The organism is Sphingobium sp. DC-2 (assembly GCF_000722555.1).
GTDB lineage: Bacteria > Pseudomonadota > Alphaproteobacteria > Sphingomonadales > Sphingomonadaceae > Sphingobium > Sphingobium quisquiliarum.
Map to the genome: position 1 here is coordinate 53,757 of NZ_JNAC01000067.1, position 47,924 is coordinate 101,680.

Below are 47,924 nucleotides of genomic sequence, written 5' to 3' on the forward strand. Positions count from 1 at the left end.
TTCATGCGCCACGATCGAGTAAATGGTCCGCTTCGTCCCCTCCGACGTGAAGCGGGGATCGACCAGCAGCGCCCGTTCGAAAGTGAAGATAGCGCCCCAATTTTCCATGGCGGAGAAGAACTGGCTCTGCCCCGGCCCGGCGACATTATCCAGCTTGGGCAGCGGGAAAGGCACGCCGAAATAATCGTTGTACCAGGGCAGGATCGCCGCAGAAGCGTCGAGCGCCAGTTGCGCCTTGCCCGTATTGCCCTTGCCGGTGATCACGCCCACTTCGGTCGCGCCCGCCATCTTGGTCGCGCGTTCCAGCTCGCCCAGGCCGAAGAACAGCAGGTAGGATGACATTTTGGGGCTGGTGCCGAAGGTCACCTGCGTCTTGCCACCACCCAGATCCTTCGTCGTCCTGACCGGCATGTTGCTGACCGCCAGCTCGCCGGCCGGCACGATCGCCGTCAGGTCGAAGGTCGCCTTGTAGCTCGGCTCGTCGAAGCTGGGCACGAAGCGGCGGGCGTCGGGCGCTTCGAACTGTGTGAAGAGCGCCCGCTTCGCCTTGCCTTGGTTGTCGGTGTAATCCAGCGCGAACAGGCCGTTCGCCTGGGTGTTGATGACGCCCGCATAGCTGATGTCGAGCTTATAGCTGCCGGGCTGGACCGGCTTGCCGAAATCGAAACTTACCGTCTGCGCATCGGCATTGATCCGGGCGCTTCCCTTGATGGGCTTACCCTTCGCAGGGGTAAGGCGGACATCGCCGATAACGAGGTCGGCCGCGTTCAGCACCAGCGCGGGCATGGGCTGCGTGACCGTCAGGTCAATCGTCACCTTGCCGCCGAACTTCAAGTTGGGAGCGTCCGGCGTGACGGTGATGGCATAATGGCTGGGCGCGGCGCCACGCGGCAGCTGGGTCGTGATACCGGGCGCTGGCCCCGCAGGCGTTTGCGCGAGGGCGGGCTGGGCAAGGGCGAGTGGCGCGGCCGCAAGCAACAGCGGAAGGATTTTGGCAAAGGACATCAGGTTCGCAACTCCGACACGTTGGAACAGCGCGGCCAGAACGGCGCAGCGCCAGGATAGTTGCGGGATCGAACCTTTCGCCACGCCGGTCAAGCGCAGTGGTTCGCCCACGATGTCGTTGGTCGAACCTTATTGTTCGTTTGTCAAACAGAGCTGCGCGGGAGCATCAGCCCCGCCCGCGATAGCCCGGCACATCCTGCGGCGGGAGCCACAGGCCCGCAGGCGGTTCGCCCGACTGCCAGAAGACATCGATGGGAATGCCGCCGCGCGGATACCAATATCCGCCGATGCGCAGCCAGAGCGGCTGCATTTCGGTGAACAGACGCTCGCCAATGCCGACCGTGCAATCCTCATGAAAGGCGGCATGGTTGCGGAACGACCCCAGGAACAGCTTGAGGGACTTCGATTCGACGATCGTTGCGGCGGGCGCATAGTCGATCACCAGATGGGCGAAATCGGGCTGGCCGGTGACGGGGCACAGCGACGTAAATTCCGGCGCGGTGAAGCGTACCAGATAGGGCTTTCGGGGACGGGGATTGGGCACATAGTCCAGCACCGCCTCTTCAGGGGTTGTAGGTAGTGCGCTGGTCTGGCCAAGATGGATCGGTTTGGATAGGTTGGGCGTGTCAGTCATGTCCGGCCATCTACGCCATTGCACGCATAATGTCATCGTTTCGCCACCCTGCCCGGACGTTCATTTCCCGTTCATCGGCTGCATTGCCTTGGCTGCGCACCATGGCTTTGCGCTCCGCCTCGATCATCGCCCTGCCGCTGCTGATGGCGGCCCCTGCCTTGGCGCAGCAACAGCAGGACAATGCCGCCAGCCCGGTTTTCAACCTGCCCCGTGCGGGACAGCCGCAGTCAGACCCCAACCGGCAGGGTCCGGAACTCGACGTCTATCGCGGCGCGCCGGTTCAGCCCGCACCGCCGCCGGTCCCCGTGCCCACGATCACGCCGCCGCCTCCCATCATCGCGGCGCCGCAGCCGTCTAGGGAGGCTCCGTCCCCCACCGAGCCGCAGCGGCCAGCCGCCCGGCCCACTCCTCAGCCCGCGCCAAGCCAGACGCCGCCTGTGCAGGAGAATGTGCCGGAGGAAACGCAGCCTTCTACCCCTTCGCCCCCAGCCGCCGCGCCGGAGCCAGAAACGACAGCGCCGGTAACGCCGGTGCAGCCCGCGCCGGAGCAGCAGCAGGAGACTTCCTACTGGCCATGGATCGCCGCGGCGCTTGCGCTGCTCTTCGGGGCGATCGGGGCAATGTGGCTGCTTCGCCGCAAGCAGCCTGCTGCCGATGAGACCAATGAAACCGGGGCGGACGAGGAGGCAGAGGGTACGCCTCCGGCCGCTCCGCCGCCGCCGGTCCCATCTCCCCGGCCCGCAGCTCGCCCAGCGCCGCCGCCACAGACGGGGCCCCGCCCCTGGATCGACCTGTCGATGGACGTGCGCAGCGCGCGCCTGTCGTTGATGGGCGTGACGATCGGCTATGAACTGACCCTGCACAATCGCGGAGATCGCGCGGCCGAAGACATTCTGGTCCGCAGCCTCATCGCCAATGCGGACAGCGATCAGCAGGCGTCGTTCCAGCAATTTTTCGCAGGGACGGCCGGGCTTCCCACCCATTCCGTTGTCTCCATCGCGCCGGGGGAAAGCCACAGGCTGAAAGGCGAACTGCGCCTGCTGCCCGACCAGATCAGGCCGGTCCAGATGGAAGGACGCACGCTGCTTATTCCGGTGGCGGCATTCGACGCGCAATATCGCTGGACCCGTGATCAGGGCGATGCAGGGATCGGCCGCACGGGTCAGGCCTTCATCATCGGGCAGGAAAAGTCGCCGCCTGCCGAGCGGCTGTCCCCCTTCCGCACGGACCTTGGCCCGCGCCAGTACCGCATGCCCGGAAGCCGCGCGACCACGCTCAACCTCGCAAGCTGAGGGCAGCAGGGGAGAAGCCCCTTCCCACCGCTCGAGGCCGCTCCTAGAAAGGCAGGGAACGGCAGCTAGAGAGAGGCGGCTTTGGATATATTGGTTTCGACCCAATGGCTGGCGGGTGAACTGGGCAAGGGCGGCCTGCGCATCCTGGACGCCAGCCTGTTCCTGCCGGGCGACCCGCGTGATGCCCGTGCCGAATTCGAGCAAGCCCATATTCCTGGCGCGGTCTTTCTCGACCTGCCCACGCTGTGCGATGCGGACGATCCCCGCCCCGGCATGCTGCCCTCCGACGATTTCATGACCGAACGTTGCCGCGCGCTGGGCATCGGCAGCGACGACCGTATCGTGGTGTATGACAACAGCCCGACGCACAGCGCGGCGCGCGCATGGTGGATGATGCGCCTTTATGGCGTCGGCGCATCCGCCGCGATCCTGGACGGCGGCCTATCCAAATGGGTGGCGGAAGGGAGGCCCACCGAAAGCGGCTGGGCCACCATCCCGCGCGGAAACGCCATCGCTCGCCGCGCGGAAGGACAGGTGCACACCAAGGACGACCTGCTCGCCAATCTGCGCGGCGGACCGGCGCAGGTCATCGACGCGCGCAGCGCCGCCCGCTTTTCAGGCGAGGACAAGGAGCCGCGCCCCGGCATGGCATCCGGCCATATACCGGGGTCGCGCAACATCCCCTCGTCCACCCTCTTCCTCCCCGACAACAGCATGAAGACGGGCAAGGAGTTGCGCCGCCTGTTCCAGGATGCGGGCGTCGATTTCGACCGGCCTGTCATCACCAGTTGCGGCAGCGGGGTAACGGCCGCGATCCTGCTGGCGGGCCTCGAACTGCTCGGCAAGACGGACGTCTCCCTTTATGACGGCAGTTGGTCGGAATGGGGCATGGACCCGGACACGCCCAAGGCGGTTGGACCGGCATGAGCGGCAAGGAAGGCGGCGAGGATCAGCGGCGGCCGCTGACGAAACTGGCGCAGGCGGGCCGCCGGGCCGAATGGACCAGCATGCCTGGCCAGCCCGGCGGCATCGTCAATCCGCCGGTGTGGCGCGCTTCGACGATCCTCTATGACGACGTCGCCCATCTGCGGCAGGCGGCGCGGACGAGCACGCATGAGCGGCTGTTCTACGGCCGCAAGGGCACGCCCACCGCTTGGAGCCTTGCCGACGCGCTGACCGAAATGGAACCGGGCGCTGAAGGCACCATGCTCTTTCCCTCCGGCGTGGCGGCGATCGCCTGCGCGCTGATGGCGGTCCTGAAGCCGGGGGATCAGTTGCTGATGGTCGACAGCGCCTATGATCCGACCCGCAATTTCTGCGAACAGATGCTGCGGCCGCTGGGCATCGACACCGTCTATTATGATCCCACTCTGGGTTCGGGCATAGCGGACCTGCTGACCGGCGCGACCCGCGCCATATTTCTGGAAAGCCCAGGCAGCCTGACCTTCGAAGTGCAGGATATCCCAGCCATCACCGCGCTGGCGCGGGACAAGGGCATCGTCACCCTGGCGGACAATACATGGGCGACGCCGATCTTCTTCCCTGCCCTGGCGCATGGCGTGGACATTTCGATACTGGCCTGCACCAAATATATTGTCGGCCATAGCGACGTGATGATGGGTTCCGTCACGGCAACGCCAGCGCTGTTCCCCGCCGTCCAGCGGTCCGCCTATCTGTTCGGGCAGATGACCAGCCCCGACGACGCATGGCTCGCCTCGCGCGGGTTGCGGACATTGGGGGTGCGCCTCAACCAGCATCGGGATAGCGCGCTGACGGTCGCCCAGTGGCTGTCGGGCCAGTCCGGTGTCGCGCGCGTGCTTCACCCGGCCCTGCCCTCCTGCCCCGGGCACGACATCTGGCGGCGCGACTTTTTCGGCTCCGGCGGCCTTTTCAGCTTCGTTCTGGAGGGGGGAGACGAGCAGGCCCGCGCCGCGCTGATCGACGGCCTCGACCATTTCGGCATTGGCTATAGCTGGGGCGGCTTTGAAAGCCTTGCCCTTCCGGTCGATCCGGCGCGTCACCGCACCGCCACCCGGTGGGAGGCGGAAGGCCCGGCAGTGCGGCTGAACATCGGACTGGAGGACCCGGCCGACCTCATCGCCGATCTGGAACAAGGCCTCGCCCGCTTTCGCGCGGCACGCGGATGACGCCACAGCTACCCGATCTGCTGGCGCTGCTGCCCGGTGATCCAGCCATCGCCCATCCGCTGGTGGCGGCAGCGCTCGCTGCCCTCGTCTATCTGGCCGCCGACGCCCTGTCGCACATCGCCGCGCCGCGTCTCGGCCGCCGCTTCGCCTCGCTTCGGGAAGCGCTGGACGGGCATCTGCGGCCTATCTTGCGCCACGTGCTCGCCAGCGGTCTGCTTGCCATCTGCGTCGCTCTCTGGCCCGTGGGCGGTCCGGCGCATCTGGTCCTGGGTGGAGCGCTCGCTCTGGCGATCGCGCTGCTCGCCCGGCATATATTGCGCAGTCTCGCCATCCCCTATCCCGCCGTCATCCCGCTGGCCGTGCTGCTGTTCGTCATGGTCCTCTCCGGCAGCAGCGGCGGTTTTGCGCCTGTCGGGGACATGCTGGACGAGATCGGCGTAGATCTTGGCGCGCGGCGCGTCACCCTGCTCGGCCTGATCAGCATGGCGGCGATCTGCGTCGCGCTGTTCGCGGCGGTGCGCCTCACGAACCGGGTGGTGGGACGCAGCATCGCCCATAGTAAGGGGCTGGACGCCACGCAGAAGCTGCTGGCGCAAAAGCTGGGCGCGATAGCCGCCGTGGTGGTCGCCTTCTTCGTCGGGATCGACCTTCTGGGGATCGACCTCACCGCCTTCACCGTCTTTTCGGGCGCGCTGGGGCTTGCCGTCGGATTCGGCCTCCAAAAGACCTTCGGCAACCTGATCGCGGGCATCATCCTGCTCATGGACCGGTCGATCAAGCCGGGGGATGTCATCGTCGTGGGCGAAAGCTTTGGCTGGGTGAACAAGATCGGCGTGCGTGCCGTGTCCGTGATCACGCGCGACGGCAAGGAACATCTGATCCCCAACGAAAATCTGATGACGCAGGAGGTGGAGAACTGGTCCTATTCCGACCGCAATGTCCGCATCCGCATCCCCGTAGGGGTCGGCTTTGACAGCGATCTTCAGCTTGCCCAGCAGTTGATGTTGCGCGCCGCGCAGGAAAGCCCGCGCGTGCTGCGCAATCCCAAGCCCAATGTGTGGCTGACGAACTTCGGCGACAATCGCGTCGAACATGACATATTGGTGTGGATCAGCGATCCCGAAAGCGGCGTCGGCAACGTCAAGTCCGACGTGCTCAATCGCCTGTGGCTGCTGTTCCGGGAAAATGGCGTCACCATCCCCTATCCGCAGCGCGTCCTGCATCAGGCGGCAATGGGCGAAAGGTCCGATTGATCCGCCGGTCGGGGCCTTTTGTCCTGGCTGCTTCTTTCCGGGTCGCCTGATGCCGTCGGCCGCTCTATATAGGGCCTATGCCACCCCTTCTGCTGCTCCTGATCTTTCTTGCCACCGTCGCCGCAATGGAAGGCTTTGCTTATGTGATGCATCGCTGGGTGATGCACGGCCCCGGCTGGTTCCTGCATGCAAGCCATCACCGGCCGCGCACCGGCCTATGGGAAGCGAATGACCTCTATTTCGTGATCTTCGCTATCCCCTCTATCCTGTTGCTGCTGGGTGGCGTGCAATGGGGCTGGGGTGACTGGGCGACGGCGTGCGGTGCGGGGATCGCGGCCTATGGGATGATCTATCTCGGCTTTCACGACATCATCGTCCATCGCCGGGTCGCGCACCGCTACGTCGCGCGCTCTCGCTACATGAAGCGGATCGTGCAGGCGCACCGGCTGCATCATGCGGTCGGCACCAGGCTGGGCTGTGTCAGCTTCGGCTTCCTCGTCGCGCCCCGCCCGGAGCAGTTGAAGCGCGAACTGGCGCGCAGCGGTTCCGCCCGCCGCGACGCCGCTGCATCATCCGCGGACGCTTAACGCGACCAGCGCGCCCAGATGGCGGTCGGCAGCAGCAGGCCGCGCGCCTCCTCACGGACCGCAAGCTCCCCAGCCTCGACGGAGCCGGGAAGACCGGCGAACGCCTGCCGCACCAGCTCGCCAATCGCCAGCGCGGACATGCGCACCGCATAGACCGTCAGGAACAGGAAACGGCTGTCGGCATCCAGAAGCTGGCGGCAATGGGCGATCAGCCCCGGCAGATCCTCCTCCAGCCGCCAAATCTCGCCATCCGGCCCCCGGCCATATTTGGGAGGATCGAGCAGAATGCCGTCATAACGCCGGCCCCGCCGCACCTCGCGGCTGACGAACTTGGCGGCATCGTCGACGATCCAGCGAACCGGCCTGTCTTCCAGCCCAGATAGCGCAGCATTGGCGCGCGCTTGGGCCACCGATTTCTTGGACGCGTCGACATGCACCATCTGCGCGCCCGCCGCTGCCATCGCCAGCGTGCCTACGCCCGTATAGCCGAACAGGTTCATCACCTGCGCATCGGCCTTGTCCGCGACCTGCTCCCGCATCCAGCTCCAGACCGGCGCCATGTCGGGGAAGAAGCCAAGATGGCGGAAGGGTGTGCAACTCGCCTGAAAGCTCACCTCATTCCAGCGCAGGGGCCAGCCTTGCGGCGGCACCGGCCTGGGGTGGACCCAGCGGCCGCCGCCATCCTCATCGGAACCGGGAACGAATTCGCCGTCAGCCCTCCAATCGGACTGCGCAGGGGCCCACATCGCCTGCGGCTCCGGCCGGATGAAGCGATAGCGGCCGTATCGCTCCAGCTTGCGGCCATGCCCCGAATCGATCAGTCCATAGTCCGGCCACGGTTCGCCGATGAGCGTTTGAAGCGTCATGCCCGCGGCGTGGCGCGCTCCGCGACATAGGCGGTCACGGCGTCAAAGGTGCCAGGCAGCTTGGCATAGGCCTCCTCGCGCGCGAAAAGGTCGCCCATGCGCGGCGGCAGCGGCGGGCGCATGCCCGTGGCGCGCTCCACCGCGTCGCGGAACTTGGCGGGATGCGCCGTCGCCAGCGTGACCACCGGGATGCTGGGGTCCAGTTCCAGCGTGCGCGCGGCGGCAAGGCCGACCGCTGTATGCGGATCGATGATCTGGCCCGCGCCGTCGAATGCCCAGCGGATGGCCATGTTCATGGCATCGCCATCGACCCGCGCTGACGTGAAAAGCTGCCCTGCCCCCGCGCGCTGCGCATTGGTCAGCCGCATCGACCGGCTGGTTTCGAATCCCTTCATCTGGGCCGCCAGCGCCGCGCCGTCACGATCGCCCGCATCGAACAGCAGCCGCTCGAAATTGGAACTGATCTGAATATCCATGCTGGGGGTGGCCGTCTGCACCACCTGTCCCTGACTATAATCGCCCTCCGCCAGCGCGCGATGCAATATGTCGTTGACGTTGGTCGCCACCATCAGCTTGGCGACGGGCAGGCCCATGCGCGCGGCCACATAGCCCGCGAAGACATCACCGAAATTGCCGGTCGGCACCGAAAAGGCCACCGGCCGTTCCGGCGCGCCCAGCCGGACGGCGGCGTAGAAATAATAGACCACCTGCGCCATCAGCCGCGCCCAGTTGATGCTGTTCACGGCCGACAGGTTGAAGCGCTTTGAAAAGACGGCGTCGTTGAACATCGCCTTCACGAGCGCCTGCGCATCGTCGAAACTGCCTTCGATTGCGATATTGTGCACATTGGGCGCGCGCACCGTCGTCATCTGCCGCCGCTGCACGTCCGACACCCGGCCTTCGGGATGGAGCATGAAGATATCGATCTTCTCACGCCCCGCCACCGCATCGATCGCGGCGGAGCCCGTGTCGCCAGACGTTGCCCCCACGATCGTCAGGTGATCGTCCCGTCGCGACAGGAAGCGTTCGAACAGTTGCCCCAGCAATTGCAGCGCGACATCCTTGAACGCCAGCGTGGGCCCATGGAACAGTTCGAGCAGCCAATTGCGATGGTCGAGCTGGACCAGCGGCGTCACTGCCTGATGACTGAAGCGCCCATAGGCCGCGGTGCACAGTTCCCGCAGTTCCTCTTCGCTCAGCGATCCGGCGACGTATGGCGCCATGACACGCACGGCAGTTTCGACATAGGACAGCCCGGCGAGCGCGCGAATCTGGCCGGGGGAAAAGCTGGGCCAGCTTTCGGGGACATAGAGTCCTCCGTCGGACGCCAGCCCCGCCAGCGTCACATCCTCAAAACCCAGCGCGGGCGCGCTTCCCCTGGTGCTCACATATTGCATGATGGGAAAGCGCGGTAGCGGTGCGGCGGCCATGGAGCAAGCGTTTACAACGGACCGGCAGGTGGAACGCGCCTGCGCACGGCCAGAAGGTAGATGATGGCGGCGACGGCGGCAAAGAAGAACCACTGCACCGCATAGGCCAGATGATTGTTCGGCACATCTTGCGGGCTGGGCGGCGCCACGGGCTTGAAACCCGAAGGGGCCTGCCCGGCGATCAGCATCGGCCGCAGCGGCAGCGCCTTGCCCCCGATGCGCGACAGCAGCGAGCGGTGATCGGGTTCCTCGGAGATCCAGCCGCGCACATGGCCGCCCTTCCATGCCGGTTTCAGATCCGGCTTCTGCGCGACGCCAAGGGCGATCAGAGCGCCCGGGCCCTCCGCCCCGGTCGCACATTCAGCGATATAGCGGTAGCCGGTGGAACCGTCAGCCGCGCGTCCCGCCTCGGTCCGCCAGCCTGTGACGCGAAGGCATTGCACCGAAGAGCGGCGGAACAACAGATCCGGCGGGACCGGCGCAATGGCAGGATAGCTGATCGACGGCCTGACCGGATTCGAAGCTGCGAGCGCGAGCATCGCATCCTTTTCGCCGCGCCGCTGCAACTGCCATATGCCAAGGCCGATCATCACGGCGATGGCCGCGGCAACTATCAGGCTGGGGATCAGGGGAAGCCGCATCCTGCTCATGAACGCCTGTCCTCCATGATCCGCCCTTCCCGCGCCTTGTTGCGATATTCCAGGATGAGGAGCGCGCCCTTGGCTATGCGAAGGCTGCCCACCACCGCTGCAACCGTCAGCGGGGTCCACAGCAGCAGGTGAACCCAGAGCGGCGGATGGAATTTGAGTTCGACGGTCAGCGCCATCGCGACCATGACCGCTCCGACAATCAGGGTCAGGAATGCGGCGGGGCCGTCACCCACGTTGAACTGGCCATAATCCAGCCCGCAAGCGCGGCAATGGGATGAAAAGCGCACGGGTCCGGCGAACAGCGTGGCCTCATCGCATCGGGGGCAGCAGCCGCGGGATGCCGCGATGATCAGCGGAGGGGAGGAAGGCGTGTGCGGGCCGGACGATGACATGGCGCAGGCATAGCCTCACCCACATCAAAAGAAAACGGCCGGGGTGACCGGCCGTCCTCTCTTAATATTTCCTTTGGACTCAGCCGCCGTGCACCGGCGCGCCCCAGCCGCCCCAGACATAGATGGCGACGAACAGGAACAGCCAGACCACGTCGACAAAGTGCCAATACCAGGCGGCAGCTTCGAAACCGAAATGCTGGCGCGGAGTGAAGTGCCCCTTATAGACGCGTATCAGGTTGACGATCAGGAAGATGGTGCCGACCAGAACGTGGAAACCGTGGAAGCCGGTCGCCATGTAGAATGCCGAGCTGTAGGGGCTGCCGCCGAACGGGAAAGGCGCATGGGCATATTCATAGGCCTGGATCGAGGAAAAGAGCAGACCCAGAATCACGGTCAGCCACAGGCCGGTCTTCAACCCTTCGCGGTCGCCGTGGATCAGCGAATGATGCGCCCAGGTCACCGTCGTGCCCGAGCAGAGCAGGATCAGGGTATTGAGCAGCGGCAGCTCGAACGCGTTCATGACTTCCACGCCCTTGGACGGGAACATGCCCTCGATCGGCGGAAGCTGGCTGGGGAAAAGCGCGAAGTCGAAGAAGGACCAGAACCAGCCGACGAAGAACATCACTTCCGACGCGATGAACAGGATCATGCCGTAGCGCAGATGCAGCTGCACGACAGGGGTATGATCGCCGGCATGCGCTTCGGAAATCACATTCGCCCACCAGCTGTACATAGTGAACAATACGCCTGCGACACCGATCAGGAACACCCAGCCGCCACCGGCGGGCATCGCGTCGGGATGCATCCACATGATCGCGCCAAGGGCCATCACCAGCGCCGACATGGAACCAAAAAATGGCCAGATGCTGGGCGGGAGAATGTGATAATCGTGGTTCTTGGCGCCTGCCATGACGTGCTCTTCCCTGTTCGCGGTTCGCGTTATTGTGCTTGCCTTAGCTTGGCTTCTTGTCCTGCTCAACAGGATAGAAGGTGTAGCTCAGCGTAATTTCCTGCGTGTCCCGATTGTCCGGATCGGCCAAAATCTTGGGATCGACATAATAAAGGACGGGCATCCTTACCTCTTCACCAGGCTGCAACGTCTGCTGAGTGAAGCAGAAACACTGAATCTTCGTGAAATAAGCGCCAGCCTGCGTGGGGGTGACGTTGAAGCTCGCCGTGCCTGTCACCGGCTTGTCCGACATATTCTTCGCAATGAAGATCGCCATGTCGCGCGCACCGACCGTCACCGTGTCGGTGGGATGTTCGGGGTAGAATTTCCACGGCATGCCCGGCTGCACATTGGAATCGAATCGAATCGACATGCTGTGGCCGACCGCCGCGCGGACATTGACATCGCTCGATGCCCGCTGCGTCGTGCCGCCAAAGCCGGTCCGTTCACAGAAGATGCGATAGAGCGGCACCGATGCGAAACCCAGGCCCAGCATCGCAAGGCCGACCCCGGCCATCGTAACCAGCGTGCGCCGGTTGCGGCGTTCCCGATCGAAGGGCGACGGCGGCAGGCTGGCCATCATTGTCCCCCATCCATCTTCGCTATGGTGATCGCGTAAAATAAAATGACCAGCGCGCCCAAGAGCAGGCCCATCACGATGGCCCGCGACTTCTGGCGGCTGCGCACCTGCTCGTCCTCCTCAGGCGTCATGCCAGCAGCCAGCGGTCAGCAACGACCGCCCCGAACAGGAGGAAAAGATAAAAGATCGAATATTTGAACAGCCGCTTTTCCGGCTGCATCCGGCTGGGATCGGTCTCCCGGCGGCGCAGCACCTGAAAGGCGAAGATCGCGAACAGACCCGTGCCCAGAAGCGCCGTCACACCGTAGATCAAGCCGGTAAGTTTCAGCAGAACCGGCGCCATCGCCGCCACCGCCATTATCGCCGTATAGAACCAGATCTGCCGCCGGGTCGCGACCTCGCCCGCAACGACGGGGAGCATCGGGATGTTGGCGGCGGCATAATCCGTCTTCACGAACAGCGCGAGCGCCCAGAAATGCGGCGGCGTCCAGAAGAAGATCAGCATGAACAGGGCGACCGGCAGGGCCGTGATATCGCCCGTCACCGCAGCCCAGCCGATAACCGGCGGAAATGCGCCCGCTGCACCGCCGATGACGATATTCTGCGTCGTGCGAGGCTTCAGCCAGATGGTGTAGACGAAGACATAGAACAGGATCGACACCGCCAGCACCGCTGCGGCGAGCCAGTTGGTGGCCATGCCCATCAGCAGCACGGAGAAGAAGGACAGGCCCACGCCGAAATGAAGCGCGGACTGGCGGTCCATACGTCCAGCGGGCAGAGGCCTGCTGGCGGTGCGCTTCATCTTCGCGTCGATGTCGGCTTCATACCATTGGTTGAGCGCGGCCGCCGCGCCAGCGCCCAGGGCGATGCAGAGGATCGCGGTGAAGGCAAGCACGGGATGCAGATGCCCCGGTGCCGCAAGCAGGCCGCACAGGCCGGTGAAGACCACCAGCGTCATCACGCGCGGCTTCGTCAACGCGACAAAGTCCCGCCAGTGAGCGGGAATTGCGGGAGCCGTGCTCCTGCCCATGTACGGCGAACTAGCCATATGCTCCTCATGCAGCAGCCCGGCGCGACATGATGCGCCGGGACTGCTCTTGCCGGGCGGGCCATCATAGCGCCGCCCACGCTCTCCCCGCAAGGAGAGTCCTGATCCCGCCGGTCAGTCGATGACCGGCAGCGTTTCGAACTGGTGGAACGGCGGCGGGCTGGACAGCGTCCATTCCAGCGTCGTCGCACCTTCACCCCAGGGATTGCCTTCCGCCTTCCGGCCGGCCGCGAGCGACCAGATCAGGTTGACGAAGAAGATCAGCATGCCTGCGGCCATGATCTCATAACCATGGCTCGCCACCTTGTTCCAGTAGGCGAAGGCTTCCGGGTAGTCGGGATAGCGGCGCGGCATGCCCGACAGGCCCAGAAAGTGCATCGGGAAGAACAGCAGGTTCACGCCGATGAAGAACACCCAGAAGTGCAGCTGGCCGAGGAACTCGTTGTACATCCGGCCCGACATCTTGGGGAACCAATAGTAGAAGCCCGCGAACAGACCGAACACCGCACCCAGCGAGAGCACATAGTGGAAGTGCGCCACGACATAATAAGTGTCGTGCAGCACGTCGTCGACGCCGCCATTGGCAAGCACGACGCCGGTGACGCCGCCCACGGTGAACAGGAAGATGAAGCCCAGCGCCCAGACCATCGGGGTCTTGAAGCTGATCGAACCGCCCCAGATGGTGGCGATCCACGAGAAGATCTTGATGCCGGTCGGCACCGCAATGACCATGGTCGCGGCGGTGAAGTACATCTTCACGTTCACCGACATGCCGGTGGTGAACATATGGTGCGCCCACACCACGAAACCGACGACGCCGATCGCGACCATGGCATAGGCCATGCCGAGATAGCCGAACACGGGCTTGCGGCTGAACGTCGACACGATCTGGCTGATGATGCCGAAGCCCGGCAGGATCATGATGTACACTTCGGGATGGCCGAAGAACCAGAAGAGATGCTGGTAAAGCTCTGGATCGCCGCCACCAGCGGCATCATAGAAGGTGGTGCCGAAATTACGGTCGGTCAGCAGCATGGTGATCGCCGCGGCCAGAACCGGAAGCGCCAGCAGCAGCAGGAAGGCGGTGACCAGCACCGACCAGACGAACAGCGGCATCTTGTGCAGGGTCATGCCCGGCGCGCGCATGTTGAGGATGGTGGTGATGAAGTTGATCGCGCCCAGGATCGAACTGGCGCCTGCGATGTGCAGCGACAGGATCGCCATGTCGACCGCCGGCCCCGCGGAACCGCTGGTCGAAAGCGGCGCATAGACCGTCCAGCCGGTGCCAGCGCCATTGCCCGTGCCGCCCGGAACGAAGGTCGAGCCGAGCAGCAGCGCGAAGGCCGGGATCAGCAGCCAGAAGCTGATATTGTTCATGCGCGGGAAGGCCATGTCGGGCGCGCCGATCATGATCGGCACGAACCAGTTGCCAAAGCCGCCGATCATCGCGGGCATCACCATGAAGAAGACCATGATGAGGCCGTGGGCGGTGATCAGCACGTTCCACAGATGATAGGCCTGGTCCAGCGTCGCCGACGGACCGTCGCTATACTGCGCCCAGGTCTGGAGATACTGGATGCCCGGCTGCGCGAGTTCGGCGCGCATCAGGCCCGATATCGCGCCGCCGATGATACCGGCGATGATCGCGAAGATCAGGTAGAGGGTGCCGATGTCCTTGTGGTTGGTGGACATGAACCAGCGCTGGAAGAAGGCTGGCTTGTGATCGGCGTCATGATGATCATGAGCATGATCGCCGTGATGATCTGCGGTAATGGTTGTCATGGCGTCTATGCCCTTACATCAAAGCTTTTCTGCGGGAGCGGCGGCGGGGGGGGGGGGGGGGGGGCGTCCATCTTCACCCAGAGCGAAGGCACCGCGAAGGAATGGATCACGTCCGCGCCGGTGATGATCAGCTTGATCGGACGCCCGGCGGGCAGGACCATGCGATTGTCCGGCGCAAGCAGATAAGGCTCGCCATTCGCTTCGGCCTTGTCCTTGGGGAGCATGTTGGAAACGAATTCCGGGATCTCGTTGTCGGGATATTCATAACCCCAATACCACTGATACCCCGTGACCTTGACAGTCAGCGCATCCTTGGGCGCAGGCTTGTACTGGTCCGCCAGCAGTCCGATTGACGGCACGGCGATCACCAGCAGGATCACCACCGGGACGACCGTCCATATCACTTCGATCAACGTATTGTGCGACGTCTTGGACGGAGCCGGATTGGCGCTGCGGCGGAAACGCACCATCACATAGAGCATCAGGACCAGAACGAAGATCGAGATGACAGTGATGATGGGCAGCAGCATCTTGTCGTGCAGCCAGCGGCCGGTGTGACCGGTCGGGCTGAACTGTTCCTGGAGCGAAATCTCGCCGGGGCTCGGCATGCCGATGCCGGGGGTCGGTTTCATGCGGGGCGGCGCGGCGACCTTAGCGGCAGGCGCGGCTTCGGCGGCCGGAGCAGCCGCGTTCACGCTCGATTCGGCCGGAGCAGCGGCATTGTCCGCAGGCGCGGCAGCGACGGCTGCATTATCCTGCGCGAACGCCTGACTGTTCAGCGCCAAGGCCGGCGCAAAGGCCAGCAACCCGGCGAGAACGAGCGATTTCACCTTTTTCATAAGCGTCTTCTTACCCCGTAACCCCTTGGCGCCGCTGCAACGAAGGCGCGCGCATACACGTCTCCCCCGCCCGGTCGGTCTGGGGCGGCTTATAGGCATGGTTTTTTCCGGCCTCAAGCGGGCAGGAGCAGATTTTCTTCGCTGTTGCAACGCCTCCGCCGTCCGCTTATCTCGCTGGTCGCGCGCAGGGGCGCGATCATGGGCGCGTCCTATGAATGAATAGAGGCGTGCCGATCGCCTGTAATCAGGGGCGGCGCGCGCGAATGGATCGAAGATTTAGATGACCGACGAAGAAGTTTTAGCGGAGTTCAGGGCAGCCGGAGCGCTGCTGGAGGGGCATTTCATCTTGTCCTCTGGACGCCGCAGCGCCAACTATCTGCAATGCGCGCGCGTTTTGATGAATGCCGAGCGGGCAGGCAGGCTTGCCCGGGCGATGGTGCAGCAATTGCCCCGCGAATTGCGGAACGAGATCGACCTCGTCGCCTCCCCAGCCATGGGCGGCATCATCATCGGTCATGAAGCGGGCCGTGCGCTCGACAGGGACGCCGTTTTCCTTGAACGTCCCGAAGGCACGTTCGAACTGCGCCGGGGGTTCAGCATCGCGCCGGGGCAGAAAGTGCTGATGGTGGAGGATGTCGTCACCACCGGCCTGTCGTCGCGTCAGGCGATCGACGCCGTCGCGGAGGCAGGCGGCATCGTCATCGCGGAAGCGGCGCTGGTCGACCGCTCGGCGGGCGAAGTCGATCTTGGCGTTCCCTTCTACCCGCTCGTCAGCATCAATTTTCCCGTATATGACGAACATGAAGTGCCCCCCGAACTCGCGGCCATTCCTGCCGTCAAGCCCGGAAGCCGGAAGCAATAGTCCATGCCGCAATCCGCTCTTCCCCTGCGTCTTGGCGTCAACATCGACCATGTGGCCACGATCCGCAACGCCAGGGGCGGCGCGCATCCCGATCCGGTCAAGGCTGCACTGCTGGCCGCTTCGGCCGGGGCGGACGGCATCACCGCACATCTGCGGGAGGACCGCAGGCATATCCGCGATGAGGATATCGTCGCGCTGATGTCCGCCCTGTCCGTGCCGTTGAACCTGGAGATGGCGGCGACGGAGGAAATGCTGCGCATCGCGATCAGGCACCGGCCGCACGCCGCCTGTATCGTCCCGGAAAAGCGGGAAGAGCGCACGACCGAGGGCGGGCTGGATGCCGCCGGGCAGATGGTGGCGCTGGAGCCGATCATCGGGGCATTGGGCGAGGCCGGTATCCGCGTCAGCCTGTTCATCGAGCCTGACGCGGCGCAGGTCGACGCCGCGATCCGGCTGGGCGCGCCCGTCGTTGAGTTCCATACTGGCCGCTACGCCCATCTCACCGGCGCAGCCCGCGCGGAGGAGCTTCGCCGCATCAGCGACGCAGCCGCCCTTGCCGCCAAGAACGGGATCGAGCCGCATGCAGGCCACGGCCTCACCTTCGACAATGTCGGCCCGATCGCGGCGATTCCGCAGATCGCCGAACTCAACATCGGCCATTTCCTGATCGGCGAAGCGATCTTCGGCGGTCTGGAAGCAAGCATCGTTGAAATGCGCCGTCAGATGGATCTCGCCCGTTGATCATCGGCCTCGGCTCCGATCTGTGCAATATCGAGCGAATCCAGAATTCGCTCGACCGCTATGGCGAACGGTTCGAACGCCGCGTGTTCACGGAGATTGAGCGAGCCAAGGCGGCACGGCGGCCCTTTACCAGGGCAGGGACCTTCGCCAAACGGTTCGCCGCCAAGGAAGCCTTTTCCAAGGCGGTAGGGACGGGCTTCAACCAGGGCGTGTTCATGAAGGATATCGGCGTCGTCAACCGGCCGGGCGGTGCGCCGACGCTGGAACTGACCGGCGGCGCGCTCATCCGGCTCAACGCCATGATTCCCGCCGGTCATGCGCCGCTCATCCACCTGACATTGACAGACGACCATCCCTGGGCGCAGGCCTTCGTCATCATCGAAGCCGTGCCGCGATAATGGCGGCCCCATCACCCGAGAAGCCACCCATGACGGCAGCCGACACTAGCGAGAGCACGCCCCTTTCCACCGAAGATCAAGCCACGGGGCCTGCCAAGGCGGAACCGCATGGCGTCGACTGGTGGCATGAGGTCAAGAGCATCGCCCTGCTCATCCTGGCGGTGCTCGCCTTCCACAGCTTCGTCGCCAAGCCCTTCTACATCCCCAGCGAATCGATGATGCCGGTGCTGTTGAAGGGCGACCGGCTGGTGGTCAGCAAATTTCCCTATGGCTGGTCCTATGTCTCGCCCAGCTTTCACCCCCTGCCCTTCATCAAGGGACGTATTTTCGGGCGCCTGCCCGAACGCGGCGATATCGTCATCGTTTCGCCGCAGAACCGGCGTGAGGACTATATCAAGCGCGTGATCGGCCTGCCCGGCGACATATTGGAGGTGCGCGGCGGGCAAGTCATCCTGAACGGCGTTCCCGTGCCGCAGAGGGTGCTGAAACCTATCCGCATCCCCGTGGATGGCAATGCGCCCTGTCCGCCGCTGCAATTTCCCGGCGCGCGGGTGGAGGGCCGCGACGGCAAGACCTATTGCCAGTTGCCAGTGCGGCAGGAAACGCTGCCCAACGGCCGCACCTATGTGACGATCGACATGGGGCCAAGCTCGCTCGACTGGTATGGCCCGATCCGGGTGCCACCGCACCATCTTTTCCTGATGGGCGACAATCGCGACAACAGCGCCGACAGCCGCGCGCCGCTGGAGGAAAATGGGCTTGGCGGTCCCGTGCCCTGGGAAGCGATCGGCGGGCGCGCCGAATTCATCACCTTCTCGCTTGACGGCGATTCCAGCTGGAACCCCGCGACCTGGCTTCACGCGTTCCGCAGCGGCCGCGCCGGGAACAGCCTGCGGCCCCGGAGCGTTTCCGCCGCGAAATGATGTCACGATAGGGGGCGTGCTTGAGCGGCAAGCAGAAGGTTCATCTCGAAGCGCCCGGCCCCAGCGAGCTGCGCAGTCCGCTCGTCCAGCATGAAATCACCCGTGCGGGCACCTGGATCGCCATGGCGGTGGCGGTCGCATTGCTTGCCCTGCTGGCTCAGCCGATCATGCTCATACTGGGCGCGCTGGTGCTGGCGACGATGATGGACGGCGGCACGCGGTTGCTGGGCCGGGTCCTGCCGATTCACCGGGGATGGCGGCTGACGATCGTGCTGCTCGCTGCCGTCGCCTTCATCGTCTACACCTTCTACCTGACCGGCGCGAGCCTGGCGGCGCAGGCGCAGGCGATGCGGCTGATCGTGGAGGCGCAGGTCAGCCGCGTGGGCGCATGGCTGCAACAACTTGGCATTTCCACCACGCCCAATGACCTCAAGGGCCTCGCCAGTCAGGCGCTGAGCTCACTCGGCCGCGTCACGGCGGCGGTCGGCACCGTCTTCGGCGCACTGACCAGCGCGGTCATGATGCTGGTGCTGGCGATCTTCATCGCGATCGAACCCAAGCTCTACGAACGCGGCGTCGCCTGGATGCTGCCGATGAACAAGCGCGCGAGCTTCTACAAGGTCGCAGACAAGATGGGCTGGACGCTGCGCCGCCTGATGTTTGGCAGGCTGGTCGGCATGGCGGTGGAAGGCGTAGGCACCTGGCTGCTGCTGTGGGCGGGCGGCGTTCCCATGGCGGGGCTGCTCGGCATATTGACCGGCCTGTTCGCCTTCCTGCCCAATATCGGCGCGATCATTTCGGGCGTGCTCATCATCCTGGTCGGCTTTTCCGCAGGGACCGATGCCGGGCTCTATGCGCTGTTCGTCTACCTGATCGTGCAGTTGATCGACGGCTATCTGATCGTACCCATGGTAGCGAAGCGGGCGACCGACCTTGCGCCCGCGCTGGTGCTGGCAGCGCAGATATTGTTCGGCGCACTGTTCGGCATATTGGGCCTGTTCCTGGCCGATCCCATCATCGCCATGATCAAGGTCTATCTGGAGGAGCGCTCGAAGTCGCTGGATGAGGAAAGCGCCAGCCCCGCCACGCCGCTTCCCCAATGAAAAAGGGCCCGGAGAAGGGCCCTTCATCTTCTTCGATGTCTGCGAGGATCAGCGGCCCGGCAGCGGCGGCGGAGTGGCTCCCTGCTGCATCATCTGCTGCATCTGCATGATTTCCGCCTTCGACTTGAAATCGTGCAGCTCGACATCGAACACCAGCACGGAATTGGCAGGAATGGACCCTGCCGCCTGTTCGCCATAGCCAAGCTGCGGCGGAATCCACAGGCGGTACTTGCCGCCCTTCTTCATCTTTTGCAGGCCTTCGGAAAAGCCCGGAACGACGCCGTCCACCGGCATGGCGGTCTGCGGATTCTCATCGAACACCGTGCCGTCGAGCAACGTGCCCTTATAGCCGACCAGCGCCACGTCCGCCGCCGTCGGGCTCGGCCCGCTGCCTTCTTCCAGCACCTTGAACTGGAGCCCGGATCCGGTGGTGACGACGCCGTCCTCATGCGCATTCTTCGCCAGATAGCTGGCGGGCGAAGGCTCAAGCCCGCGCTGCCCCGCCCATGCAAGGCCAGCGGCCGCAAGCGCCACGGCGGCGACACCGATCCAGAGCCGCGTCAAAGACCCCTTGGCGATGGGGCGAAGGGGAACAGCCGTCGTGGACATGAGCGAACGCCTCGCAGTTGGTGCGGGAAATCAGCAGGAAGGAGCAATCCGGGCACTCCGCCCGGACCGGCTCTTAACGAACGCCGTCGCGCTCGGCGCGCTTGCGTTCCAGCTTGCGGGCGCGACGGACCGCGGCAGCCTTTTCACGGGCGCGCTTTTCCGACGGCTTTTCATAGTGACGGCGCAGCTTCATCTCGCGATACACGCCCTCGCGCTGCAACTTCTTCTTGAGCGCGCGCAGGGCCTGGTCGACATTATTGTCGCGAACGATGATTTGCATAAGCCAGTCAAACTCCAGTCGAAAGCGGGCGGTTCGCCAGGACACAAACCCTTCCCGACGGGCCTACCGAATATAAAAGCCGTGAGTCGCCGCAGGTCGCCCTACGCCGTTGTGGGGCGCGCCCTATCAGCAGAGTCGCGGCATTTCAACCCCAAAGCCTTGGCGTTTGCCGCGATGATGCGCCGCCGGAAGGGCCAACTTGATGCCTGCAATAGCCACTTCTCCCGGAGCAACGCACCTGGGGCACGCAAAATAGTGGCGAGAGGCTGGTAAAACGTAACCTGGATCATGGACAGCGGTCAGACAAGAACATATCAGGAACTCATGGCCGCTCTGTCCGTCCCCCAGAAGCTCGAAATCCTTGCGGATGCTGCAAAATATGATGCGTCCTGCGCGTCTTCGGGTACGAAGAAGCGCGATAGCGCCAGCGGCCGGAAAGGCGGGCTTGGATCGACCGAGGGCATGGGCATCTGCCATGCCTATGCGCCGGACGGGCGCTGCATTTCGCTATTAAAGATCCTGCTTACGAACAGCTGCATCTTCGACTGCCATTATTGCATCAATCGCCGGTCCAGCGACGTGCGGCGCGCGCGCTTCACCGTGCAGGAGGTCGTGGACCTGACGCTGAATTTCTACCGCCGCAACTATATTGAGGGGCTGTTCCTGTCGTCGGGCATCATCCGGTCGTCCGACTATACGATGGAGCAGCTGGTGCAAGTCGCCCGCACGTTGCGGGAGGAGCATGATTTTCGCGGCTATATCCACCTCAAGACCATTCCCGATGCCGACCCGGACCTGTCGCATCAGGCAGGGCTCTACGCCGATCGCCTGTCGATCAACGTCGAACTGCCGACCGCACAGGGCTTGCAGCGGCTAGCGCCCGAAAAGAACGCCAGCCGCATCGAAGGTGCGATGGCGGGGATGCGCAGCGCGATGGAGGATATGGGCGACGCGCGGCGCAAATATCGCAACGCGCCCCGCTTCGCGCCTGCCGGGCAATCGACCCAGATGATCGTAGGCGCTGACGGCGCGGACGACCGGGCGATCATCCGCAGGGCAAGGTCGCTTTACGACCGCCACGCCTTACGCCGCGTCTATTACAGCGCCTTCTCGCCCATTCCCTCCCCCAGCAGCGTGCTTCCGCTCAAAAGGCCGCCGCTGCTGCGCGAGCACCGGCTATACCAGTCCGACTGGATGATGCGCTTTTACGGCTTTTCGGCAGACGATCTGGAGGCGGCGACCGATCCTGACAGCGGCTGCCTTCCGCTCGATATCGACCCGAAGCTCGCCTGGGCCCTGCGGCATCGCGGCATGTTCCCGGTGGACGTGAACCGCGCCCCGCGCGAGGCTCTGCTGCGCGTGCCGGGGCTGGGCGTGAAGGCGGTCGACCGCATCCTCGCAAGCCGGCGGCTGCGGCGGCTGCGGCTGGACGATGTCGCCCGCCTCACCACCTCCATCGCCAAGCTGCGCCCCTTCCTGATCGCCAGCGATTGGCGGCCGGTTCACCTCACCGACCGAATCGACCTAAAGCGCAGCCTTGGCCCTGCGCCCTCGCAATTGGAGCTTTTTGCCTGACAGCGATTTCTCCCGTTGATCGGGGCCGCAATCCATGGTTTTCTGGTCGTGAAGCAGGGGAGAAGCAGTAGCGGTGGCGACGCTGTTTGAAGGTCATGCGGCACAAGGAGCCGGATATGCCAAGCGCATGAGCACGCATCTGGCGGCGGCGCTCGTGATCTTCTGCCTCATGCAGATCTTCATCGTCGCGAAGATGGGCGGTTCGCTCGTCCTGCACCTGGGCATCATAGTCGCGATCGGAGCCTTCGCCATATTCGCGCGCGGCCTTGAACGGCGCTGGGAAGTGCTGGATTTCAGCGCTCTTTCGCGCAGTAGCCTGAACATCCGCTTCCGCCGCGACGTGGCGCAACTCTGGCTCGTCAGCATCGCCAGCGGGCTGCTCTGGATACCCATCGCCATCATCTTCCGTTTCCTGTTCGGCTGACTGCGGACACAAAGACGCCGCCGCTTCGTTGTGCCCTTTGTATGAAGGAGGAGCACGCCATGGCGAACGCCACTATTTTCGACCGCCTGAAAGAAGATCACGACGCCCACCGCCAGCTGTTCGACAAGATGGCTGATGCAAAGGATGAGCATGACCGGCTGCAAAAGCTGTTCGCTCAGTTCAAGGTCGAAGTGACGGCCCATGCTGCGGCCGAGGAAGAGACGCTTTACGCAACGATGCTCGCCCGACCCGATCTGCGCGAAGATGCGCAGCACAGCGTGTCGGAACATAAGGAGATTGACGATTATCTCGAAGAACTGGACGGGCTGGAGTTCAACGGCGACGCCTGGCGGGAAACCTTCGACAAGCTGAAGAAGCGCTATCTCCACCATATCGAGGAAGAGGAGGACGAGATGTTCCCCGACGCCGCCAAGGAACTGACGGCGGAAGAGGAAGCCAAGCTGGCGGAGGTCTTCGCCCGGCGCAAACCCGCCGAGATCAAGCGGGCGGAATCTGCGGAATAAACCGCCATGTATCGCGCAGCGCTGACCGGCCCGGACGATTTCGACGGGTGGCGCGAAGCGGCACGGCGCTTTGCCGCAGGCGGCGTCCCGGCGGCGGAGATAGACTGGCAGGTGGATGGCGGCGAAGCCTCCCTCCTTGCGTTCGACGCCCCGGCGCCGCCTGAACAGGGCGGCGCTTTTTCCGTGCCCCGCGCCTTCCTGGAACTGGCGGAAAGCGCGATCCTGCATCGCGATCCTGAGCGGTTCGCGCTGCTCTACGCCCTGCTGGTGCGGGTGCGCGACATGCCCGCACTGATGGAGGATCGCGCCGATCCGCTTTTGCGCCGGGTGGAGATGCTGGCCAAGGCCGTCCGGCGGGACATGCACAAGATGCGCGCCTTCGTCCGTTTCCGCGAAGTGGAGGATGAAGGCGCGCCACGCTTCGTCGCTTGGTTCGAGCCGGACCATCATATCGTCCGCGCCAATGCCGGTTTCTTCGTCCGCCGATTCGCCTCCATGCGCTGGTCGATCCTGACGCCTGAACTCAGCATCCATTGGGATGGTGAAACCCTGAGCGAAAGCCCCGGCGCGACCCGCGCCGACGCGCCGCAGGGCGACCCCATAGAGGATGTGTGGAAACGCTATTACGCCTCCATCTTCAATCCGGCCCGGCTCAAGCAACGCGCCATGCTGTCGGAAATGCCGCGCAAATATTGGCGCAACCTGCCCGAAGCCGCCCTGATCCCCGATCTGGTGGCTGGAGCCCAGGCAAGGGAAGCAGCCATGATCGCAACGCCACCGAAACCGCCCGCCCGTACCAGCAATGCCGCCGCCGCATGGTCAGCCCTGCGCGATGAGGCGATGGCCTGCACCCGCTGCCCGCTCTATCGCGACGCCACGCAGACCGTCTTTGGCGAAGGGCCGCTGGATGCGCCATTGATGCTGATCGGCGAGCAGCCGGGCGATCAGGAGGATCTGGCAGGCCGTCCCTTCGTAGGTCCGGCAGGCCAGTTGCTCGACCGCGCGCTGGATGAAGCGGAGGTCGACCGCGCCCGCCTCTACGTCACCAATGCCGTCAAGCATTTCAAGCATGAGCGCCGGGGCAAGCGCCGCATCCACCAGACGCCCGAAACCCCGGAGATCCAGGCGTGCCGCTGGTGGCTCGATCAGGAGCTGGACCTGCTGCAACCGCGCATCATCGTCGCGCTGGGGGCGACCGCCGCCCGCGCGCTGCTGGGCAAGGCGGTGACGATCAGCCGCACGCGCGGCGCGCCCATAGCCCTGTCAGGCGGTGCCGAAGGCTGGGTCACCGTCCATCCCAGCTTCCTGTTGCGCGTGCCCGATGAAGCCCGCAAGGCCGAGGAACGAAAGCGCTTCGTCAAGGAATTGCGGGAGATCGGCGCGCGGGTGAAGGCGCTCGCCTGACGTTTTCCGTGGCGTCCGGCTTGACCCGGCGCGTGCGCGCGGCGACATCCGCGGGCAAGCCTGTCGCGCATTCACCGGAAAGCCGCTCATTCATGTCCATCGCCTATCTCAACGGCCAGTTCCTGCCGCTCGCCGATGCCCGCATCTCCGTTCTCGACCGGGGTTTCCTGTTCGCCGACGGCATTTATGAAGTCACGGCGGTGATCGAGGGCAAGCTGATCGACAGCAGGTCGCATCTTGACCGGCTGGGGCGATCCGCCAGTGCGATTGGCCTTCCCGTCCCCCTCATCCCGGACGCGATCGAAGCCGTGCAGAAGGAGCTGGTGGCGCGCAACGGCCTTGAAGAAGGGCTGATCTACCTGCAACTGACGCGCGGGGCCGATGAAGGCCGCGACTTCCTGCCCTCCCTCGATCTCCAGCCTACCCTGGTGATGTTCGTTCAGCCCAAGCGCTTCCTGAACGCGCCATCGGTGAAGACCGGCATCGCCGTCGTCACCACGCCGGACCTCCGCTGGGCGCGCCGCGACATCAAGAGCGTGGGCCTGCTGGCTCAGGCCATGGCGAAACGGATCGCGGCCGATGCGGGCGCGCAGGAAGCCTGGATGGTCGAGGACGGGCAGGTGACGGAAGGCGCGTCGTCCACCGCCTATATCGTTCAGGATGGAGCCATCGTCACGCGCCCCTATTCCCAGGCGGTGCTGGCTGGCTGCACCGGCGCGGCGTTGACCGCGCTGGCCGAGGAAGCAGGTATCGCGGTCATCCATCGCAGCTTCACCGTCGCCGAGGCGCAAGCCGCGCAGGAAGCCTTCATCACCAGCGCCTCAACGCTGTGCCAATCGGTCGTCCGCATCGACGGGCAGATGATCGGCGACGGAAAGCCCGGCCCGATCGCGGCCCGGCTGCGTGACATTTACGTGGATTTCGCGCGCCGAACCGCGATCTGAACCGCTCCGGTCGAAGAAAACATCTCCATTTTGGAGATAAAGGGACCGCTTCGGCCATCGCACCGTTTCGGCAGAAAGCGCCGCCACTTTGGCGTTAACTTCAACGAAGGTGGAAAAGCAGGGCGGCCCGGTGGAGAGAAGGGGCGGAAAGCCTTCCCCGCAGGTCCGAAACGGAGAAGAGAGCAGCGGTCAAATCATCCCATTCCGGTAAGGTCACGAAAAACAGGGGAATTTTATGATGGAAATGGATCGATCCCGGATCGGCTTCGACATTGCGGCAGAGGATGTCTACGGCATGAAGGATCAGCGGCCCGGCCTGCTGATCCTGGCGAACGACATGTTTCTGGAAGATGTGACGGGTCTGGCGGCCGCGGCGAATTTCCGCCTGCTGGACATCGTTCCCATCGATCAGGCCTGCGCCCGGCTCGACATGCAGGTGGGCTGCGATGTGATCCTGTTGTTCTGCCCACAACCATCGGCCACGCTGGAACGGCTGCTGGTTCAGGTGGAAACGCTGGCGGTGCAGAACGATCTGTCCGTCATCCTCGTCAGCGGCATGGACAGCCTTGACCTTGCCTATGCCTGCATGCGCAGCGGCTGCACTCAATTGCTCTGCGCGCCCGACCATGCCGACTTGGCCGCCGCGCTCCTGACCGCTGGCAGGAACGCGCCCCAGCGCGCCGTGCATGAAATCAATCAGGAAAGCGAAGGCGTGCGGCTCCAGCAGTTGAGCGAAGAGGTCAGCCGCCTCGCCCGCACGCTGGAGGCGCTGACCGCCCGGCCGCGCCACGCCATTCCCTCCTTCGCCCTTGGCCCCCGCATCTCTGACCGGGATAGCGACTATATCGGCATGCCCGCGCTGCCGCCGATGGGCGGTCATCAGGAACCGGCGGACGAACCGGCGCTCACCGCCACGCAAGTGCGCGACCTGCTGCGCGCCCGGCGTCTGCGGGAGGAGTTCCTGCCCGGCGACCTGTTCGCCGATCCCGCCTGGGACATGCTGCTCGACCTGCTGGCGGCGCGGCTGGAGCAGGAGCGCGTGTCCGTGTCCAGCCTGTGCATCGCATCGTCCGTTCCGCCGACGACGGCGCTGCGATGGATACGCACCCTTACGGAAAAAGGCATCGTCCACCGGCAGGCAGACCCGCATGACGGCCGCCGCGTCTTCATCGCCCTTTCCGACAGCAGTTTCGAAGCGCTCAGCCGCTGGTTCGCGGCCAGCCGCCGCTTCCTGTGCGCATAAAGGGGAGCGATGGAACAAGGCTTGACCGGCGCGCCGATTGCCCTAGATAGACGCGCTCCGGCCCGCTGACAGGCAGAGGCTCCGGGCGATTAGCTCAGTTGGTAGAGCGTCTCGTTTACACCGAGAATGTCGGCGGTTCGAGCCCGTCATCGCCCACCATCCTTCCCTGATCCACTTTCGACCGATCCCACAATAGCCCCTCCCGCCATCGTCCCCGCCGCGCTATGATGGGCGGCGCGGCGCGCAACAGGTGCGCGTTTTGGGGGAGGACCGCGCCATGCCGGTGCCAAGGTCCGTCGAATATCGGGAGGCAAAGCCTATCATGTCCCTGACTGTCCTTTTCGGCAGCGCGATCGTGACGGTCCTGCTGCTCCTTTCACCTCTGTCCTTCTCCGCCAAATCCGATTGCAGCGGCTGGACTCCTCCTGCAAAGGCGGTCGCGGCCGAACCTGCCTTGCCCTGCCCCGGTCCGCCGATGATGATGCCGATGTGACCTGTCAGGCGGCATATTGCGAGGCCGCCGCGCGGCTGCTAATCGGCTGATCCATGATCCAGCCGCCTGAAATCATTCGAGTCACCAAGCCGCGCGTTTCCTGCGACGGATCGGGTGACATCCCCGCCGCCCTTGGCCACCCGCGCATTTTCCTGGAAATCGACGAGCATGGCTATGTCGATTGCGGCTATTGCGATCGCCGTTTCGTCCTGATCGGCGGCCCGGCCGACACGCCGGAAGTCGCGGGACTGCCCGATATTTCATCCGGCGCCAGCCTCTGACCGGGCAGCGCCCGCGATTTTGATTGGGCTTGCGCCTTGCCGCGCCTATATCGGGCGGCATGACCGAAATTGCTTCCCAATTCACCGATGCGCGCGGCCTCCTCTATCGTCCGGGGCTGCTTGACCCGGACGGCGCGCGGCGCCTGACGGCCGATGCGCTGCGCCAGTGCGACGACGGCGAACTCTATCTGCAATATAGCGCCAGCGAGAGCTTCGGCTTCGATGATGGCCGGTTGAAGACCGCCGACTATTCCACCGATGCCGGCTTTGGCCTGCGCGGCGTGTCTGGCGAGATGACCGGCTTTGCCCATGCCAACGACATCAGCGAGGCGGCGATCCGCCGTGCCGCCGAAACACTGACCCTGCTCGACCCGGCCAAGGGCCGGCCCGCCCCGCCGCCGCAGCGGACGAATCGCCATCTCTACACGGACGTCAATCCGCTGGAGATCGTGCCCTTCGCCGAAAAGGTGACGCTATGCGCCGCTATCGACGCCGCCGCCCGCGCCCGCGACCCGCGCGTCGCGCAGGTGTCGGTCAGCCTGTCGGGCAGCTGGTCGGTGGTGGAGATTGTGCGCGCGGACGGCTTCACCGCGACCGACATCCGCCCGCTCGTGCGCCTCAACGTGTCCGTCATCCTGGAGGAAAATGGCCGCAGAGAAACCGGCGTGTTCGGCATTGGCGGGCGCTACCTCTATGATCAGGTGATGGACCCCGCCGTCTGGAACAAGGCGATCGACGAAGCGCTGGCGCAAGCGCGGGTCAATCTTGGCTCGGTCGCCGCGCCAGCGGGCGAGATGACGGTGTTGCTCGGTCCCGGCTGGCCCGGCGTCATGGTGCATGAAGCGATCGGCCACGGGCTGGAGGGCGATTTCAACCGCAAGGGCACCAGCGCCTTTTCCGGGCGAGTCGGCCAACGCGTCGCCGCGCCCGGCGTGACGGTGGTCGATGACGGATCGATCATGGACCGGCGCGGTTCGCTGTCGATCGATGACGAAGGCACGCCGACCAGGGAAAATGTGCTGATCGAGGACGGCATCCTCAAAGGCTATATGCAGGACCGTCTGAATGCTCGTCTGATGGGCGTGGAGCCGACCGGCAACGGCCGCCGCGAAAGCTATGCCCACGCTCCCATGCCCCGCATGACCAACACCTTCATCAAGGGCGGGCAGGATGATCCGGCAGAGCTGCTGTCGCGGATGAAGTCCGGCATCTTCGCCAAGAGCTTCGGCGGGGGACAGGTTGACATCGTGTCGGGCAAGTTCGTCTTTTCCTGCACCGAAGCCTATAAGGTCGAGAATGGCAGGCTGGGCGATCCCATCAAGGGCGCGACGCTGATCGGCGACGGGCCGACCGCGCTGACCAAGGTGGTGGGCATCGGCAATGACTGGGCGCTCGATCACGGCGTTGGCATGTGCGGCAAGGGCGGGCAGAGCGTTCCTGCCGGGGTGGGTCAGCCGACCCTGCTGATCGAAGGGCTGACGGTCGGCGGAACGGCGACCTGAGGCGGCAGCGCCATGGATGGAGGAACCAGGCGGCCTCACCCGTCTTTCTTCCTGCATGAACATGCTTACCGACAGCCATGATGCTGTGACCGCCGATTGGGCGGCATCGCTGCTCGATTTCTGGTTCAACCAGGTCGGTGAGCAGGGATGGTGGCGGCACGACCCCGCGCTTGACCGCCGCTGCGCCGCTCGCTTCGGCTCCCTGTGGGAGGAAAAGCAGGCGCTTGCGTCCGAGGAGTTTCTGGAACGGGCGGACGATGCGCTGGCGGCGGTGATCCTGTTCGACCAGCTCCCTCGCAATATGTTTCGCGGGACGGCCAAGGCTTATGCCACCGATCCGCTGGCCCGAGATATCGCGCGCGGGGCCATCGCCCACGGCTATGACATCCAGATTGGCGGGGCTGGCCGCCTCTTTTTCTACATGCCCTTCCAACATAGTGAGGATGCGGAGGACCAAGCGCTTTCGCTCACCTTGTTCGAAGGAGCAGGGGATGAAAAGTCGCTCGATTTCGCCAGGCAGCATCATGCGGTCATAGAGCGGTTCGGCCGCTTCCCCCACCGCAACGCTGCCCTGGGGCGGGAGACTTTGCCTGAGGAACAGGACGTGGTCCGCAAGGGCAGCGGCTGGTAGTCTCCGCCCTGCCCGTTTTTTAGGCAGCATCCCGCCGCTGCCCATTTTTTTGGCGCGCCGCGCCTTTGCCCCTGGGCCGAAGCCCGCATTAAAGCGGTTTTGACAAATTGGCACGGCTCTTGCTGGAATGTCGCCGCACACCATTAACAGGGGGCGACATGAAACTTGTCATGGCTATCATCAAGCCGTTCAAGCTTGACGATGTCCGCGAGGCACTCTCCTCGCTCGGCATCGCCGGTATGACGGTGAGCGAGGTGAAGGGCTTCGGCCGCCAGAAGGGGCAAACTGAAATCTACCGGGGCGCCGAATATTCCACGAACATGGTTCCGAAAATCAAGATCGAGGTCGTGTGCGATGACGATCTCGCACCGCGTGTAGTGGAAGCGACGCAGGCCGCCGCCAATTCCGGCGCGATCGGCGACGGCAAGATCTTCGTCCTCGATGTCGGCCAGGCTGTGCGCATCCGTACCGGCGAAACCGGCGAAACCGCGCTGTAAGAAGGGGGGAATAATGACCTTTTCCAAGAAGTTTTGCGGCGTGATGGGGGCGGCTGGCCTGTCCCTCTTCGCCGCGCTGCCCGCCTGGGCACAGGGAGCGGCGGCGGCCGCCGCGCCAACGCCGGACAAGGGCGATACCGCCTGGATGATGACGGCCACCGTGCTGGTGCTGGCCATGATCCTGCCCGGCCTCGCCCTCTTCTACGGCGGTCTGGTGCGCACCAAGAACATGCTGTCGGTCATGACGCAGATCGGTGCCGTGACCTGCCTCGCGATGCTGATCTGGGTGATGTATGGCTACAGCCTGGCCTTTGCGGGTCCCAGCAATGGCTTTATCTCCGACCTGTCGAAGGCCTTCCTGAAGGGCATCACGCCTGATTCGACGGCGGCGACGTTCACCGATGGCGTCGTCATTCCCGAATATGTGTTCGTCAGCTTCCAGATGACCTTCGCGGCCATTACCATGTCGCTGGTGCTGGGTTCGGTGGTCGAGCGCATCAAATTCTCGGCCGTCATGGTGTTCGCCATCGTCTGGCTGACCATCGTCTATTTCCCGATCGCACACATGGTATGGGCGGCGGGCGGCCTGTTCTTCGAAATGGGCGCTCTGGACTTCGCTGGCGGCACCGTGGTGCACATCAACGCTGGCGTGTCGGCGCTGGTCGCCTGCCTCATCCTGGGCAAGCGCATGGGCTTCCCCAAGGAACCGATGCCGCCGCACTCGCTGACGCTGACGGGCGTGGGCACTGGCCTGCTGTGGGTCGGCTGGTTCGGCTTCAACGCCGGTTCGGCGCTGGAAGCCAATGGTTCTGCGGCCCTGGCGATGATCAACACCTTCGTCGCTACCGCTGCGGGCGGCCTGTTCTGGATGATCGCGGAGCGCATCAACGGCCACAAGGGTTCGGCTCTGGGCTTCTGCTCGGGCATCATCGCTGGCCTCGTCGCCGTCACGCCCGCCGCTGGCAATTCCGGCCCGTTCGGCGCCATCGTCCTGGGCGCGGTCGCTTCGGTCATCTGCTTCTACACTGTCACCGTCCTCAAGCCCAAGCTCGGCTATGACGACTCGCTCGACGCCTTCGGCATCCACGGCATCGGCGGCATGATCGGCGCGATCGGCACCGGCATCGTCTACTCGCCTTCGCTCGGCGGCCCCGGCGGCGCTGACTTCGCGATGGGCAGCCAGCTCGTCACGCAGATCCTGGCCACCGTCACCACCATCGTCTGGGCCTCGATCGGCACGGCGATCGCGATCTTCGTCGCCAAGGCAGTGACCGGCCTGCGCGTCAGCCGCGAAGTCGAACTGGAAGGCCTCGACCTCGGGGAACATGGCGAGCGCGCCTACAACCCCTGATCAGCATTCGGCAGGGCGGGCCGGGACCGGTACGAAAGTATCGGTCCTTTTTTTTTGCTTATGCCCTCGGCCGCGTCCAGAGGTGCGCCGGGCGCGGTGCGGAGGCGGGCCAGCGGCGCGCGCGGCCCGCGACCTGTAGTCCGGCGCGCAGCACCCAGCCCAGCTTATCGCTTTTCGGCGTCACAACCCGATCGTCCCAGGCCCGATCGCCGCGCCGGGCGACTTCGCGGGCGATATCGCCATAGATGCCCGCCGCCGCAAGCACGGCCCAGGCGGCGCGAGGCGGCAAGGCGCCGGTGCCATGCCGCGCGCTCGCCTCATAATCCGCCGCCATTGCCGACAGGCGGCGCGCCAATATGGTGAGCCGCGAACGGTAGACAGGTTCCATATGCCCGCCTAGCGGGATATCCATCTCCGCCAGCCATTGCTGCGGCAGATAGCAGCGCCCCGCAGCCGCATCCTCACCTATGTCGCGGGCGATGTTGGCGAGCTGGAACGCCAGCCCCAAGTCGCATGCCCGGTCCAGCGTCGCCTCATCCTGCGGGTCCACCCCCATCAGCACCGCCATCATGCAGCCGACCGCTCCGGCGACATGGTAGCAGTAGCGCAGCATGTCCGCCTCACTGAGCGGACGCCACTCCTGCGCGTCGAGCGCAAAGCCTTCGATCAGGTCGTGCGCATAGCGATTGGGAATGGCGCATTCGCGCATTACCAGGCCAAAGCCGTCAAAGGCCGGGTCGCCGGTGGGCTCGCCCCGCAGCGCCGCGTCGGTCAGCGCTCGCATCGCGGCGAGACGCGCCTCTCCATCCGTCACGCCTTGCATCGTGCCGCCATGATCCTGCCCGTCGGCGATGTCGTCGCACTTGCGGCACCAGGCGTAGAGCAGCCAGGCGCGTTCCCGCGTCTGCCGGTCGAACAGCTTCGACGCCATGGCGAAGGATTTGGAACCGCGCGCGATGCTGTCCCGCGCAAAGGCGACGAGCGCCGGGCGATCTAGCGGCTGAAGTAGATTGCTGTCAGTCACCGCAGAGCCATGCCCGCGCCCGCTCCGCCCCGCAAGCCGTACCGAACGGTTATAGATTGTCCGCCTTCATTGCGAATATCGGCTGGTGCGGATGATAGCTGGCCATCCGGTCGAGCAGCAGATCGAGATTGCCGTCATGAAGCAGAATGCCCGCATGCTGCGGCCGGATGAAGCCAGCGTCGATCATCTGGCGGTTGAACGCAATCAACTGGTCGTAGAAACCCGCGATATTGAGCAGTCCGACCGGCTTGGCATGATAGCCAAGCTGCGCCCAGCTGATCGCTTCCCAAAGCTCGTCCATGGTGCCGACGCCGCCGGGCAGGGTCAGGAAGCCGTCGGACAGGTCGGTGAAAAGCTGCTTGCGCTGATGCATGGTCTGGACGACGTGCAGCTCCGTGCAGCCGCGATGCGCCACCTCCGCCCCGACAAGGGCTTGCGGGATGACGCCGATCACCTCTCCGCCCGCCGCCAGCGCCGCATCCGCGACCGCGCCCATCAGGCCCAGCCGCCCGCCGCCATAGACGACGCCGATGCCGCGCTCCGCCAGCGTCCGGCCCACCTGCCGCGCGGCGTCGGCATAGACAGGGTCGGCGGGCAGCGCGGAACCGCAATAGACAGCCAGTTTCTTCATTCCAGCCCTCGTTCGTCCGTCAGGCAAGATCGTCCAGCATCAGCGCGGCGGTCGCCTTGGCGCTGCCCACGACGCCCGGAATGCCTGCGCCCGGATGCGTGCCCGCCCCCACCAGATAGAAGTTGGGGATCACATCGTCACGGTTGTGCGCGCGGAACCAGGCGCTTTGGGTGAGCAGCGGCTCCAGGCTGAAGGCGCTGCCCAGATGCGCCGACAGGTCGCTGCGGAAGTCGGCGGGCGTATAATGAAAGCGGGTGACGATGCGCGACCGGATGTCGGGGATCAGCCGGTGCTGGATCTCGTCGAGGATGCGCTCGGCATAGACGGGCGCGAACTGCTCCCAGTCGATCGGCAGCTTGCCCATGTGCGGCACCGGCGCCAGCGCATAGAAGGTCGAATGCCCGTCCGGCGCCATCGACGGATCGGTGACGGTGGGATGGTGCAGGTAGAGCGAAAAGTCCTGTGGCAGCACCCCATGCTGGTAGATGTCGGTCAGCAGCCCTTCATAGCGCGGCCCGAACAGGATCATGTGATGGGGTATGCCGGGCCAGCTGCCCTTGATGCCGAAATGCAGCACGAACAGGCTGGGCGACCAGCGCTTGCGGCTGAGCTTGTCCGCTTCCTTTTCGCCACGCGGATGATGGCCGATAAGGTCGCGGTAATTGTGCATCAGGTCGGCGTTGGACGCGACCGCGTCCGCCTCCCCCCGCCATCCCGACGCGGTGGTGACGCCCACCGCCCGGTCGCCATGGGTTTCCACCCGCACGACCGGATCGGCAAGGCGCATGGTGCCGCCCAGCCGCTCGAAATGGGTCGCCATCGCCTGCACCAGCCGGTTGGTCCCGCCCTTGGCGAACCACACGCCGCCGTCCTTTTCCAGCTTGTGGATCAGCGCATAGATGGCGCTGGTCTGCATCGGATTGCCGCCGACCAGCAGCGTGTGGAAGGACAGCGCCTCGCGCAGCTTCTCATTCTTCACATGCGAGGAAACGATGGAATAGACCGACCGCCACGCCTGATTCTTGGCCAGCGCGGGCGCGGCCCGGATCATGGAGGCGAAGTCGAGAAAGGCGACCGATCCGAGCTTGCGATAGCCCTCCTCATACACCTCGCCCGCATAGTCGAGGAAACGCTGATAGCCCGCCACATCCTCCGGGTTCAGCTTCGCGATCTGCGCGCTCAGGGCGGCTTCGTCATTGGAATAGTCGAAGCTGGTGCCGTCCCGCCAGTTCAGCCGGTAAAAGGGCGTGACGGGGACGAGGTCGACATCTTCCGCCATGTCATGCCCGGACAGCCGCCACAGTTCGGCCAGGCAGTCGGGGTCGGTGATGACGGTCGGCCCGGCATCGAAGACGAATCCGTCCTTTTCCCACATATAGGCGCGCCCGCCCGGACGGTCCCGCGCCTCCACCAACGTGGTTTCGATCCCGGCCGATTGCAGCCTGATCGCCAGCGCCAGGCCGCCAAAGCCCGCGCCGATGACAATAGCTTTCCTGTTCATCAGGCGTGGGGGTTCAAAACTGCGCGCATGGCGCTCCTTATGGGCACGGGCGGCTTCCCGCACAAGATGCGGATGCGATCGCGCAAGGTGGAGCGCCCGGAATAGAAGCGGCCGACAAGCCGGGGGTCCAGCCTGTAGAAGCGCTGGAACACGCGCCAGCGCTGGTCCGGCGCGGCCGCACGAAAGAGCATGCGGGCAAGCATGCGGTAAAAACCGCCCGATCGCCAATGCGCCGCCGCCCGCGCGCGCGTGGCCGTAGCCAGCCCTTCCAAAGGCTGCTCGACCAGCCACAGGGCGAAAGCCACCGCATCGGGCAGGGAATAGCCGGTCATGGGATGGAAAAGCCCGCCCCGCACGCCCGCGCGCGCTACCAGGTCCTGCGGCGGCCAGAATCGATCGAAGTCGCCGCCCTGCGCCACCGGCAGCACGCCGCTTTCGCGATGGACGACCGCCTCCACCTCCCATCCCTTTGCGTCAGCATAGGCCGCGATGCGGGCGTCGAGCGCGGAAATGTCGAGGTCCGGCGTATCGCTATAATAAGTGTCCTCGACGAACAGCGTATGTTCGTCCCAGGGCAGCAGATAGACGAAGCGGTATCCGTCCCGCTGATCAACCGCCGCATCCATGATCACGGGGCGCTCCACTCCATGCGGGACCTTCATCAGCAGCGCGTGGCCAACGAATTTCTGCCATCCGCATCGCAGCGCCGAAAGATCGCCGCCGCCCCGCGCGTCCAGCACCGCGCGCGCATTGATCATGCGGCCATCGCTCAGGGCAACATGGTCCGGCCCCACATCCGTCACGTCCGCATCCAGCAGCAGGCTGCCGTCCAGCAGATTGCGCCCATAAGCGTCGAGCCGCCCCGATGCGATGCTGTTATAGGGCGTGTCCAGGCGGCGCACATAACCGGGAAAGCGCACCTCATGCCCCTGCGGCCAGCGGTGCGTGACCAGCGGATCGATCAGCCAGCGGTCCTGCGCGGGCACGTCCCCGTCGAAGAAGGACCAGATGTGATTGCCGCCCAGCGCCCCTTCCCGCTCCACCAGCAGCAGCCGCACCTTCGGCCGCAGCCGCGCGAAGGCGAACGCCGCCAGGCTACCCGCAAGCCCTCCACCGATGATAGCGAGGTCGCAATCCAGATTGTCCGCCATGCTGACCTGTTAAGGCCACAGCCAGGCGACGAAAAGGACGATCTTGCCAGGTCAGCCGATATAGGGTAGGGGGGTACCCTATGCATGTGGTGGTGGACAAGGACAGGCTGCTGGCGCGGGTGCGTCGCATCGCCGGACAGGTCGGGGCGATCGAGCGCCAGTTGCTGGGCGAGGCGGACTGTTCCGAAACGCTGCAACTGGTGGCGTCGGTGCGCGGCGCTGTCGGCAGCCTGATGGAAGAATTGATCGAGCAGCATATGCGCGACCATGTGGCCAGGGCAGGCCTGACGGACGAGCAGCGGCAGGCGGCCGCCGAAGAGATGCTGGCCCTGATCCGGCGATATGGGAAATGACCATGCATGAAGATCATGGCGGCCACCGCCATCCGCACGACGCGCACGGCCATCCTCACGAGGCGCAGGAGCCTTTCCCCTTGCCCGCCGGAGAGGATGGCGAGGAACGCCATTATTTCGACCATATCTACCTGACCGCAGGCCATGACCGCAATGCCCGGCGGACGCTGTTCGTCGTCGGGCTGACCGCGCTCACCATGGTGGTTGAGATCGTCTTCGGCTGGCTCACCGGCTCCATGGCGCTGCTGGCGGACGGCTTTCACATGGCGACCCATGCGGGCGCGCTGGCTGTCGCGGCCGCCGCCTACAGCTATGCGCGCAAGCATCAACGCAATCCCCGCTACACCTTCGGGACCGGCAAGATCGGCGACCTGTCGGGCTTCGCTTCGGCGCTGCTGCTGGGCGTGACCGCGCTGTTCATCGGGGTGGAATCGGTCCTCCGCTTCTTCGATCCGGTGCAGGTGCGGTTCGGCGAAGCCACGCTGGTCGCGGTGATCGGGCTGATCGTCAACCTCGCGAGCGCGATGCTGCTGGGGCACGACCACAGCCATGATCATGCGCATGACGATCATGACCATTCCAGCCACGGCCATGCCGACAACAATCTGCGCGCCGCCTATGTCCATGTGCTGACCGACGCATTGACGTCAGTGCTGGCGATCGTGGCGCTGCTCGCGGGCCGCTATATGGGCTGGTGGTGGTTGGACCCGGCGGTCGGCATATTGGGCGCGATCGTCATCGCCCGCTGGGCCTGGGGCCTGATGAAGGACACAGCCGCGATCCTGCTCGATACGGCGGAGCCTGCCCTGATGTCACGGGTCCGGCAACTGGCGGAGGCGGAAGGCGGCACCATCCGCGATCTTCACGTCTGGCGCATCGGCCCGCATGCCCATGCCGCCATCATCAGCCTCGCCCCCGGCGCGGACGCGGACATGGTGCGGCAGCGGGTGCGCGCCCTCCCCCGGATGGAGCATGTGACGGTGGAATGCGGCTAACGGGCCGCGAACCGGAATCGATCAGAGCGCCTGCCCCGCCGCCCAGCCGCTAGCCCAGGCCCATTGGAAATTATAGCCGCCCAGCCATCCCGTGACGTCGACCGCTTCGCCAACGGCATAAAGGCCCGGAACGCGGCGCGCCTCCATCGTCCGGGAAGAGAGTTCCGCCGTCGCTATGCCGCCGATCGTGACCTCGGCCTTGGCGAACCCCTCGGTCCCGTTGGGGCGGAAGGTCCAGGCGCGCAGCCTCTGTTCGGCCTCCTGCAATTTGCGGCCGGGCATATTGCCAAGATCGCCGGTCAGGCCCAGCCGCTCCGCCAGCACGTCCGCCAGCCGGTCAGGCAAAAGCCCGCGCAGCAATGTGGTTAGCGTGATCCGGGGCCGCGCCCGCTTCGCCTCGATCATCCATCCCGCCGCCTGATCCGGCAGGAAATCGAGATCTATGGAGCCGCCATGACGCCAATAGGATGAGATTTGCAGGATCGCCGGACCCGAAAGCCCGCGATGCGTGAGCAGCGCCGCTTCCCGGAAAGCCGCCCTCCCGCAGCGCGCGATCACATCCGCCGAAACGCCGGAGAGCGACCGGAACAACAGTTCCTCCCCGCCCAGCGTCAGCGGGACCAGCGCCGGACGCGGCTCTACGATCTTCAGCCCGAATTGCCGCGCAAGGTCATAGGCAAAGCCCGTCGCCCCGATCTTGGGAATGGATGGGCCGCCGGTCGCGATCACCAGTGACGGCGCAATGGCCACCCGGTCCCCATGGGTGACGCGAAACCGGCCGTCGCCATGGCTCACCGCGCCGATCGGATGGTCAAGGCGGATCGCTACGCCCCCGGCCTGGCATTCGGCGAGCAGCATCGCCACGATCTGCCGCGCGCTGCCGTCGCAGAATAGCTGCCCCAGCGTCTTTTCATGCCAGGCGATGCCGTGCCGCTCCACCAGCGCCAGAAAGTCTGCCGGGGTGTAGCGGCCCAGCGCCGACTTGGCGAAATGCGGGTTGGCGGACAGGTAACGGTCCGGCGCGGTATGGATGTTGGTGAAGTTGCAGCGCCCGCCGCCGGAAATCAGGATCTTCTTGCCCGCCTGCCCGGCATGGTCGATGACCAGGACGCGCTTGCCCCTCTGCCCCGCCGCCGCCGCGCACATCAGGCCAGCGCCACCCGCGCCCAGCACGATGGCGTCGAAACGTTCCTCAGGCGAAGGCATCAGCCAGCGGCGAGCGCGTCCATGATCTGCCGCACGGGCGTGACATCATATCCCGCCGCCGCCGCCTGTTCGGCCAGACCTGCCGGATGCTCTCCCGCCCGCGCGCGCGTCAGCGCCCACAGCAGGGTGCTGCGCGTGCCTGACCGGCAATAGGCAAGGACCTTCCCCTCCCCCGCCTGTTCGAGCGCGGCGGCCATGCCGTCCAGTTGCCACGGGGCGAAGCCGCCATGGGCGACCGGCACCGCCGCATAGCCGATGCCCGCCGCCTTCGCCGCCGCTTCGATGGCCGCGCCGTTGGTCTGCCCCGGCTCCTCATCGTCCGGGCGGTTGTTCACGATCATGGTCACGCCCAGCGCCTTGGCCTCTTCCACCTGATCGACGGTGATCTGCGGGGACACGTAAAGGCTTTTCGTCAGCTGGCGGAACATGGGCACACTCCTTGGGATCGCGGCAAGCCATGCGCCTGTGGGCCGCGGCTTTCAAGAGGGCAAGGCGGCGGAAGCGGGCCGCCTCATCAAAGATGGGGCCGGATCGCCGCCAGGAAGGCGTCTCCATAGGCCTCCAGCTTGCGGTGGCCGACGCCGCTCACATGGCTGAGTTCGGCCAGGGTGGACGGGCGCTGCTCGGCCATTTCCCGCAGCGTCGAATCGTGGAAGATGACATAGGGCGGCACTCCCGCCTCCTGCGCCAGTTCCCGGCGGCAGGCGCGCAGCGCGTCGAACAGCGGATCGCCGACCGGATTTTCCGCGCTGCCGTTGCGCGCGCTCCTGCGGCGGCGTTCCTTGCGCGGCGGCAGCACCAGGCTCACATCCTCTTCGCCGCGCAGGATCGGGCGCGCGCTGGGCCCCAGCTCCAGCCCGCCATGCTCGTTCGTCTGGAGCGCGTCCCTGACCAGCAGGGCGCGCGACACGGGACGGAGCAGCGCGGCTTCTTCGCCATCGACGATGCCATAGACCGATATCCTGTCATGCCCCCGCTCGCGAATCTTGTCCGTGACCGCGCCCGTCAGCACCGATTCGATATGCCCCGCGCCAAAGCTCTGCCCCGTCCGGTAGACGGCGGACAGGAATTTGCGCGCGGTCTGGGTGGCGTCGATGCTGGGCGGGGGGTTCAGGCAATTGTCGCAATTGCCGCAGGTGGGGGGCGGGTTCTCGCCGAAATGGCGCAGCAATATGGCGCGGCGGCAGGTCCCCGTTTCGACCAGCGCGCCCAGCGCCGCGATCCGCGCCCGTTCGCCCTGCTGCCGCGCCGGGTCCAGCTCGGCAATCCGCATCCGGGCGCGGGCGAAATCCTCCGCGCCCCAGAACAGATGCGCTTCGGCCGGTTCGCCGTCGCGCCCGGCACGGCCCGATTCCTGATAATAGCCCTCGATCGACTTGGGCAGGCCAGCATGGGCGACGAAGCGCACGTCCGGCTTGTCGATGCCCATGCCGAATGCGACCGTGGCCACCATCACCATGTCCTCGCTGGCGATGAAGGCGGCCTGGTTGGCGGCGCGCAGCTGCGGGTCGAGCCCGGCATGATAGGCGCGCGTGGGCCGTCCTGCCCGCCCCAGCGCCTCGGCCAGCTTCTCCGTCGCCGCCCGCGTCGGCGCATAGATGATGCCCGGCCCGGTGCTGCCCGCGATCAGGTCGGCCAGTTGCCGGTTGAGCCCGTCGCGCGGATGCACGGCGTAGCGGATGTTGGGCCGGTCGAAGCCCGCGATGATCATGCCTTCGCGCGCTATGCCCAGCTGGACCAGAATATCCTCACGCGTATGCGCGTCCGCCGTCGCCGTCAGCGCCAGCCGCGGCACGGCGGGAAATTCGTCCAGCAGGGGCCGGAGAAGCCGGTAATCCGGCCTGAAATCATGCCCCCATTCGGAAACGCAATGCGCCTCGTCTATGGCGAAGAGGGCGATGCGCGCGGAGCGGAGCAGGTTGCGGAACCCCTCCCCGCTTGCCCGTTCCGGCGCGACATAGAGAAGGTCCAGATCGCCATTGCGCAGCCGGTCCTGCGTTTCGCGCCAGTCGGCATCGACGCTGGTCAGGCTCGCCGCCCGGATGCCGACCGCCTGGGCCGCGCGCAACTGGTCGTGCATCAGCGCAATCAGCGGGGAGATGACGACGCAGCACCCCTCCAGCGCGACGGCGGGAAGCTGATAGCAGAGCGACTTGCCCGCGCCCGTCGGCATGATCGCCAGGGTCGCCTGTCCCGCCATGATCCGGCCCACAACCTGCTGCTGCACCCCGCGAAAGCCGGAAAAGCCGAAGACGTCGTGGAGAAGCGTGAGGATATCGGGCCGCATGCGGGCGTTCCTAGCGGCTGCGGCGCCCCGCGCAAACGGTCATTGCGGCGGATCGAGCAGGCATCCCCATCCCGGCCGGTACTGCGCCGAGCGGGAGGCGAGCAGCGGCACGCTCGCCCGGACCGACCGCGATTCGGGCCGGTCGGCGAGCGTCACCAGCGCCATGCCCGGTTCCTTGTCGGTGCGGCAACTGTCCATCGTCCGCCCTTCGACATAGCGGCACGCGCAGGCGACACGCGCGCCATAGCCCGCCCCCACTTCGGCCCGCGCGCGCAGATCGCCCCATTTCCAGGCGAGCAGGCCCGCCAGCACAACGGCTATAGCGGCCAGAACGAAGATCCATTTCGGGCGACCGGACATGCTCGCCTTTCCCTGCATTGCGACGATGTTGGCGAATTTCGCCGCCGCTGGCTTTCCACCGGACGCAAAAATGCTCTAGGGCGCGAAGCGCTCCTCCGCTCCGCGATCGACGCCCTGTTCGATGGCGATGAGGATGTGGGTGAAACGCGCGCCCTTCTCATCATGCATCGGGGGAAGATCATCGCCGAACGCTATGCGCCGGGCTACGGCCCGCAAACCAGGCTGCTGTCCTGGTCGATCGCCAAGAGCGTGACGGCGGTGCTCGCCGGGCTGATGGTGTCGGACGGGCGGCTGGCGCTCGATTCGCCGGTGCCGGTCGCCGCCTGGAGCCAGCCGGGCGACCCGCGCGGCCGCATCACCTTGCGGCAATTGCTCACCATGTCGTCGGGCCTCGACCATGTGGAGGATGACGAGCCGATCGCCCAGGCCGATACGATCCGCATGCTCTTTACCGATGGCGCGCAGGACATGAGCGCCTTCGCCGAATCGCAGCCGCTGGCCCATGCGCCGGGTTCGGCCTTTTCCTACAGCACCGGCAGCACGCTGATCCTGGCCGACCTGATGACGCGCATGCTGACCAGCAGCACCGGCCCGGACGACCGGCGGCGCGCGATGCAGACCTTCATCGACGGACGGCTGAAAATCCCCGCCCGCCTTGGCAGCCTGACGGTGGAATATGACGCGGCGGGCACCATGATCGGCGGCAGCTTCCTGCACATGACCGCGCGTGACTATGCCCGCTTCGGCGAGTTGCTGCGCAACCACGGGCGCGGACCGGGCGGGCATCAGATCGTGCCGGAAAAATGGATCGACTTCATGCGCACCCCGTCAGCGCGCAATCCCGCTTATGGCGCGCATCTGTGGCTGAACCGCGACAGCGGCGAAAGCGCCCTGATGCCCGGCCAGGCCCCCGCCAGCCTGTTCGGCTGCGTCGGCCATGGCGGGCAATATATCCTCGTCTCTCCCGCCCAGAAGCTGACGATCGTGCGTATCGGCATGTCGCCGGAAAAGGAACAGCGCCGGGCATTGAAGACCGGCCTTGCAAAGCTGATCGCGCTGTTCCCGCGCTGACCTGAGGCGTTCAGAGCAGGAAGCTGCCCTCGATCACCGTGCGGCATGCGCCGGACAGGATCACGCGATCCCCGTCCAGCAGGCAGCCCAGCCTGCCGCCGCGCGCCGACGCCTGAAAGGCGCTGATCCGGTTGCGCCCCAGCCTGCGCGCCCAAAAGGGCGTTAGCAGGCAATGGGCAGAGCCAGTGACGGGATCTTCGTCCACGCCTGCGCCGGGCACGAAGACGCGGCTGACAATATCGCTGTCGTCCCCCGGCGCGGTGGCGATCAGCATGATATCGCCCAGTGACCTCAACCGCGCGAAGTCGGGCGAAAGCGCGCGCACCGAAGCCGCATCGGGATAGAGGAACAGGCTGTATCCGCCCTCGCGCCAGTGCGATTCGACCGGCGCGCCGCCCAGCCCCGCCGCAAGGTCCGGCAAATCACGCGGATCCATCTGCCAGGCGGGAAGGGACAGGGTATAGGCCTCCCGCTCGCGCGATACGGTGAGGACACCGGCATGGCGCGTGCTGAACCGCACGGCGGTGCGGCTGCCCATCAGCACATGGCCACTAGCGAGCGTCGCGTGACCGCAAAGCTTCACTTCCACCGAGGGCGTGAACCAGCGCAGGGCATAATCCGCTTCGGGATCATCGGGCGTGGGCACGGTGAAGGCGGTTTCGGACAGGTTATTTTCCGCCGCGATCGCCTGAAGCGTCGCATCCTCCAGCCATCGGCCAAGGGGAATCACCGCGGCCGGATTGCCGGTGAAGGGCGCGTCGGCGAAAGCGTCGACCTGGGTAAAGGGAAGGCGAGTCATGCATGCTCCTTGGGGGTTGATGCGGACATGCCTCGCTGGAGGCCGCAGCGACAGAGCCGCTTTCCACCAATTGGTCGCCCGGCCTCCGCCAGAATTGAGGCTGCGCCATCGCCTCACCACTCCAACCCAAAAGCAAATGGGCCAGCCATGAAACCATGGCTGGCCCGTGTCGCGGCTGAAGGGGACGTTTTGACCGTCAAGCCATGCCCGGCATGGTGACGCTCCCCAGGCTTACGCGCTGCCGCTCGCCCTCCCGCGGGCGATCGATAGGCAAGAGATTAACGCAGATTGGCTGAGTCGTCTCGCCGAAATCCGGCATTTGGCCGATGACCGGCTCGTTTCACCCCGTCAGGCCAGCCGGTCCCGGCCGCATTGCGCGCGGTCGAGCAGCTTCTGGTCGGCCAGCACCAGCGCCATCATCGCTTCGACGACCGGAACGCCGCGTATGCCCACGCATGGATCATGCCGTCCCTTGGTGATGATGTCCGACGCTTCGCCGGTGCGCGTCACCGTTTCGACCGGGATCAGGATCGAGCTGGTCGGCTTGAAGGCGACGCGGACCTTGACCGGCTGGCCCGTTGAAATGCCGCCAGCGATGCCGCCTGCGTGATTGGCCAGGAAGGCAGGCCCGTTTTCGCCGGGCCGCATCGGATCGGCATTCTCCTCGCCGCGCAGCCGGGCGGCGGCGAAACCGTCGCCGATCTCTACCCCCTTGACCGCATTGATGCTCATCATCGCGGCGGCAAGTTCGCTGTCCAGCTTGGCATAGAGCGGCGCGCCCCATCCCGCTGGCACGCCGCTGGCGATGCATTCGACCACCGCGCCAAGCGATGAACCGTCACGCCGCGCATCGTCGAGCAGCTTTTCCCAGCGCAGCGCCGCCTCCGCATCCGGGCAGAAGAAAGGATTATTGCCGATCTCGCCCGCGTCGAAACGGGCCGGATCGATCGTATCGCCGCCAATCTCGCTCACATAGGCGAAGATATCGACATCCGGGATGACGAGGCGTGCGACCGCGCCCGCCGCCACCCGGCTCGCCGTCTCCCTGGCGGAGGAACGGCCGCCGCCGCGATAGTCGCGAAAGCCATATTTGGCGTCATAGGCATAGTCGGCATGGCCGGGGCGATAGGCCTTGGCCACTTCGGAATAATCCTTCGATCGCTGATCCTGATTCTCGATCATCAGGCTGATCGGCGTGCCGGTCGTCTTCCCTTCGAACACGCCGGACAGGATGCGGACCTCATCGGGTTCGCGCCGCTGGGTCGTGAATTTGGACGTGCCGGGCTTTCGCTTGTCGAGGAAGGGCTGGATGTCCGCTTCGGTCAGCGCCAGCCCCGGAGGACAGCCGTCCACCACCGCCCCGATGGCGGGACCATGGCTCTCCCCCCAGGTGGTGAAGCGGAAGACGCGGCCGAATGTGTTGAAGCTCATGCCCTGACCCTGGCCTGCCGGTCAGCCCTTGTCGAGCGCGATGTCCGGCGCGTCTTCCGCCTTCATGCCCACGACATTGTAGCCCGCATCGACATGATGGACCTCGCCGGTCACGCCCGACGCCAGGTCGGACAGCAGATAGAGGCCCGCGCCGCCCACATCCTCGATCGTGACATTGCGGCGCAGCGGCGAATTCAGCTCGTTCCACTTCATGATGTAGCGGAAATCGCCGATGCCGCTCGCGGCCAGCGTCTTGATCGGGCCTGCCGAAATGGCGTTCACGCGGATATTTTCCGGCCCCAGGTCCATGGCCAGATATTTGACGCTGGTTTCCAGCGCCGCCTTCGCCACGCCCATCACATTATAATGGGGAATGACCTTTTCCGCGCCGTAATAGGACAGCGTCAGAAGGCTGCCGCCCTCCGCCATCAACGCCCGCGCGCGCTTGGCCACCGCGACGAAGCTGTAGGCCGAGATGTTCATGGTCATCAGGAAGTTTTCGAGGCTGGTGTCGACATATTTGCCGCGCAGCTCATTCTTGTCGGAAAAGCCGATCGCGTGGACGACGAAGTCCAGCTTGCCCCAGCGCGCCTTCACCTCGTCAAAGGCGGCGTCCAGCTTGCCCATGTCGGAAACGTCGCAATCGATCAGGAAATCGGACCCCAGCTCCTCCGCCAGCGGCCGCACGCGCTTGGCCAGGGCCTCGCCCTGATAGGAAAAGGCGAGTTCCGCGCCCTGCGCCCGCAACTGCTTGGAAATGCCCCACGCAAGCGACTTGTCGTTCGCAAGCCCCATGATGAGGCCGCGCTTTCCCGCCATCAAGCCCGTCATTTCGATGTCCCGTTCCCTTTGCCTTCGGCGGCCGCCGCCTGCCATTCCTCTTCGGGGAATTCAGCAAGCGCCGCGTTGAGTTCCGCGCCAATTACCACGCCAAGCCCGACGAGAAAGAAAAAAATGAGGGTGATCATGACGCCCGCCAGGCTGCCATAGGTCGCGTCATAGCCGCCCAGCAGCGACAGGGTCGGCGGCAGCAGCATGGTGACGCCATACCACCAGAGCGCCGTGGCGACCGCGCCGGGCCATTTGGGAAAGCGCTTGTCCTTGTAGGCGCTGGGGGTCAGGGAGAAATAAAGAGAGTAGAGCGCGATGCACAGGATCACGATGGGGGCCAGCCGCGTGACCGTGACGATGCGGATCGCGTCGTCGGCAAAGGGCAGGAGCTGGTGCAGGAACTGGTCGACGCCCGTCATGATCACTTGCAGGGAAAAGGCGAACATGACCGCAAAGACGCTGACCAAGGTGATGCCGATCGCGTTCAGCCGGTAACGCCAGAAGGGATGGGTGCTCGTCGTCCCGTAGGCGCGGCGCAATATGTCGCGGATGGTTTCGATGAGGCTCCCCACCGTCCACAGCCCGACCAGGCCGCCCAGCCAGAGCAGCGGCCCGGTGCGCGCGTTCAGCACGTCATGGATGGGCTTGCGCACCACGTCGGCGACCCCCTCCGGCACGGTCTGGAGGAAGGCGCTGACCGCCGCCAGCCCATCCTGCGACCGGCCGAAGATGCTGGCCACCGCCGCCGCGACGATGAAGAAGGGGAACAGCGTCATCAGCGACAGATAGGCAAGGTTGCCCGCATGGATGAAGCCGTCGCTATAGGTGCCCACCGCCACCCGCTTCACTATCTCCAGCATGTAGGAGCCGGGCGGCACCCGCTCCATCTGGCGGTGCAGCCGCGCCTTGGCCTGATGGGCGATCTTGCGGCGGCGGGATTCGGGCGAATAAGGCGAAGGCTGCATCGGCCCCTAACGCCCTATACGCCCAGATGGGCCCGCACGGCCCGGCTGTCCTGCCACGCTTCGACCAGCGCCTTGATCGCGGGATCGTCCGCCGGAACGTCGATCTGCAACCGCACGAGCTGATCGCCGCGCGTCCCATTCTTGCCCGTGAAGCCCTTGCCGCGCAGGCGCAGCACCTTGCCTGAGGTGGAGCCAGCGGGCACGCCCAGCATCACCGGCCCATCGACCGTGGGAACCTTCACCTTGCCGCCCTTCACCGCCTCGTCCAGCGTGATGGGCAGGTCCAGCAGCACATTGTCGCCGTCGCGGGTGAAGAAGGGATGCGGCTTCACCTCGATCGTGATGATCGCGTCGCCCGCGCCGCCCGGTCCTTGCTGCCCCTTGCCCGTCAGCCGCATCTGCGTGCCGGTTTCGACGCCCGCGGGCAGTTTCAGGTCGATGCTCTTGCCGTCCTGCAAGGTGATGCGCTGGGGCGCGAGCGTCGCTGCATCGACGAAGCTGACCGCGAGCCTGTAGGCGACATTGCCCCCGCGCTGCGGCGGCGCCTGCCGTCCGAAACCGCCAAAGCCGCCGCTGCGCGCGCGCGCGCCGCCCCCTCCGCCGAACAGCCCTTCGAATATGTCACCAAAATCAGCGCCTTCGTTGAATTCGAAGCCGCCATTCTGGCCGGGGCGTCCGCGAAAGCCGCCGCCTGCGCCGCCCCCATAGCCGAAGGGCGCGGTCGGATTGCCTTCCGCGTCGATTTCGCCACGGTCGAAGCGGGCCCGCTTGTCCTTGTCGGACAGCAGGTCATAGGCCCCCGTCACCGCCGAGAATTTTTCGGCAGCCTTCGGATTATCCTTGTTCCGGTCGGGATGCAGTTCCTTGGCGAGCTTGCGGTAGGCCGACTTGATCTCCGCCTCGCTCGCGCCGCGCGCGACGCCCAGAGTTGCGTAGGGATCCGCCATGGCCGGTCAATATTCCTTCCTGTTCGTGAAAGCCAATTGACCCATATGTGGCAAAAAGGTCACGATCCTTCAAGCGGCGGGCCCATCGACATAGCCGCTGGCGGCGCGTAAATCGAGAGCATGACCGATCCCTTCCCCCTTTTCGACCAATGGTATGGCGAAGCACGCCAGAGCGAGATCAACGACAGCAATGCGATGACGCTCGCGACCGCCGATGCGCGCGGGCGGCCCTCGGCGCGAATGGTGCTGCTGAAGGGGCACGGCCCGGACGGCTTCATCTTCTACACCAATTTCGAAGGGCGCAAGGCAGGCGAGCTGATGGAAAATCCCCATGCCGCCCTGCTCTTTCACTGGAAGTCGCTGCGCCGCCAGATCCGCATCGAAGGCACTGTCGCAACGGTCGACGACGCCACCGCCGACGCGTATTTCGCGACGCGCAGCCGGGACAGCCAGCTTGGCGCCTGGGCGTCGGACCAGTCGCGCCCGCTCCAGTCGCGAGATCTGTTCATGGCCCGCTATGAGGAGGCGGTCGCGCGCTTCGAAGGCGGCCCGGTGCCCCGTCCGCCGCATTGGGGCGGCTTCCGCGTGACCCCGTCCCGCATCGAATTCTGGCAGGACCGCGAACACCGCCTGCATGAGCGGCGGCTGTTCCTGCGCGAAGGCGACGGGTGGAGCGAAGGGCTGCTTTATCCCTGAATGGGGTCGGAGAGCGCTTGCCGGAGCCCCAAAAACATCCTCCCTATGTGAAGCATGGGGAGGGGGGATCGCGGCCGAAGGCGGTGGTGGAGGGGAAGAGGCTGACGTAGCGCATTTCCCCTCCACCAGCCTTTGACTGGTCCCCCTTCCCATCTTCCGATGGGGGAGGACGCATGTGGCTCGCACGCGGAAATGCGCGACCTCATTCGTTCAACGGGAAAGGCGGCCATCCACGTCGATTGCGGGGGTGCCGGACGCCTGTTAGATGTGCCTGCGCGCACGGGTTAGAGGGGTTGCATGCGGAATCGACTGACGGCCTTCATCCTGGCGGGAATGATCCTGGGGGTGATCACGGGTTTCCTGGCCAATTTGTGGGTTGGCGGCGATAAGACGCTGGCGAAGGATGTGGCGGGATATTTTCACCTTCTGGCCGACAT

Annotated in this window: 51 protein-coding genes, 1 tRNA gene and 3 pseudogenes (1 of these 55 only partly in view); 28 read left to right on the top strand and 27 right to left on the bottom strand. The window is 65.3% G+C overall.

Going from position 1 to position 47,924, the window contains the following annotated elements:
• Both ET21_RS0115210 and queF read right to left on the bottom strand, forming a co-directional pair.
• A protein-coding gene (locus ET21_RS0115210; protein ID WP_030540351.1) for a M1 family metallopeptidase crosses the window boundary here: on the bottom strand, positions 1-1,005 show its 5' end (the start). 1,638 nt of this gene lie to the left of the window's left edge; the window shows 1,005 of its 2,643 coding nt (coding positions 1-1,005); it begins with the start codon at positions 1,003-1,005; its stop codon lies off the left edge, out of view.
• A 166-nt stretch (positions 1,006-1,171) separates the two neighbouring features.
• Entirely contained in the window at positions 1,172-1,639 is a 468-nt protein-coding gene (gene queF, locus ET21_RS0115215) for a preQ(1) synthase (RefSeq protein ID WP_030540352.1), read from the bottom strand.
• A gap of 101 nt (positions 1,640-1,740) precedes the next feature.
• Between queF and ET21_RS0115220 the strand changes: the two genes are divergently transcribed.
• The 5 genes from ET21_RS0115220 to ET21_RS0115240 all read left to right on the top strand — a co-directional run bounded on the left by ET21_RS0115220 (position 1,741) and on the right by ET21_RS0115240 (position 6,918).
• Positions 1,741-2,931 (top strand): hypothetical protein, encoded by a 1,191-nt coding sequence (locus tag ET21_RS0115220; RefSeq protein ID WP_030540353.1) that lies wholly within the window; start codon positions 1,741-1,743, stop codon positions 2,929-2,931.
• Between the two features lie 81 nt (positions 2,932-3,012).
• A complete protein-coding gene (gene sseA / locus ET21_RS0115225) occupies positions 3,013-3,858 on the top strand; it encodes a 3-mercaptopyruvate sulfurtransferase (RefSeq protein WP_030540354.1) in 846 nt (281 codons plus the stop codon).
• Entirely contained in the window at positions 3,855-5,078 is a 1,224-nt protein-coding gene (gene metC / locus ET21_RS0115230; protein WP_030540355.1) for a cystathionine beta-lyase, read from the top strand. Before sseA ends, metC begins: the two co-directional genes overlap by 4 nt.
• Positions 5,075-6,331, top strand: a complete 1,257-nt coding sequence (locus tag ET21_RS0115235) for a mechanosensitive ion channel family protein (RefSeq protein WP_030540356.1) — start codon at positions 5,075-5,077, stop codon at positions 6,329-6,331. Before metC ends, ET21_RS0115235 begins: the two co-directional genes overlap by 4 nt.
• A 77-nt stretch (positions 6,332-6,408) precedes the next feature.
• On the top strand, positions 6,409-6,918 hold the full coding sequence (locus ET21_RS0115240) for a sterol desaturase family protein (RefSeq protein ID WP_030540357.1): 510 nt from the start codon (positions 6,409-6,411) through the stop codon (positions 6,916-6,918).
• On the opposite strand, the gene ET21_RS0115245 is transcribed toward ET21_RS0115240, so the two are convergent.
• The 10 genes and pseudogenes from ET21_RS0115245 to ET21_RS0115290 all read right to left on the bottom strand — a co-directional run.
• Entirely contained in the window at positions 6,915-7,784 is an 870-nt protein-coding gene (locus tag ET21_RS0115245) for a class I SAM-dependent methyltransferase (RefSeq protein ID WP_030540358.1), read from the bottom strand. The genes ET21_RS0115240 and ET21_RS0115245 overlap by 4 nt on opposite strands.
• A complete protein-coding gene (gene thrC, locus ET21_RS0115250) occupies positions 7,781-9,181 on the bottom strand; it encodes a threonine synthase (RefSeq protein ID WP_030540359.1) in 1,401 nt (466 codons plus the stop codon). Before thrC ends, ET21_RS0115245 begins: the two co-directional genes overlap by 4 nt.
• Positions 9,182-9,225: 44 nt before the next feature.
• Positions 9,226-9,864 (bottom strand): SURF1 family protein, encoded by a 639-nt coding sequence (locus ET21_RS0115255; protein WP_030540360.1) that lies wholly within the window; start codon positions 9,862-9,864, stop codon positions 9,226-9,228.
• Positions 9,861-10,256 (bottom strand): DUF983 domain-containing protein, encoded by a 396-nt coding sequence (locus tag ET21_RS0115260; RefSeq protein ID WP_030540361.1) that lies wholly within the window; start codon positions 10,254-10,256, stop codon positions 9,861-9,863. Before ET21_RS0115260 ends, ET21_RS0115255 begins: the two co-directional genes overlap by 4 nt.
• 79 nt (positions 10,257-10,335) lie before the next feature.
• The gene (locus ET21_RS0115265) at positions 10,336-11,166 is read right to left on the bottom strand and encodes a cytochrome c oxidase subunit 3 (protein ID WP_030540362.1); all 831 of its coding nucleotides are present in this window, start codon (positions 11,164-11,166) and stop codon (positions 10,336-10,338) included.
• Between the two features lie 43 nt (positions 11,167-11,209).
• A complete protein-coding gene (locus tag ET21_RS0115270) occupies positions 11,210-11,785 on the bottom strand; it encodes a cytochrome c oxidase assembly protein (protein ID WP_030540363.1) in 576 nt (191 codons plus the stop codon).
• Positions 11,785-11,916: a hypothetical protein gene (locus tag ET21_RS28785; protein ID WP_021239126.1), complete on the bottom strand. Its 132-nt coding sequence runs from the start codon at positions 11,914-11,916 to the stop codon at positions 11,785-11,787. The genes ET21_RS0115270 and ET21_RS28785 overlap by 1 nt, the downstream gene beginning before the upstream one ends.
• Positions 11,913-12,833 (bottom strand): heme o synthase, encoded by a 921-nt coding sequence (locus tag ET21_RS0115280; RefSeq protein ID WP_030540364.1) that lies wholly within the window; start codon positions 12,831-12,833, stop codon positions 11,913-11,915. Before ET21_RS0115280 ends, ET21_RS28785 begins: the two co-directional genes overlap by 4 nt.
• Positions 12,834-12,947: 114 nt before the next feature.
• A complete protein-coding gene (gene ctaD, locus ET21_RS0115285) occupies positions 12,948-14,615 on the bottom strand; it encodes a cytochrome c oxidase subunit I (protein WP_021239124.1) in 1,668 nt (555 codons plus the stop codon).
• Positions 14,616-14,677: 62 nt separating this feature from the next.
• A pseudogene (locus tag ET21_RS0115290) lies at positions 14,678-15,454 on the bottom strand (cytochrome c oxidase subunit II); the annotation flags it as partial.
• Between the two features lie 280 nt (positions 15,455-15,734).
• Between ET21_RS0115290 and pyrE the strand changes: the two are divergent.
• Genes pyrE through ET21_RS0115315 form a run of 5 tightly spaced genes read left to right on the top strand, consistent with a single transcriptional unit; the run spans position 15,735 to position 19,481 of the window.
• On the top strand, positions 15,735-16,316 hold the full coding sequence (gene pyrE / locus ET21_RS0115295; protein WP_030540366.1) for an orotate phosphoribosyltransferase: 582 nt from the start codon (positions 15,735-15,737) through the stop codon (positions 16,314-16,316).
• A gap of 3 nt (positions 16,317-16,319) precedes the next feature.
• Positions 16,320-17,057 (top strand): pyridoxine 5'-phosphate synthase, encoded by a 738-nt coding sequence (locus ET21_RS0115300; RefSeq protein ID WP_030540367.1) that lies wholly within the window; start codon positions 16,320-16,322, stop codon positions 17,055-17,057.
• Positions 17,054-17,455 (top strand): holo-ACP synthase, encoded by a 402-nt coding sequence (gene acpS / locus ET21_RS0115305; RefSeq protein WP_030540368.1) that lies wholly within the window; start codon positions 17,054-17,056, stop codon positions 17,453-17,455. Before ET21_RS0115300 ends, acpS begins: the two co-directional genes overlap by 4 nt.
• Positions 17,456-17,484: 29 nt before the next feature.
• A complete protein-coding gene (gene lepB, locus ET21_RS0115310) occupies positions 17,485-18,378 on the top strand; it encodes a signal peptidase I (protein ID WP_030540369.1) in 894 nt (297 codons plus the stop codon).
• Positions 18,379-18,398: 20 nt separating this feature from the next.
• Entirely contained in the window at positions 18,399-19,481 is a 1,083-nt protein-coding gene (locus ET21_RS0115315; protein WP_021239118.1) for an AI-2E family transporter, read from the top strand.
• A 48-nt stretch (positions 19,482-19,529) separates the two neighbouring features.
• Here the strand turns inward: ET21_RS0115315 and ET21_RS0115320 are convergent, their stop codons facing one another.
• Both ET21_RS0115320 and rpsU read right to left on the bottom strand, forming a co-directional pair.
• Positions 19,530-20,090, bottom strand: a complete 561-nt coding sequence (locus tag ET21_RS0115320; RefSeq protein ID WP_030540370.1) for an FKBP-type peptidyl-prolyl cis-trans isomerase — start codon at positions 20,088-20,090, stop codon at positions 19,530-19,532.
• A gap of 73 nt (positions 20,091-20,163) precedes the next feature.
• The gene (rpsU, locus tag ET21_RS0115325; RefSeq protein ID WP_004208618.1) at positions 20,164-20,370 is read right to left on the bottom strand and encodes a 30S ribosomal protein S21; all 207 of its coding nucleotides are present in this window, start codon (positions 20,368-20,370) and stop codon (positions 20,164-20,166) included.
• A gap of 324 nt (positions 20,371-20,694) precedes the next feature.
• On the opposite strand from rpsU, the gene ET21_RS0115330 reads away from it, so the two are divergent.
• The 13 genes from ET21_RS0115330 to ET21_RS0115390 all read left to right on the top strand — a co-directional run bounded on the left by ET21_RS0115330 (position 20,695) and on the right by ET21_RS0115390 (position 31,239).
• Entirely contained in the window at positions 20,695-21,945 is a 1,251-nt protein-coding gene (locus tag ET21_RS0115330) for a putative DNA modification/repair radical SAM protein (RefSeq protein ID WP_030540371.1), read from the top strand.
• Positions 21,946-22,072: 127 nt separating this feature from the next.
• The gene (locus ET21_RS0115335; RefSeq protein ID WP_193378980.1) at positions 22,073-22,369 is read left to right on the top strand and encodes a hypothetical protein; all 297 of its coding nucleotides are present in this window, start codon (positions 22,073-22,075) and stop codon (positions 22,367-22,369) included.
• Between the two features lie 59 nt (positions 22,370-22,428).
• Positions 22,429-22,893, top strand: a complete 465-nt coding sequence (locus tag ET21_RS0115340; RefSeq protein WP_030540372.1) for a hemerythrin domain-containing protein — start codon at positions 22,429-22,431, stop codon at positions 22,891-22,893.
• A gap of 6 nt (positions 22,894-22,899) precedes the next feature.
• On the top strand, positions 22,900-24,297 hold the full coding sequence (locus tag ET21_RS0115345; RefSeq protein WP_030540373.1) for a UdgX family uracil-DNA binding protein: 1,398 nt from the start codon (positions 22,900-22,902) through the stop codon (positions 24,295-24,297).
• Between the two features lie 92 nt (positions 24,298-24,389).
• Positions 24,390-25,241 (top strand): D-amino-acid transaminase, encoded by an 852-nt coding sequence (locus ET21_RS0115350; RefSeq protein WP_030540374.1) that lies wholly within the window; start codon positions 24,390-24,392, stop codon positions 25,239-25,241.
• 244 nt (positions 25,242-25,485) lie between these two features.
• Positions 25,486-26,484, top strand: coding sequence for a winged helix DNA-binding protein (locus ET21_RS0115355; RefSeq protein WP_081796445.1), 999 nt, complete (start codon positions 25,486-25,488; stop codon positions 26,482-26,484).
• A gap of 83 nt (positions 26,485-26,567) precedes the next feature.
• Positions 26,568-26,643 (top strand) — tRNA-Val (locus tag ET21_RS0115360).
• Between the two features lie 163 nt (positions 26,644-26,806).
• Complete coding sequence (locus ET21_RS28210) at positions 26,807-26,977, top strand: hypothetical protein (protein ID WP_193378981.1); 171 nt, start codon at positions 26,807-26,809, stop codon at positions 26,975-26,977.
• Positions 26,978-27,030: 53 nt separating this feature from the next.
• Complete coding sequence (locus tag ET21_RS0115370) at positions 27,031-27,258, top strand: zinc-finger domain-containing protein (RefSeq protein WP_021239109.1); 228 nt, start codon at positions 27,031-27,033, stop codon at positions 27,256-27,258.
• A 59-nt stretch (positions 27,259-27,317) separates the two neighbouring features.
• The gene (gene tldD, locus ET21_RS0115375; protein ID WP_030540376.1) at positions 27,318-28,760 is read left to right on the top strand and encodes a metalloprotease TldD; all 1,443 of its coding nucleotides are present in this window, start codon (positions 27,318-27,320) and stop codon (positions 28,758-28,760) included.
• Positions 28,761-28,815: 55 nt separating this feature from the next.
• Entirely contained in the window at positions 28,816-29,391 is a 576-nt protein-coding gene (locus ET21_RS0115380) for a DUF924 family protein (protein WP_030540377.1), read from the top strand.
• A 158-nt stretch (positions 29,392-29,549) separates the two neighbouring features.
• A complete protein-coding gene (locus ET21_RS0115385) occupies positions 29,550-29,888 on the top strand; it encodes a P-II family nitrogen regulator (protein WP_004209785.1) in 339 nt (112 codons plus the stop codon).
• A 13-nt stretch (positions 29,889-29,901) separates the two neighbouring features.
• Positions 29,902-31,239 (top strand): ammonium transporter, encoded by a 1,338-nt coding sequence (locus ET21_RS0115390; RefSeq protein WP_021239106.1) that lies wholly within the window; start codon positions 29,902-29,904, stop codon positions 31,237-31,239.
• 58 nt (positions 31,240-31,297) lie between these two features.
• On the opposite strand, the gene ET21_RS0115395 is transcribed toward ET21_RS0115390, so the two are convergent.
• From ET21_RS0115395 to crtY, 4 genes are all read right to left on the bottom strand, one after another.
• Positions 31,298-32,197, bottom strand: coding sequence for a phytoene/squalene synthase family protein (locus ET21_RS0115395; protein ID WP_272945221.1), 900 nt, complete (start codon positions 32,195-32,197; stop codon positions 31,298-31,300).
• A 115-nt stretch (positions 32,198-32,312) separates the two neighbouring features.
• A complete protein-coding gene (locus ET21_RS0115400; RefSeq protein ID WP_030540379.1) occupies positions 32,313-32,894 on the bottom strand; it encodes a TIGR00730 family Rossman fold protein in 582 nt (193 codons plus the stop codon).
• Between the two features lie 19 nt (positions 32,895-32,913).
• Positions 32,914-34,395 (bottom strand): phytoene desaturase, encoded by a 1,482-nt coding sequence (locus ET21_RS0115405; RefSeq protein ID WP_030540380.1) that lies wholly within the window; start codon positions 34,393-34,395, stop codon positions 32,914-32,916.
• A complete protein-coding gene (crtY, locus tag ET21_RS0115410; protein WP_030540381.1) occupies positions 34,395-35,546 on the bottom strand; it encodes a lycopene beta-cyclase CrtY in 1,152 nt (383 codons plus the stop codon). The genes ET21_RS0115405 and crtY overlap by 1 nt, the downstream gene beginning before the upstream one ends.
• Before the next feature lie 80 nt (positions 35,547-35,626).
• Between crtY and ET21_RS0115415 the strand changes: the two genes are divergently transcribed.
• Positions 35,627-35,899, top strand: a complete 273-nt coding sequence (locus tag ET21_RS0115415; RefSeq protein ID WP_021237275.1) for a metal/formaldehyde-sensitive transcriptional repressor — start codon at positions 35,627-35,629, stop codon at positions 35,897-35,899.
• Between the two features lie 2 nt (positions 35,900-35,901).
• On the top strand, positions 35,902-36,894 hold the full coding sequence (dmeF, locus tag ET21_RS0115420) for a CDF family Co(II)/Ni(II) efflux transporter DmeF (RefSeq protein WP_156029215.1): 993 nt from the start codon (positions 35,902-35,904) through the stop codon (positions 36,892-36,894).
• 21 nt (positions 36,895-36,915) lie between these two features.
• On the opposite strand, the gene ET21_RS0115425 is transcribed toward dmeF, so the two are convergent.
• The 4 genes from ET21_RS0115425 to ET21_RS0115440 all read right to left on the bottom strand — a co-directional run bounded on the left by ET21_RS0115425 (position 36,916) and on the right by ET21_RS0115440 (position 40,747).
• Positions 36,916-38,100: an NAD(P)/FAD-dependent oxidoreductase gene (locus tag ET21_RS0115425; protein WP_030540383.1), complete on the bottom strand. Its 1,185-nt coding sequence runs from the start codon at positions 38,098-38,100 to the stop codon at positions 36,916-36,918.
• Positions 38,100-38,528 (bottom strand): TIGR01244 family sulfur transferase, encoded by a 429-nt coding sequence (locus tag ET21_RS0115430; protein WP_021237272.1) that lies wholly within the window; start codon positions 38,526-38,528, stop codon positions 38,100-38,102. The genes ET21_RS0115425 and ET21_RS0115430 overlap by 1 nt, the downstream gene beginning before the upstream one ends.
• Positions 38,529-38,614: 86 nt before the next feature.
• A complete protein-coding gene (recQ, locus tag ET21_RS0115435; RefSeq protein ID WP_021237271.1) occupies positions 38,615-40,387 on the bottom strand; it encodes a DNA helicase RecQ in 1,773 nt (590 codons plus the stop codon).
• Positions 40,388-40,426: 39 nt separating this feature from the next.
• Positions 40,427-40,747 (bottom strand): hypothetical protein, encoded by a 321-nt coding sequence (locus ET21_RS0115440; protein WP_021237270.1) that lies wholly within the window; start codon positions 40,745-40,747, stop codon positions 40,427-40,429.
• 69 nt (positions 40,748-40,816) lie between these two features.
• Here ET21_RS0115440 and ET21_RS0115445 point away from each other — a divergent pair.
• A pseudogene (locus ET21_RS0115445) lies at positions 40,817-41,818 on the top strand (serine hydrolase domain-containing protein); the annotation flags it as partial.
• Positions 41,819-41,828: 10 nt separating this feature from the next.
• On the opposite strand, the gene ET21_RS0115450 reads toward ET21_RS0115445, so the two are convergent.
• The 5 genes from ET21_RS0115450 to ET21_RS0115475 form a co-directional block, all read right to left on the bottom strand.
• Entirely contained in the window at positions 41,829-42,617 is a 789-nt protein-coding gene (locus ET21_RS0115450; protein WP_030540385.1) for a PhzF family phenazine biosynthesis protein, read from the bottom strand.
• 348 nt (positions 42,618-42,965) lie between these two features.
• Positions 42,966-44,048, bottom strand: a complete 1,083-nt coding sequence (gene aroC / locus ET21_RS0115460) for a chorismate synthase (protein ID WP_030540386.1) — start codon at positions 44,046-44,048, stop codon at positions 42,966-42,968.
• 21 nt (positions 44,049-44,069) lie between these two features.
• The gene (gene fabI, locus ET21_RS0115465; RefSeq protein WP_021237266.1) at positions 44,070-44,879 is read right to left on the bottom strand and encodes an enoyl-ACP reductase FabI; all 810 of its coding nucleotides are present in this window, start codon (positions 44,877-44,879) and stop codon (positions 44,070-44,072) included.
• The gene (locus ET21_RS0115470) at positions 44,876-45,844 is read right to left on the bottom strand and encodes a YihY/virulence factor BrkB family protein (protein WP_021237265.1); all 969 of its coding nucleotides are present in this window, start codon (positions 45,842-45,844) and stop codon (positions 44,876-44,878) included. Before ET21_RS0115470 ends, fabI begins: the two co-directional genes overlap by 4 nt.
• 14 nt (positions 45,845-45,858) lie before the next feature.
• The gene (locus ET21_RS0115475; protein ID WP_030540387.1) at positions 45,859-46,791 is read right to left on the bottom strand and encodes a DnaJ C-terminal domain-containing protein; all 933 of its coding nucleotides are present in this window, start codon (positions 46,789-46,791) and stop codon (positions 45,859-45,861) included.
• Positions 46,792-46,911: 120 nt separating this feature from the next.
• Here ET21_RS0115475 and pdxH point away from each other — a divergent pair, with 120 nt between their 5' ends.
• Both pdxH and ET21_RS27745 read left to right on the top strand, forming a co-directional pair.
• Positions 46,912-47,487, top strand: coding sequence for a pyridoxamine 5'-phosphate oxidase (gene pdxH / locus ET21_RS0115480; RefSeq protein WP_021239862.1), 576 nt, complete (start codon positions 46,912-46,914; stop codon positions 47,485-47,487).
• A gap of 297 nt (positions 47,488-47,784) precedes the next feature.
• A pseudogene (locus ET21_RS27745) lies at positions 47,785-47,924 on the top strand (dicarboxylate/amino acid:cation symporter); the annotation flags it as partial.

Coding starts and splice junctions, on each gene's coding strand:
- queF (WP_030540352.1), bottom strand. CDS start 1,639: ATGACTGACACGCCCAACCTATCCAAACCGATCCATCTTGGCCAGACC.
- ET21_RS0115220 (WP_030540353.1), top strand. CDS start 1,741: ATGGCTTTGCGCTCCGCCTCGATCATCGCCCTGCCGCTGCTGATGGCG.
- metC (WP_030540355.1), top strand. CDS start 3,855: ATGAGCGGCAAGGAAGGCGGCGAGGATCAGCGGCGGCCGCTGACGAAA.
- ET21_RS0115235 (WP_030540356.1), top strand. CDS start 5,075: ATGACGCCACAGCTACCCGATCTGCTGGCGCTGCTGCCCGGTGATCCA.
- ET21_RS0115240 (WP_030540357.1), top strand. CDS start 6,409: ATGCCACCCCTTCTGCTGCTCCTGATCTTTCTTGCCACCGTCGCCGCA.
- ET21_RS0115245 (WP_030540358.1), bottom strand. CDS start 7,784: ATGACGCTTCAAACGCTCATCGGCGAACCGTGGCCGGACTATGGACTG.
- thrC (WP_030540359.1), bottom strand. CDS start 9,181: ATGCAATATGTGAGCACCAGGGGAAGCGCGCCCGCGCTGGGTTTTGAG.
- ET21_RS0115255 (WP_030540360.1), bottom strand. CDS start 9,864: ATGAGCAGGATGCGGCTTCCCCTGATCCCCAGCCTGATAGTTGCCGCG.
- ET21_RS0115260 (WP_030540361.1), bottom strand. CDS start 10,256: ATGTCATCGTCCGGCCCGCACACGCCTTCCTCCCCTCCGCTGATCATC.
- ET21_RS0115265 (WP_030540362.1), bottom strand. CDS start 11,166: ATGGCAGGCGCCAAGAACCACGATTATCACATTCTCCCGCCCAGCATC.
- ET21_RS0115270 (WP_030540363.1), bottom strand. CDS start 11,785: ATGGCCAGCCTGCCGCCGTCGCCCTTCGATCGGGAACGCCGCAACCGG.
- ET21_RS28785 (WP_021239126.1), bottom strand. CDS start 11,916: ATGACGCCTGAGGAGGACGAGCAGGTGCGCAGCCGCCAGAAGTCGCGG.
- ET21_RS0115280 (WP_030540364.1), bottom strand. CDS start 12,833: ATGGCTAGTTCGCCGTACATGGGCAGGAGCACGGCTCCCGCAATTCCC.
- ctaD (WP_021239124.1), bottom strand. CDS start 14,615: ATGACAACCATTACCGCAGATCATCACGGCGATCATGCTCATGATCAT.
- pyrE (WP_030540366.1), top strand. CDS start 15,735: ATGACCGACGAAGAAGTTTTAGCGGAGTTCAGGGCAGCCGGAGCGCTG.
- ET21_RS0115300 (WP_030540367.1), top strand. CDS start 16,320: ATGCCGCAATCCGCTCTTCCCCTGCGTCTTGGCGTCAACATCGACCAT.
- lepB (WP_030540369.1), top strand. CDS start 17,485: ATGACGGCAGCCGACACTAGCGAGAGCACGCCCCTTTCCACCGAAGAT.
- ET21_RS0115320 (WP_030540370.1), bottom strand. CDS start 20,090: ATGTCCACGACGGCTGTTCCCCTTCGCCCCATCGCCAAGGGGTCTTTG.
- rpsU (WP_004208618.1), bottom strand. CDS start 20,370: ATGCAAATCATCGTTCGCGACAATAATGTCGACCAGGCCCTGCGCGCG.
- ET21_RS0115330 (WP_030540371.1), top strand. CDS start 20,695: ATGGCCGCTCTGTCCGTCCCCCAGAAGCTCGAAATCCTTGCGGATGCT.
- ET21_RS0115335 (WP_193378980.1), top strand. CDS start 22,073: ATGAGCACGCATCTGGCGGCGGCGCTCGTGATCTTCTGCCTCATGCAG.
- ET21_RS0115340 (WP_030540372.1), top strand. CDS start 22,429: ATGGCGAACGCCACTATTTTCGACCGCCTGAAAGAAGATCACGACGCC.
- ET21_RS0115345 (WP_030540373.1), top strand. CDS start 22,900: ATGTATCGCGCAGCGCTGACCGGCCCGGACGATTTCGACGGGTGGCGC.
- ET21_RS0115350 (WP_030540374.1), top strand. CDS start 24,390: ATGTCCATCGCCTATCTCAACGGCCAGTTCCTGCCGCTCGCCGATGCC.
- ET21_RS0115355 (WP_081796445.1), top strand. CDS start 25,486: ATGGATCGATCCCGGATCGGCTTCGACATTGCGGCAGAGGATGTCTAC.
- ET21_RS28210 (WP_193378981.1), top strand. CDS start 26,807: ATGTCCCTGACTGTCCTTTTCGGCAGCGCGATCGTGACGGTCCTGCTG.
- ET21_RS0115370 (WP_021239109.1), top strand. CDS start 27,031: ATGATCCAGCCGCCTGAAATCATTCGAGTCACCAAGCCGCGCGTTTCC.
- tldD (WP_030540376.1), top strand. CDS start 27,318: ATGACCGAAATTGCTTCCCAATTCACCGATGCGCGCGGCCTCCTCTAT.
- ET21_RS0115380 (WP_030540377.1), top strand. CDS start 28,816: ATGAACATGCTTACCGACAGCCATGATGCTGTGACCGCCGATTGGGCG.
- ET21_RS0115385 (WP_004209785.1), top strand. CDS start 29,550: ATGAAACTTGTCATGGCTATCATCAAGCCGTTCAAGCTTGACGATGTC.
- ET21_RS0115390 (WP_021239106.1), top strand. CDS start 29,902: ATGACCTTTTCCAAGAAGTTTTGCGGCGTGATGGGGGCGGCTGGCCTG.
- ET21_RS0115400 (WP_030540379.1), bottom strand. CDS start 32,894: ATGAAGAAACTGGCTGTCTATTGCGGTTCCGCGCTGCCCGCCGACCCT.
- ET21_RS0115405 (WP_030540380.1), bottom strand. CDS start 34,395: ATGAACAGGAAAGCTATTGTCATCGGCGCGGGCTTTGGCGGCCTGGCG.
- crtY (WP_030540381.1), bottom strand. CDS start 35,546: ATGGCGGACAATCTGGATTGCGACCTCGCTATCATCGGTGGAGGGCTT.
- ET21_RS0115415 (WP_021237275.1), top strand. CDS start 35,627: ATGCATGTGGTGGTGGACAAGGACAGGCTGCTGGCGCGGGTGCGTCGC.
- dmeF (WP_156029215.1), top strand. CDS start 35,902: ATGCATGAAGATCATGGCGGCCACCGCCATCCGCACGACGCGCACGGC.
- ET21_RS0115425 (WP_030540383.1), bottom strand. CDS start 38,100: ATGCCTTCGCCTGAGGAACGTTTCGACGCCATCGTGCTGGGCGCGGGT.
- ET21_RS0115430 (WP_021237272.1), bottom strand. CDS start 38,528: ATGTTCCGCCAGCTGACGAAAAGCCTTTACGTGTCCCCGCAGATCACC.
- recQ (WP_021237271.1), bottom strand. CDS start 40,387: ATGCGGCCCGATATCCTCACGCTTCTCCACGACGTCTTCGGCTTTTCC.
- ET21_RS0115440 (WP_021237270.1), bottom strand. CDS start 40,747: ATGTCCGGTCGCCCGAAATGGATCTTCGTTCTGGCCGCTATAGCCGTT.
- ET21_RS0115450 (WP_030540385.1), bottom strand. CDS start 42,617: ATGACTCGCCTTCCCTTTACCCAGGTCGACGCTTTCGCCGACGCGCCC.
- aroC (WP_030540386.1), bottom strand. CDS start 44,048: ATGAGCTTCAACACATTCGGCCGCGTCTTCCGCTTCACCACCTGGGGG.
- fabI (WP_021237266.1), bottom strand. CDS start 44,879: ATGACGGGCTTGATGGCGGGAAAGCGCGGCCTCATCATGGGGCTTGCG.
- ET21_RS0115470 (WP_021237265.1), bottom strand. CDS start 45,844: ATGCAGCCTTCGCCTTATTCGCCCGAATCCCGCCGCCGCAAGATCGCC.
- ET21_RS0115475 (WP_030540387.1), bottom strand. CDS start 46,791: ATGGCGGATCCCTACGCAACTCTGGGCGTCGCGCGCGGCGCGAGCGAG.
- pdxH (WP_021239862.1), top strand. CDS start 46,912: ATGACCGATCCCTTCCCCCTTTTCGACCAATGGTATGGCGAAGCACGC.